Genomic DNA, 57,671 nt, shown 5'->3' on the forward strand with positions numbered 1-57,671 from the left:
GCCGCTTCTTGCATGCAGTTAAATGTCCCTTTCAGATTGATATCAATCACTTTGTCCCAATCATCTTCCGTTAATTTATGCAGCATGCCATCTCGGTTTATCCCCGCATTATTCACCAGTACATCAATCGCCCCAAAATGTGCTAATGCGTTAGAAAATAAGGCATTCACCTCTTCACGTTTAGCAATGTCGCAAGGAATGAAAATGGCTTGATGGCCTTGTTCTTGTAGCTGTTTTGCACTTTCTTCACCTGATGACATGGCTAAATCAGAAATAACAACTTTTGCCCCTTCTTCTGCAAGTACCTGAGCAATCGCAAAACCAATACCTCTTGCAGAACCCGTCACAATGGCAACTTTATCTTTTACTAACATGGATAAATTCCTCTTTAATATTGAAACTACAAATACGAAATCAGACCAAAAGGCGCCTCTTCAAATAATGAAGAGTCCATCACTTTCAGATCAGGCGAAATTTCAGGTACGAAGTCCATATGGGCAAGAATGTCACGCTCTAGGTCAATACCGGGGGCAATTTCAACCAGTACTGGTGTTTTCCCCCCTAAAGTGAACACCGCACGCTCCGTGACAAAATGCATGGTTTGGTTGATATTTCGCGCAACATCCGCATTCCATGAAATTTGCCGTACTTGGTTAACTAACTTTCTAATATCCCCTTCCCGCACAATAGTTAATTGCCCATTTTCACAACGAATATCTAACCCTTTTGCCGTGAACGTCGAGCAAAACACTACGTGCCGAGCATTTTGGGTAATATCAATAAACCCACCTGCACCAGGGCAAATATTGCCTAACAATGTCGCATTGACATGACCACTGGCATCCATTTCCCCTGCGCCCATATAGGTGATATCAACGCCTGCCCCGTTGTAGTACAACATTTGGTCTTGGTGACTAATCATCGCTGACAGGTTACGGCCTATGCCAAAATCAATACCGCCGGCTTGAACGCCCCCCCAGATCCCTGACTCCACGGTAATATCAACCCGCTTGGTTGCATTTTCTTCCTGAATAATTGAACCAATAACATCGTTTGGAATTCCCGTTCCTAAATTAATCACACAGTTTTCATATAGATAACGGCATGCAATTCGCCCAATCAATTTGCGAATATCTAAAGGTAATGGCGTAGTTTGTTGGATAGGCGTACGAATATCACCGCATAGCGTTGGGTCAAAAAACCAGCTTGAGGATTGGCGATGGTCTTCTTCAGGGTTATCACACACGACAATGTGGTCAATAAAGCTGGCGGGAACCGTGACACGCTTAGGATGTAAAGTCCCTTCTTCAACACAATACTTCACTTGTGCAATTACTTTGGCACCAAAGCGTTTAGCAGCCAGTACCGCATGTAAAACTTCTAACGCCATGGCTTCTTCATCGGTGGTGAGGTTACCTTTACTATCCGCATGGGTTCCTCTGATCACCACCACATCTAAAGGAATTTCTGGGTACCATAACCATTCTTCCCCTTTGAAATTCACTTTTTCAACTAAAGGAGGAAGCGCCAACGTTTTAACGTTCATCCTCCCGCCTTCAAGATCAGGGTCGATAAATGTCCCTAACCCCACTTTGGATAAGCGTCCTGGTAAGCCTGCGGCCATTGCGCCATATAAATGCACCATTTGCCCTTGCGGAAGACAATACGCTTCGACTTGATTGTCATTAATCATCTGCATCCATCTAGGCGCTAACCCCCAATGAGAACCAATAATCCGTTTCACCATTCCTTCATGGGCAAAGTGTTGATTCCCGCGAATACGGTTACATTGCCCAGCCGCATGAACGAGAGTTAATTGATTTGGTACGCCCTCGGATAAAAAACGTTGTTCAATTGCCGATAAAATAGATTCAGCAGCACTGGTTAATGTCATTCCCACAGTACAAATTGTATCGCCATTATTAATTAATTTAGCGGCATCTTGTTTAGAAATAAATTTATTATTCATGATAAAACCTACCTGAAGGCTAATATTTCATAGCCCCTTTTTGATTAATTAAAAACTAATTTAGATTTTAGTTATTTAAAGAGTAATAGCGTAATTTCAAATCTTTCTTACTTATTTTCCCATTCCAAGTTCTAGGGAAATTACGTGTAAACATAATTCTTACTGGAACTTTATACGTTGGCACTCTATCTTTTAACCATTCAATAATTTCTTTACTGGTTAAACATACTTGGTTCTCAGGAATAATAAATGCAATGGGTTCTTCGCCATATATTGTACTTTCAATTGGAATGACCGCGACCTCATTAACGCCTGGGTAATTAGAAATCAAATCTTCGATTTCAATAGAATATATTTTTTCTCCACCACGGTTAATCATGTCTTTAATTCGATCTTGAATATAAAGGAAACCATCATCATCCCTATAACCAATATCGCCGGTAAAAAACCAACCATCATTAAACGACGTGCTATTCGCAGGGCTATCAGGCCAATAACGTTGGATAACAACATCCCCCTTAACCCAGATATTGCCAGTACTGTTAGCAGGTTTATCTTCACCTTTATCATCTCTTATGGCCACCTGTAACCCAGGAACCGGAGTGCCTGAGCTCGCCTTTTTATCACTGTACCGAATATCTTCACGAAATACGGTGGCTGGGGATGATGTCTCTGTCAAACCATAAATAGAATGAATGGATGTTTTAGCGAATAGATAAGAAAGCTCTTTAATCGTGCCTTCATTCAAATGACCTGCACCACAAGCAATCATTTTTAATGAATTAAATCTTTCCAGATTAATACTTTTATTTTCTTTTATTTTTTGAATTAATAATATAAACACAGTTGGAGAACCATGTAAGAATGTGATTTTTTCTTTTGCAATTGTTGAAATAATATCTTTTGCATTAAATTTCTTTTGAAGATAAACCGTCCCACCAATATGAATAAATAACGCTAAAATAGCAGAAAGCCCAGTAATATGATAAATCGGTACTGCTAAAATTGTTTTATCGTGTTCAGATAACTTTAATGTTTCCTGATAGGCATATACTGCAGACAATATATTCTTGTGTGTGATCACCGCACCTTTTGGTGCACCTGTTGTACCCGAAGTAAATATCACAACCGCGGGGTCTTCCTCATTAACTTGGTTGGTAAAGTTAATTTCTTCAGTAAGTATTAGATTACGCCACTGAGAAAGACTCATCCCTTTTGTACTGAACTGAGCTAACCATGGTTGATATGTGTCATCCCAAAAAATAGCATCCGCATTAATACAAGATAAATGCTCTTTGCCTTCAAACTCTTTCATTTTAGTACTTAAAGGAATGACCTGAATGCCCAGCCCTACAGCAGCATAAAATAATTGGCAAAATTCAATCGTATTTCCCCAGCCGAGTACTATCCGATCACTTTTTTTCAACTGTGCGGCTGTAGTTAGCCACAACATTGTTTGGTTTACTTTCTCAAGTAATTGGTGATAACTCCAACTTTGCTCTTCAAATACAATCGCAACAGCGTCTGGCTGCACTTTTGCTCTTTGTAATAAGCTTTGGTAGATGTTTGAATTTGGCGCAAGCATGGACACACTCCGATACACCTGAATATGACTGATATGCTATCAATGTATAAAATACACTCCAGCAAATTAGTGCCAATCTTCACAAATTATTCACACCCTTTTTTTATTTGAATTAGTGATCTGCACAACGAATTTGTTAACAATTTTGTTACTTACGTCTTATTTTAAGCGCTGATTTTTATTGAACATGAAGATATTTACCTTTTGTTATTATCTAACCATTCAAAATACATATTAATTTCGATGAATAACTCAACTATGATTGTGCGTATAAACAATAACCCCCAGACTAAAAAGTCGCTCAGCAGTAATACTTAACTCATCTGCTTATCCTCTATATGTTCTTGCACTCTGTGCTATTTAGCCCTCCCACCAAACCAAATACGATAAAAACAGTGGAGAATTCACTAGAGATTGCTACAGTGTAAGACCTTCATAATGAAAAAATTGATGAGAAAAAAATCGCCACCTTTGCAAACGGTTAAGGAGATAACTCATGGCAAACACCCCCTATATTCCCCCAAAAGTCTGGCAATGGGAGCAAGGTAACGGCGGAAAATTCGCCAATATTAATCGTCCAGTTTCCGGTGCAACTCACGAAAAATCTTTACCTATAGGTAAGCACCCACTACAGCTATATTCCTTAGGAACGCCGAACGGGCAAAAAGTCACTATCATGTTAGAGGAGTTATTAGCCCTTGGCATTAAAGAGGCAGAATATGACGCTTGGCTAATTAACATTGGTGAAGGCGACCAATTTAGTTCTGGTTTTGTTGAAATTAACCCTAACTCAAAAATTCCCGCTTTAGTCGACAGAAGCGGCAAGGAGCCTATCCGAGTATTTGAGTCAGGCTCGATTCTGACCTATTTAGCCGAAAAATTTTCTGCTTTTTTACCCACAACTCAGCCGGAACGAGCTGAAACCTTATCCTGGTTATTTTGGCAAATGGGCTCAGCACCTTTTGCTGGTGGCGGTTTTGGGCATTTTTATGCCTACGCACCTGAAAAGTTTGAATACCCAATTAACCGCTTTGCCATGGAAACTAAACGTCAATTAGATGTGTTAGACAAGCGTTTAGCAGAACATAAATATGTTGCAGGGGAAAACTACAGCATCGCTGATATCGCCATCTGGCCATGGTACGGTGCATTAGTGAAAGGTTGGCTTTATGATGCCGCAGAATTTCTATCTGTCCATGAATATAAAAATGTTATTCGTTGGGCTGATGAAATCTATGCACGCCCAGCAGTACAGCGAGGTCGCCGGGTTAATCGCCTACAAGGTGACCCTGCACAACAAGTACGCGAACGCCACGATGCGAGTGATATAAGCTAGTTATTAAGTTTATTACCATTACCAATACTGAGATTTATCGATTTTAAGTCTCAGTATTCCCCAACTAGCACAGTATTATTCCCCTAAAACCAAATACCCTTGGTTAAAGTCACAACTGTTTAAATAACATATCCCCATTAAAATATCTAAATATGAAGGTAATAAATCACATTCAGATAGTCTTATTTATACAATTAATACTAATTCTATTAGTATCCCTCCAAAAATAATGTTCCAAAATGAACAGAAATATCTTAATAAATGCAAAATTCACAACCATTTTAGTAAGAATAATCTTATATTGATATTTTGTTTCAAAAAAAATCATATTAACAATATGTTATAAAAATAACCATTCAATTGATAATGTTTTTTATTTTTATTTAAGATTCAAGCTATTAAACAAGTCATTATTAGAGCATCACTTATTTAGCTTGTAATTAGATACATGTATTGTAATTAATCGATTTTATTGATTTAGCATACTGATTATTTATATTTAGAAAATACCTTTATCAAGAGTAATCTATATTCACAAATTAAACAGCAATCCAAAAATTGAAATTTAAATTGGTATCCTAATAAAATGAAGGACTCTATTTTTACTTGCTTAACTGTTTTAGAAAACAAAAAAAACATTACGCATATAGTTGCCAAGAATATTGGTAAAAAAATTAAATTGCTAAGATCAGAATATCAGTTAAGTGGATCTGATTTAGCCAGAATTATAGGTATATCTCAACAACAATTATCACGTTACGAAAATGGCCTTAGTGATATATCAACATCTAAAATCATGTTGATATCCGTGTATTTTAAGGTAGATGTCTGTTACTTCTTTAAAAAAGATTAACTCATCATATTTTCAATCCTCACATTTAGGTAAAGCAAATGAATGATGAAGAAAATGTAAATATAAAATTAGGATATTTAATAAAAAGATTGAGAAAGAAAAAAGGAATTAGTGGAGCTGAATTAGCAAAAAAACTAAATGTAAGTCAACAACAAGTATCAAGATATGAGCGAGGAGCAACAAAACTAAGTTTTGAAAAATTAATCGAGTTAACAATCCATATTGACCTAGATTTATCTAAATTAAAGTCAGAAATTGAAAAAGAAATCTTATATATCAATGATTCAAGAGCATTATTGTAATATTCAATGACAAACGAAATTATTATTAATTAATAGCAATTAACTCTGATTGTTATTAATTAATCTCACTATGAAATTAACATAATGAGATTAACAATAATCATATTTATATATTTAACAGTAAAGGAAAAGATTGATGAAAATCAAAAGTATTGCAATGGCAACCTTATTAGTTTTAGGCGGCGCTTCTGCAGCAAATGCGGCTGACCAAGGCCACGGTAAAGTTACTTTTAAAGGTGCGATTATTGAAGCACCATGTTCAATTGCACCAGAAAGTATTGACCAAACAATTGAATTAGGCCAAATCTCTAATATGGCTTTAGCCGATGGCGGAAAATCATCACCTAAGGCATTTGAGATCGCACTACAAAACTGTAACGTTAGCAGCTTAACTAAAGGTGTTCAATTAACCTTTACTGGTGCATCTGCTGCATTCGATGAAGATAATAAAACGTTAGGTATTGTAGGTACAGGTAGTGGTGCAGGCGTTCAAATCACTAGCGGTAACGGTGAAGTTGTTACGATTAATACAGCAACGCCATTCCAACAAATTCAGGATGGTAGTAACACATTACAATTCTCTGCATACCTGAAAGGTAATGGTGGTGATGTTTCAACTATTACTGCTGGTGAATTCAGTTCCGTAGCAGACTTCACTTTATCTTACGAATAAAATTAGCCACCTTCTAATTTTAACCTAAAAACACATGGATAGGTTTTTAGGTTCATTGGGCATAATGATAGAGCGAAAATATGCTATATAAATTTTCATGGTTGACATTCATTCTATTATTAGGAACTAGTTTGTCATCATATTGTTCGGCTGAATCATTAATTACAATGAATGGAAGTATTATTGAGACCGCCTGTTCTATTGATATAAGTAGCAGAGATCAAACCATTGAAATGGGAAGCTTATCTATATCGCAAATGATTCGTGATGGCCAAAGTAACAAAAAAAAATTTTCAATAAAATTAATTAATTGTGTACTCGAAAGAACTGAAACAAAAAAACCAAACTGGCAATATTTTACAGTAACATTTGATGGAGTTCATGATGGTAATTTGTTTACTGTCAATGGACAAGCAGAAGGGTTTGGCATTGAAATTAGTAGTGCTGATGGTGAAGTCGTTTATCCAGGAAAGGTAATGTCATCGCAAGAATTAACTGATGGCAATCGTGATTTAAATTACAACCTACGATTAATAAGAAATAATAAAGTTTTAGAACCAGGTAATTACTTTAGTCTAATAAAGTATAAATTAGATTATGAGTAATATCGAAAATAACGCTGTCCACATGAACATTTTTCCAAATAGGAGACACCTTCTCTTATTATAAATGAGTTTGAATAAGGTCAAGTATAATGGCGCATCATAAAATCCATATTAAATTATCATCAGCTAATCGATTATATATATTAGCTGGCATGATAACTATCATCTGTAATACTGGATTCGCCTCTACTAATATAGAATTTAATACAGATATTTTAGATATAAATGATCGTGCTAATATTGATCTAAGCCGTTTCTCTAAAACTGGTTATTTTATGCCAGGAGAATACACTTTTAGTGTTCATGTAAACAAGAATATATTATCTGAGCAAAGTATTTTTTATTATAACTCAGATGAAGATATTGATGACAGTAAAGTATGTTTAGATCCCAGCTTAGTTGATAAGTTTGGACTAAAGCCCAAAATATTATCATCGTTGACCTGGTGGCATAATGACTCCTGCCTAGATTTAAACAGCTTATCTGGTGCAACTACAAAGGCCGATTTATCGACATCAACGCTATATATTAATATTCCTCAAGCCTATTTAGAATATACAGCAGATAATTGGGATCCACCCACTCGTTGGGAAGATGGTATATCGGGAGCTTTATTTGATTACAATCTAAACGCGCAAGCGAATCAACAGATACGTAGTCACCAAAGTACAAGCTATACCACTAATGGTAACGGAGTGGCAGGAATAAATTTAGGTCCATGGAGATTCAGAGCTGATTGGCAAACGCGGTTTGAGAAGCGTCCATCTTCTGAGTCAACACATTCTTTTGATTGGAATCGTTTTTATATTTTTCGGGATATCAAATCATTAGGAGCAAAGCTAACATTTGGTGAATCTTATTTAAATTCCGATATTTTCGACAGTTTTAGATTCACAGGGCTCAGTTTAGTTACTGATATTAATATGTTGCCCCCCAATTTAAGGGGATATGCTCCTGAAGTTACAGGAGTGGCCAATAGTAATGCAACCGTTATTATTAGCCAACAAGGCCGCACTATTTACCAAACTCAAGTTGCTGCTGGCCCCTTTCGCATTCAAGATCTCAATGATGCTTTATCGGGTGAATTAGATGTAAGAGTAGAGGAACAAAATGGTAAAACGCAAACTTTTACAGTAAATACCTCGAGTATTCCCTACCTTACTCGACCAGGGCAAGTTCGTTATAAAATTGCTGCAGGGCGACCTAGTGATTCCAATCATCGAATTAATGGTGATAATTTCGCTAGCGGCGAGTATTCGTGGGGAATTAATAATGGTTGGTCTTTATATGGTGGCACGATTGCTTCACAAAAATATATCTCAGCAACGTTGGGAATTGGTCGCGATCTCATGCAATTTGGAGCTCTTTCATTTGATGCGACAAGAACACATGCAAAAATTAAAGAAATCACTTCAAATAACGAAACGAGTTATAACGGAAACTCTTATAGATTGAGTTATTCAAAGCGTTTTGAATATTTTAACAGCCAAGTTACCTTTGCGGGTTATCGTTTTTCAGAAAAAGACTTTATGAGTATGTCTGAATACCTCAATGCAAAAATGAGTGGCGTTCGACAATATAATAGCAAAGAGATGTATACCATTTCTTATAATCAACAGTTTAGCGACAGTGGATTGAGCACATACTTAAATTTTTACCACCAGACATATTGGAATCAACCCGATAATAACCGCTATAGTTTATCATTAGCTAAATATTTTGATCTCGGAAAATTTAAAAATTTAAGCGTTAACTTGACAGCATTCCGTACTAGCTACCAAAACACAAATGATGATGGCGTTTATATTGCGTTATCTGTGCCTTGGGGTGAAACCTCTACAGTCAGTTTTAACAGTAGCTGGGATAAAAGTAATACAACGCAGAATATAAATTATTATGACCGCATTAATGAGCGTAGTAACTACCAAATTAATACTGGGGTCGCACGGTCAGGAGCAATTATTGGCGGGTACTATACATATCAAGGTGATATGGCTCAGGTTAATGCAAATGCGACATACCAACAGAATCGTTACCGTTCCGCCGGGCTATCAATACAAGGTGGATTAACGGCAACACAACATGGGGTAGCACTCCATAGAAGTAACCAATTGGGTGCTTCGCGTGTTTTTGTTGACACCAGTGGTGTCCCGAACATCCCTTTGCGTGGTAATGGAATTGTGACACGGTCAAATTATTTTGGCAAAGCTGTCATTGCTGATGTTAATAGCTATTACCGTAGCAATATTAATGTGGATTTGAATCTTTTACCTAATAAGGCAGAAATTACCCATTCTGTAAAACAAGGGACATTGACAGAAGGCGCTATTGGCTATCGCCAGTTTGATGTTATAACAGGTAACAGCGCAATGGCGACTATTCGTTTATCGGATAATAGTGCTCCTCCATTTGGCGCTATTGTATTAAATGCACGTAAACAGCAAGTTGGAATAATTAGTGATGAAGGTAGCGTTTATTTATCAGGTTTAAATCCTAAAGAAAAATTGAATATTTCTTGGGATAATGAAATACAGTGCAATATAACATTACCGGATAGTGTTTCATCAGAAATAAATTTAGCAAATACATTACTATTACCATGTATAAAATAACATTTCACACATGTCATTATAAAACCATTAATGCTAGTTATTTAAACCAATAAAGTAAGCAATAATATATTTTATCAAATTAAACTTAAAGAGATTATATCGTTTATGAAAAAATTAAATATAAATAAAAAGGATACCCATCCTAACCAAAAATTAGTTAATAGTTATAAAGTTATATTGGCAGCTATTTTTTTGATGAGTATATCGACAGCAAATGCGGCTATCTCCTTAGATCGCACTCGTGCAATTATTAATGGTAATGAGAAATCGATTAGCCTGAATATTAGTAATGAAAATAAAACATTACCTTATCTTGCTCAAGGTTGGATTGAAAATGCACAGGGTGAAAAAATTAATGATCCATTTACTGTTTTACCTCCAGTACAACGTGTTGAGCCTGGAGATAAAAGTCAAATAAGAATTCAACCCTTAGCTAGCATAGAAAAATTACCGCAAGATATTGAGTCAGTATATTATTTTAATTTACGTGAGATTCCACCGAGAAGTGATAAAGCAAATACGTTGCAACTTGCATTACAAACACGAATAAAACTTTTTTATAGGCCAACACCTATCATTCAAACTAAGAATGATATCGATAACCCATGGCAAGAAAAATTGGTTTTAAAACAGCAAGGCGGCAAATATATTGCATTTAATCCGACGCCTTATTATATAACCATTATTGATGCAGCAAAGAAAATTAAAGGTGATACCGTAAAAGGCTTCGAGCCAATTATGATCGCTCCCAAAAATAGCCAGCCGTTAGGTGTCGATGTTGCAACATTAGGTAATACCCCAGTACTAACATATATCAATGACTATGGTGGCCGTCCTAATCTTAGTTTTAACTGCCAAGCAAATGAATGCAAGGTATCTCCAAGTAATAAATAATCTATCTATCAAATAGTAATAGAGGAAGGTATGAGTAAAATAGTGAGTTATAGCGCTCCTTTAATAGGGATTATTTTCAGTACACTTGCCTTTCAGACATTAGCTACTGATATTGGTAAAGTTGATAATTGGGATGTTGATGGTGCCAATGGTGTTTTACAGGTTAGAGGTGTGCTTACCGAAAGTGCATGTAGATTAGCCACGCAATCTGCATTTCAAACAGTAGATTTGGGCACAAATAGTTCTTCAGCATTTAAATTTCTAGGGCATAAAGGCACACCTGTTCCTTTTAATATTCAATTAGAAGATTGTTTAAGGAGTGAAAGTCGTAATCATGATCAACAAGGTAATATAACTTGGAGCTCTGACATACCAGCCGTAAGAATTCGTTTTCTTGCTGTATCAGATAATACAGATAGCAAATTAATAAAAGTAAATGGTGCTGAAGGCATTGCTCTTGAGTTAAATGATGAAAATTTTAAAAAAATTAAACCAGGTGTTTTTACTAGGCCAAAACTATTATCAATGGGCAATAATAAATTAACCTATTACATTACTCCGGTGAGAATTAATAGTCATTTTAATGCTGGTAACTATCAAGCAAATATAAGATTCCAATTAGTCTATGACTAGGATAAAAATATGAAACCATCATATCAATACCTATTATTTAAATCGCAGGTTTTTATTAGCATTATTTCTATATTAATATGTTTTAATACAGCCAGCGCTTCAATGGCTTCTATTGGTTTAACAATTACAGTCATAGAACCCCCTAATTGTAGTTTTGTAGGAGGAAATACATTAAATGTTGACTTTGGCGATGTCCAGCAAGATTTAATCGATGGGGCATCATATAAAAAAACGAATGTTAACTACAATTTACAATGCACAAATTTATCTACTAATCTATTAAAAATGAAATTGAGTTGGACTAACTTTAGAGTTAATGGTGTTGATGCAATAAAAACGAATAGAGATAACCTTGGTATCGCCATTTATCAAGATAATAATATAGTATCCAACAATTCAAATATTCATTTTATTTATGGTGCTATGCCCTCTATTTATGCTGTTCCCATAAAACCAAGTGGTTCAATGCTAAGTGACGCTGGGGATTTTAATGCAGAAATGATTATGACAATTGAATATCAATAAATTAAGAGCCAATATGAAAATTAAATTTTTATATATATTAATAGTTTTTAGTGCTTTTTCTTATTCATCTTCACTCACTGTGGAGTTTAATGGAAATCTAATTATCACGCCTCCTGAATGCATTTTAAATAACAGTCAAAAATCAATGATTCATTTTGGAGATATCTTATTAAGCAGGATTGATGGAGTAAATTATAAGCATAAATTACCTTTTGAATTAACTTGCACTAATTTAGCCATGAATAACCTAACGTTAAGTATTCAAGGTGACCCTAGTAATTTTAATAATGGCATTCTCAAGACCAGTAACCCAAAGCTAGGATTAAGCTTCTATATTAATGGTATAAAACAAGATATTAATAAAAAAATAAATTTTAATTATTTAGAATTACCATCATTAGAGGTTAGTCCTGTACAAAATGTTGCAACAAGTTTTGATGGTTCCGATGGCGGAGATTTCACTGCACTAGCAACTCTTAATGTGGACTATCAATAATGAAAAACAACTCAATAAATAATAAAATTCAGTATCAGATATGTTGTTTTCTTTTAATATTCTTAGCAAATATAACCTATGCTAATTGGGGATTTGATGGTTCGTTAATTATACCGCCAAAATGTCGATTAAGTCATAGCGATCCTATCAAAGTTTCATTTGGTAAAGTCGGTGTTAATAAGGTTGATGGAATACACTATAAGGAAAAAATTCCTTATGAACTTATTTGCGATGGCGATCTAACACAACCTTGGAATATCTCTTTAACATTATCTGGTATAGCAGCAGGTGCAGGTTTTGATGATGCAACACTGCAAGTTAAATCTGATCAAAATGGAAATAATGTAGGTATCCAAATTCAAAAGGATGGACAACCTATCACTTTAAATAAAGCATTTGTAATTGATCAAAAGACATTACCCGCTTTATCCGCTGTTATTGTCAAAAAAGCAGGAACTAAACTTATTGGAGACACATTCAATGCTACAGCGACATTAACCATTACATTTCAATAGGAATTATGATGTTCTCGACAATAAAATATTATAATTTATTATTTTTAACAGTATTTATATGCTACTCCTTACCATCTATGGCCGAAACAATTAATTTTGATGGTATATTTGTTGAAGATACTTGTGACCTATATCCCGGAGATGAACTAATTACATTAGATTTCGGAACAATCGCAGATAAATATCTTTATTTAAATAGCCGCACGCTAAGTGAATCATTTAGTATTCGATTAATTAACTGTGACTTATCTTTAGGTCGTGAAATTAATGCTTCATTTAATGGCAATGAAAACTCTTTTTTACCTGGATATCTTGCACTAGACCCAGCAAGCCAAGCTAATGGTATTGCTATTGGTTTAGAAACAGATACTGGAGAAAAAATCGATATAAACAAAAAAGATCACACACAAAAATTGTCAGCAGGTAATAACGAAATAAAACTTAAAGCCTTTATCCAAGGAGAGCATTCTGCATTAGCAAATAAAACAATTTCATATGGAACATTTATATCAACGTTAACATTCTTTTTAGAATACAACTAAAAGTATAAAAGCTACATTTAAATCATAGGTATTCAAAAATGAAAATCTCAGCAATAATTCGCGATTATAAAGCTACAGTAATAAAAATAATTTTTATTACTGTATCAATCTTTATTTATAATATAAATGCTTATTCTGTAAGTTGGGGCGCATTTACTCAAAGAAATGGTAATGATGTTACTATTCAATGGGGATGGCCTAATGAAGATAGCAATAGTGTAATTTGCTTTAATCCATCAGGTTGTGTTGTAACCGTTGGCCCATATGATTACCGGGGATCTAGCGCTGATCCTAAAACATTTGGAGGTATAAATTTACCCTATGGCATGCAACAAAAAGTCATCATCCGCAATAATGGGACGGCACTGGATGCTTTTAATGCTTGGAAACTACAATACGGCACCGCCAATACACAAACAGTTACTGGCATGTGGGGTAATTATCCAAATACAGACTTCTCATCGGTTTGTTACGGGTTCCAAGTTTTTCAAATCTCAACTTGGGGAACTTCTTATGGCACTTTATTGCCTAGTGCTGCCTGTGGGGTAGTACCGCCATCAAACACTTCTTGTAATTTTAGCTTCCCTACGAGTATTGATCTGGGTTCCGCAGTTAGTGGCCAAAATGGCTCTTGGTCTGGAGAAGCTACAGGGGCTTTTAGCTGCACCAATATTGTTGATATAAGGGCTAGCTTATTAGCTACTCCCTATTTAAGTAATCTTCCTGTTGATATTTCAGTCAATCAAGTTTCACTGGATATCAATAATAAGAGCGTTGCTAGAGGGCAAATAGCACCACTTAATTTTAAGGCAACCACAACAGGTAAGTTCACATCTGCAGGTAAGTTTAACGCTAATGCAGTTATTTTGTTTTCTTTCAATTAGCAAACACATTACTAATATGAATGTTAAATAAATAAAGCACAGCAAGAACTGCCAATAATAACTTTATTAACTGATAGTTACCTATAAAAGCAAAGCCGTTCCTGTACCTTAATGGCCCAATAGTGAAAGAGGGTTAGTCCTCCTCTTCCACTTGCCCTTTAAACTCTTCTTGTGAAACCAAATGTACCCCTATATATCGCTGATAACGTGCGGGTTTTAATTTGGTTAAGTCCACCAGTACCAAGCCATCGATACAATCATTGAATGCGGGGTCTGTACCGAAATCCATAAACTGTACGCCACCCGGCTCGCATAATTCAGTATATTGCTTATAAAGCGTCGGAATTGAACAGCCAATGTTATTGAGTAAGCTTTTCAATTTAACTAAATCTTCGTGGTAATTGCCCCCTGAAAATTGGGCTAATACCTGTGGCAAAGAAGCTGGATACGGCTGATGTGACTGTGCAATGCTGTGTTGCGCCGAAAAATAGAGCCGATAAAAAGTAATCAGTAAGTCACGCGCCGCAATCGGCATTGAGCCAGACATAGATACAGGACCAAAAAGATAGCGATATTGTGGGTATTTCGCCAAATACGCGCCAATACCTAACCATAAATAATCTAAACCCCGTTTTCCCCAATATTTAGGCTGAATAAAGCTCCGACCAAGCTCAATACCTTGCGCTAATATTGGCATCATGGCTTGGTCATAATGAAATAAGCTAGAGCTGTAAATACCCTGCAAACCTTTGGTCTCAATTTGCTTTTTAGTGGGTATAAACCGATAAGCCCCTACAATATCAAGTTCACTTTCATCCCATAATACCAGATGATAATAATCGTTATCATAGCTGTCTAAATCACGGCGCTTACCTGAGCCTTCCCCTACAGCACGAAATGCAATTTCGCGTAATCGCCCTATTTCTCGCAAAATCGGCGACCTTACTTCTTGGTTTCGGTGATAAAGGTAAATCGCTTTCCCATCAGGGGATGTTCCTAGCCGCTCACATGCCACCAACGCTTTTTTTAATTCAATTCTGTCTTCTGGTAAAGCAATTGGTGATTCGCTGGTAAATAGCCCTTCCTTACCTTTTCCCAACAAATAGACATGGCGACGAAAGCGCCCTGCTAGCTCATGAGCCGCTGTATGGCCATCATGCCAATGAATAAATGGGATGCTGCCACCAATACGAATTTTTAATCTTTTTCCTCGCTGCTTAAACATTTCCCTGACTAACATTAAAGTCGATAACGGCTTGTAAACCAACGAGGTTAAATAGAATAAATGGCTATTTCGCCCTTGAATATGAATGGGGACAATAGGTGCTCTGGCCTTTGCGGCTAAACGCAAAAAACCTGTACGCCAGTGGCCATCACGAACCCCTTTACGGCCAAACCGAGAGACTTCACCCGCAGGAAACACAATTAATGCCCCTTGTTTGTCCAAATGCCGTTGCATTGCTTCAACCTGCTGCCGACTGGTTCGGTTATTCATGTTGTCCACTGAAATAAATAAGCTTTTTAGTGGCTCTATATAATTGAGGAACTGATTTGCCACGATTTTGACATCAGGACGAACGGCAGCAACTGCACGTAATAGTGCAAGACCATCGAGTGAGCCTATCGGGTGGTTAGCAACTAAGACAACAGGACCTTGAGTTGGAATATTTTCTAAGTCTCCCTCAACCATTTCGCAAGAAATATCAAAGAACTCCATGATTTGTTCAATAAGATCCAAGCCCTTTAAGTGCGGATAATCTTGGGCAAATTGGTGAAATTCTTGTTCAAACAGCAGCTTTTTTAATAAACGACGTTTCCATTTGCCTGGTGTTTGATGAGGAAAAATATCGTGCAGCAGGGTATCGACACTAAACATAATGCTATCTCCTAACTGAGTTACGACGAACTTAAGTCAGACTCATAACAACAATATGTTTATTTTATGACAAAATGGTGAAAGCACAAAAATGATGATGTAGATCATTATTTTTCATTTACTAATATTATAGTTATCTAAAATCAATAATTTTTCCGAATATTGCTTTCTTGAATAATTTATATTTTACTCATTTTATAATATGCATTTATTCCACAACAATTAAAAAAGTATAAAACTAAATTTTTTGATTAGTTTTACTTAATTTATTTGAATAATTCAGAATTTATTATTTATAAATACCCACCAATTAAATTGAACTAAAAATTTATTACAATAAGATCAGAAACAAACAATACCCTTTAAATTCAATTAAATAAAAATTAATTATAAGTTTAATTTTTAACTTTTTTCTTATTGATAGGCAAATCTTATTTCAGCAATTGCTTAAACCGATGGCCATCATTGATAAAAATCAAGAACCTCTCGACCTTATTTATACATGATAGTCCGGCTGTAGAATTATATTAATTAAAAAATATTTAAATATATTTGACCGCAATCTTTCAAGGATAGTGTAATGAAAAAACTTACTCGCATTACGGTCGCTGTCATATTTTTGCTTTTACTCGGTTATTTTGGGTTATCTGGATATGTGTGGTATCACGATAATCAACGAAGAGAAAATAATGACATTCAGACATCTAAAATTGCAGAAAATAATCAAGTTCTCAAATTCTTCGCTGAAAAGGGATGCGATTACTGTCACACGCCGTCAACTGATTTACCTGCCTACGCATCGTTCCCCATTGCTAAGCAACTGATGGAATACGATATTCAGCTAGGTTATAAATCATTCAACCTTGAGGCTGCTCGCGCTGCACTCATCGCAGGAGAACCTGTACCACAAAGTGAATTAAATAAAATTGAGTGGGTTATGCAGAACCACACCATGCCGCCAACTCGTTATGTTGCACTTCATTGGGCAAGTAGCGTCAGTGATGAAGAGCGTAATAGCCTTTTGAATTGGATAGCTAAACAGCGAGAAGAGCACTATGCCAGCCAAGATACCGCTGCTGAGCACCGTAACGAACCAATTCAACCAATTCCAAAATCACTAGATGTTGATGATGCAAAAGTCGCATTAGGTTTCCGCTTGTATCATGATGCGCGCCTGTCAGGGGATAGCACGATTTCTTGTGCTCACTGCCACGCACTCAATGCAGGTGGTGTTGATGGCCGTAAAACATCAATTGGTGTTGGTGGCGCAGTAGGCCCAATCAATGCGCCAACGGTGTTTAACTCTGTATTTAATGTCGAGCAATTTTGGGATGGTAGAGCGCCTGATTTACAAGCGCAAGCCGGTGGCCCACCATTAAATCCTATCGAAATGGCATCAAAATCATGGGATGAAATCATTGAAAAATTGGATAAAGACCCTGTCTTAAAACAAGATTTTAATGGGGTTCTACGCCGGAACCGCCGAAATTTCCGACATTGAGTCAAAGAAAGTATAAGTAATTGACTGGTATGTTCTTTCTATTTGCTTATGCACTCTAATATCATTGATAACGAGTGACCTTAATATAGAAGGTCACGAATCATCTTTGTTTTCTAACTCTGATTTTGGGGGAAGCTGCTGCCAAACTTTTTTTCTTTTGCTTTAAGGCACGTCTCAAACCAATTGACATCGGTATCTTCAAGCTCTTGTTCTATTACTAAGGTCTCGAGCCTTTTTGCCTTAATTTTTGGCTAATACGGGAGAGCCCATGGTATTTATTTAATAATTCGCGAGTGATGCTGCCAACTTACTGATTTAGTGTATGATGGTGTTTTTGAGGTGCTCCAGTGGCTTCTGTTTCTATCAGCTGTCCCTCCTGTTCAGCTACTGACGGGGTGGTGCGTAACGGCAAAAGCACCGCCGGACATCAGCGCTATCTCTGCTCTCACTGCCGTAAAACATGGCAACTGCAGTTCACTTACACCGCTTCTCAACCCGGTACGCACCAGAAAATCATTGATATGGCCATGAATGGCGTTGGATGCCGGGCAACTGCCCGCATTATGGGCGTTGGCCTCAACACGATTTTACGTCACTTAAAAAACTCAGGCCGCAGTCGGTAACCTCGCGCATATAGCCGGGCAGTGACGTCATCGTCTGCGCGGAAATGGACGAACAGTGGGGCTATGTCGGGGCTAAATCGCGCCAGCGCTGGCTGTTTTACGCGTATGACAGGCTCCGGAAGACGGTTGTTGCGCACGTATTCGGTGAACGCACGATGGCGACGCTGGGGCGTCTTATGAGCCTGCTGTCACCCTTTGACGTGGTGATATGGATGACGGATGGCTGGCCGCTGTATGAATCCCGCCTGAAGGGAAAGCTGCACGTAATCAGCAAGCGATATACGCAGCGAATTGAGCGGCATAACCTGAATCTGAGGCAGCACCTGGCACGGCTGGGACGGAAGTCGCTGTCGTTCTCAAAATCGGTGGAGCTGCATGACAAAGTCATCGGGCATTATCTGAACATAAAACACTATCAATAAGTTGGAGTCATTACATAATTCGCGATAGAATGAAACATTAATGGAACGGTTGATAAATGTACTACTTATGAGATATTGATCACTAATTGTTTTTGTTTTTGAGGTTTTTATCACTAAAAAAAGCGATTTTATGATTTATTTTAATATGTAAATTTACTATCAAAAATAACAAGGTGTAAAAATGAAATTAACAAGCATTGCTGCGGTTATAGGGTTTATAGTTCTTTCCTCTTCAACTTTAGCTTCTGATCGCCTCATGGATGGTCCAGCAGATACCGATAGTATTCGTGTTGGGTCATATAACATAATGGCCTCTAGAATGGGGAGTACTGATGCCATTGTAGAAGCAATTCGTAAAATGAATGTTGATATTATTGGACTGCAAGAAGTTGATAACATGACTGGGCGTTCTGGTAAGAACTTTAGTAAAGAGGGTTCTAACCCAGTCAATCAAGCAGAGTATATAGCTAATAAGTTGGGAATGAATTATTACTTCTGCAAGGCTATAGATCATGATGGTGGGGAATATGGTACAGCAGTACTGTCTAAGTATGATTTGAAATTGAGTAAAAGGATGGAACTACCTAACATCAAAGGTGCGGAGCAAAGAGCGGCCTGTGCTGTAGAAGTTGATGTCCCTAATTATCCTGCGCCTGTTATGTTAGTAACTACTCATTTGGACTTCACTACGCAGCCATTACGAGCAGAGCAAGTAAGAACTCTTCAAACAAAATTCTCTTCTTGGCAGTTTAAAAATGCACTTCCAATTATAGTGGGTGATCTTAATTTACCACCTCAATCAACAGAGTACTTGGATTTAACAGCATGGTTCAATGACACTGATAAGGAATTGAAGTACACGGCACCATCATGGAATCCAGACAGGAAAATTGATTATATACTTACATCAAATGCTCAAAAATGGGACATTAAAGATGTATATATTCCTAAACCGTCAGATAGAGCGACCCCTGAAAGTAAGCCATATGCATCTGTCTCAGATCATTTACCTTTACTTGTCGAAATGAAGTTAACTGAACAATAATTCGGATAAGGGGTTCTGGGTTCTACGCCGGAACCGCCTAAATTTCCGATCTGATATTTTAATGATCTTTAGGAACTTTAATTACACCATCAACAATACCCTACGCCAACCGTTCTATCCATTTAGCAAAGCGGAAGTAATCTGGGTATTGAATGCAGATGTAATCCATTTGAACCTTTGATGGACTGTCCATGACCCTTTTGAGGGCAGGCATAATCATGGACAATTTTTACTAGATGTTGCTGTGTAGTTAAATCGGTCATTTTTGTCCTCGTGAAAGTGTTCGATAAACCGTTGCACGCGAGACGGTAAATAGTTCCGCTAGATCGCTGATAGAGTACTGGCCAGTATCACGCATACGGCATAGTTCTTTTTGTTGTTTTTCAGATAATTTAGGCTGTTTTCCTTTCAATTTTCCCTTTGAACGGGCAACAGCCATCCCCTCTTTAGTTCGTAGTCGAATAAGGTCTCCTTCAAACTCTGCAAAAGTAGCAAGAATATTGAAGAACATTTTCCCCATCGGGTCTGTTGGATCATAGATACTGTCCCCTAGAGCGAGTTTCGCTCCTCGAGCTTGTAGGATATCAGCAATACCTCTTGCATCAGGTACTGAACGGGCTAAACGATCTAGTTTTGGAACAACTAGCGTATCTCCCTCTCGAACCGCTGCAAGCGCCTGTTCTAGGCCCGGCCTCTGTCGGTTTGAACCAGTCAGTCCTTTGTCTGTATAGATCCTGTCAGTGGAAACGCCTAGATTTATCAGCGCATCTATCTGGGCAGTTAGGTCTTGTTGGTCTGTGGAGCAACGAGCATAGCCAATCTTGATTCCAGTCATATTAATGTACGTTTAAGGGGGGATAAAAGAGATTGATATCGTACCAGTTATATGAGACAACGTCAGCCTAATAAATAGGCGGATTATAAAAGTGGTTATTACTGTCCGCTTAACGATCCTCTTACGGACATTAATTTCGGGGGGCAAGATGGTAAGTGGTGGTAAAGCCGCTGGTAAAAGTGAACGACTAGCGGTATTAAGTAATGCTGAACAAGAAGCTCTCTATGGGGCACTGTTGCAAATAGTCGGTGGTGATAAACTTATCATCCCCTTTTGCTGATGGAGCTGCACATGAACCCATTCAAAGGCCGGCATTTTCAGCGTGACATCATTCTGTGGGCCGTACGCTGGTACTGCAAATACGGCATCAGTTACCGTGAGCTGCAGGAGATGCTGGCTGAACGCGGAGTGAATGTCGATCACTCCACGATTTACCGCTGGGTTCAGCGTTATGCGCCTGAAATGGAAAAACGGCTGCGCTGGTACTGGCGTAACCCTTCCGATCTTTGCCCGTGGCACATGGATGAAACCTACGTGAAGGTCAATGGCCGCTGGGCGTATCTGTACCGGGCCGTCGACAGCCGGGGCCGCACTGTCGATTTTTATCTCTCCTCCCGTCGTAACAGCAAAGCTGCATACCGGTTTCTGGGTAAAATCCTCAACAACGTGAAGAAGTGGCAGATCCCGCGATTCATCAACACGGATAAAGCGCCCGCCTATGGTCGCGCGCTTGCTCTGCTCAAACGCGAAGGCCGGTGCCCGTCTGACGTTGAACACCGACAGATTAAGTACCGGAACAACGTGATTGAATGCGATCATGGCAAACTGAAACGGATAATCGGCGCCACGCTGGGATTTAAATCCATGAAGACGGCTTACGCCACCATCAAAGGTATTGAGGTGATGCGTGCACTACGCAAAGGCCAGGCCTCAGCATTTTATTATGGTGATCCCCTGGGCGAAATGCGCCTGGTAAGCAGAGTTTTTGAAATGTAAGGCCTTTGAATAAGACAAAAGGCTGCCTCATCGCTAACTTTGCAACAGTGCCTTCTACGGCACGTTTGAAGGCGCGCTGAAAGGTCTGGTCATACATGTGATGGCGACGCACGACACCGCTCCGTGGATCGGTCGAATGCGTGTGCTGCGCAAAAACCCAGAACCACGGCCAGGAATGCCCGGCGCGCGGATACTTCCGCTCAAGGGCGTCGGGAAGCGCAACGCCGCTGCGGCCCTCGGCCTGGTCCTTCAGCCACCATGCCCGTGCACGCGACAGCTGCTCGCGCAGGCTGGGTGCCAAGCTCTCGGGTAACATCAAGGCCCGATCCTTGGAGCCCTTGCCCTCCCGCACGATGATCGTGCCGTGATCGAAATCCAGATCCTTGACCCGCAGTTGCAAACCCTCACTGATCCGCATGCCCGTTCCATACAGAAGCTGGGCGAACAAACGATGCTCGCCTTCCAGAAAACCGAGGATGCGAACCACTTCATCCGGGGTCAGCACCACCGGCAAGCGCCGCGACGGCCGAGGTCTTCCGATCTCCTGAAGCCAGGGCAGATCCGTGCACAGCACCTTGCCGTAGAAGAACAGCAAGGCCGCCAATGCCTGACGATGCGTGGAGACCGAAACCTTGCGCTCGTTCGCCAGCCAGGACAGAAATGCCTCGACTTCGCTGCTGCCCAAGGTTGCCGGGTGACGCACACCGTGGAAACGGATGAAGGCACGAACCCAGTGGACATAAGCCTGTTCGGTTGGTAAGCTGTAATGCAAGTAGCGTATGCGCTCACGCAACTGGTCCAGAACCTTGACCGAACGCAGCGGTGGTAACGGCGCAGTGGCGGTTTTCATGGCTTGTTATGACTGTTTTTTTGTACAGTCTATGCCTCGGGCATCCAAGCAGCAAGCGCGTTACGCCGTGGGTCGATGTTTGATGTTATGGAGCAGCAACGATGTTACGCAGCAGGGCAGTCGCCCTAAAACAAAGTTAGATGCACTAAGCACATAATTGCTCACAGCCAAACTATCAGGTCAAGTCTGCTTTTATTATTTTTAAGCGTGCATAATAAGCCCTACACAAATTGGGAGTTAGACATCATGAGCAACGCAAAAACAAAGTTAGGCATCACAAAGTACAGCATCGTGACCAACAGCAACGATTCCGTCACACTGCGCCTCATGACTGAGCATGACCTTGCGATGCTCTATGAGTGGCTAAATCGATCTCATATCGTCGAGTGGTGGGGCGGAGAAGAAGCACGCCCGACACTTGCTGACGTACAGGAACAGTACTTGCCAAGCGTTTTAGCGCAAGAGTCCGTCACTCCATACATTGCAATGCTGAATGGAGAGCCGATTGGGTATGCCCAGTCGTACGTTGCTCTTGGAAGCGGGGACGGACGGTGGGAAGAAGAAACCGATCCAGGAGTACGCGGAATAGACCAGTTACTGGCGAATGCATCACAACTGGGCAAAGGCTTGGGAACCAAGCTGGTTCGAGCTCTGGTTGAGTTGCTGTTCAATGATCCCGAGGTCACCAAGATCCAAACGGACCCGTCGCCGAGCAACTTGCGAGCGATCCGATGCTACGAGAAAGCGGGGTTTGAGAGGCAAGGTACCGTAACCACCCCATATGGTCCAGCCGTGTACATGGTTCAAACACGCCAGGCATTCGAGCGAACACGCAGTGATGCCTAACCCTTCCATCGAGGGGGACGTCCAAGGGCTGGCGCCCTTGGCCGCCCCTCATGTCAAACGTTGGGCGAACCCGGAGCCTCATTAATTGTTAGCCGTTAAAATTAAGCCCTTTACCAAACCAATACTTATTATGAAAAACACAATACATATCAACTTCGCTATTTTTTTAATAATTGCAAATATTATCTACAGCAGCGCCAGTGCATCAACAGATATCTCTACTGTTGCATCTCCATTATTTGAAGGAACTGAAGGTTGTTTTTTACTTTACGATGCATCCACAAACGCTGAAATTGCTCAATTCAATAAAGCAAAGTGTGCAACGCAAATGGCACCAGATTCAACTTTCAAGATCGCATTATCACTTATGGCATTTGATGCGGAAATAATAGATCAGAAAACCATATTCAAATGGGATAAAACCCCCAAAGGAATGGAGATCTGGAACAGCAATCATACACCAAAGACGTGGATGCAATTTTCTGTTGTTTGGGTTTCGCAAGAAATAACCCAAAAAATTGGATTAAATAAAATCAAGAATTATCTCAAAGATTTTGATTATGGAAATCAAGACTTCTCTGGAGATAAAGAAAGAAACAACGGATTAACAGAAGCATGGCTCGAAAGTAGCTTAAAAATTTCACCAGAAGAACAAATTCAATTCCTGCGTAAAATTATTAATCACAATCTCCCAGTTAAAAACTCAGCCATAGAAAACACCATAGAGAACATGTATCTACAAGATCTGGATAATAGTACAAAACTGTATGGGAAAACTGGTGCAGGATTCACAGCAAATAGAACCTTACAAAACGGATGGTTTGAAGGGTTTATTATAAGCAAATCAGGACATAAATATGTTTTTGTGTCCGCACTTACAGGAAACTTGGGGTCGAATTTAACATCAAGCATAAAAGCCAAGAAAAATGCGATCACCATTCTAAACACACTAAATTTATAAAAAATCTAATGGCAAAATCGCCCAACCCTTCAATCAAGTCGGGACGGCCAAAAGCAAGCTTTTGGCTCCCCTCGCTGGCGCTCGGCGCCCCTTATTTCAAACGTTAGACGGCAAAGTCACAGACCGCGGGATCTCTTATGACCAACTACTTTGATAGCCCCTTCAAAGGCAAGCTGCTTTCTGAGCAAGTGAAGAACCCCAATATCAAAGTTGGGCGGTACAGCTATTACTCTGGCTACTATCATGGGCACTCATTCGATGACTGCGCACGGTATCTGTTTCCGGACCGTGATGACGTTGATAAGTTGATCATCGGTAGTTTCTGCTCTATCGGGAGTGGGGCTTCCTTTATCATGGCTGGCAATCAGGGGCATCGGTACGACTGGGCATCATCTTTCCCGTTCTTTTATATGCAGGAAGAACCTGCATTCTCAAGCGCACTCGATGCCTTCCAAAAAGCAGGTAATACTGTCATTGGCAATGACGTTTGGATCGGCTCTGAGGCAATGGTCATGCCCGGAATCAAGATCGGGCACGGTGCGGTGATAGGCAGCCGCTCGTTGGTGACAAAAGATGTGGAGCCTTACGCTATCGTTGGCGGCAATCCCGCTAAGAAGATTAAGAAACGCTTCACCGATGAGGAAATTTCATTGCTTCTGGAGATGGAGTGGTGGAATTGGTCACTGGAGAAGATCAAAGCGGCAATGCCCATGCTGTGCTCGTCTAATATTGTTGGCCTGCACAAGTATTGGCTCGAGTTTGCCGTCTAACAATTCAATCAAGCCGATGCCGCTTCGCGGCACGGCTTATTTCAGGCGTTATGCAGCCAAATCCCAACAATTAAGGGTCTTAAAATGGTAAAAGATTGGATTCCCATCTCTCATGATAATTACAAGCAGGTGCAAGGACCGTTCTATCATGGAACCAAAGCCAATTTGGCGATTGGTGACTTGCTAACCACAGGGTTCATCTCTCATTTCGAGGACGGTCGTATTCTTAAGCACATCTACTTTTCAGCCTTGATGGAGCCAGCAGTTTGGGGAGCTGAACTTGCTATGTCACTGTCTGGCCTCGAGGGTCGCGGCTACATATACATAGTTGAGCCAACAGGACCGTTCGAAGACGATCCGAATCTTACGAACAAAAGATTTCCCGGTAATCCAACACAGTCCTATAGAACCTGCGAATCCTTGAGAATTGTTGGCGTTGTTGAAGACTGGGAGGGGCATCCTGTTGAATTAATAAGGGGAATGTTGGATTCGTTGGAGGACTTAAAGCGCCGTGGTTTACACGTCATTGAAGACTAGTCCTTTGCATAACAAAGCCATCAAACCGGACGCCAGAGATTCCGCGCCTGTTGCGCATGGCTTCGCCATTTTATGCGCAATAGGCGCGCCACCCTGTCGCCGTTTATGGCGGCGTTAGATGCACTAAGCACATAATTGCTCACAGCCAAACTATCAGGTCAAGTCTGCTTTTATTATTTTTAAGCGTGCATAATAAGCCCTACACAAATTGGGAGATATATCATGAAAGGCTGGCTTTTTCTTGTTATCGCAATAGTTGGCGAAGTAATCGCAACATCCGCATTAAAATCTAGCGAGGGCTTTACTAAGCTTGCCCCTTCCGCCGTTGTCATAATCGGTTATGGCATCGCATTTTATTTTCTTTCTCTGGTTCTGAAATCCATCCCTGTCGGTGTTGCTTATGCAGTCTGGTCGGGACTCGGCGTCGTCATAATTACAGCCATTGCCTGGTTGCTTCATGGGCAAAAGCTTGATGCGTGGGGCTTTGTAGGTATGGGGCTCATAATTGCTGCCTTTTTGCTCGCCCGATCCCCATCGTGGAAGTCGCTGCGGAGGCCGACGCCATGGTGACGGTGTTCGGCATTCTGAATCTCACCGAGGACTCCTTCTTCGATGAGAGCCGGCGGCTAGACCCCGCCGGCGCTGTCACCGCGGCGATCGAAATGCTGCGAGTCGGATCAGACGTCGTGGATGTCGGACCGGCCGCCAGCCATCCGGACGCGAGGCCTGTATCGCCGGCCGATGAGATCAGACGTATTGCGCCGCTCTTAGACGCCCTGTCCGATCAGATGCACCGTGTTTCAATCGACAGCTTCCAACCGGAAACCCAGCGCTATGCGCTCAAGCGCGGCGTGGGCTACCTGAACGATATCCAAGGATTTCCTGACCCTGCGCTCTATCCCGATATTGCTGAGGCGGACTGCAGGCTGGTGGTTATGCACTCAGCGCAGCGGGATGGCATCGCCACCCGCACCGGTCACCTTCGACCCGAAGACGCGCTCGACGAGATTGTGCGGTTCTTCGAGGCGCGGGTTTCCGCCTTGCGACGGAGCGGGGTCGCTGCCGACCGGCTCATCCTCGATCCGGGGATGGGATTTTTCTTGAGCCCCGCACCGGAAACATCGCTGCACGTGCTGTCGAACCTTCAAAAGCTGAAGTCGGCGTTGGGGCTTCCGCTATTGGTCTCGGTGTCGCGGAAATCCTTCTTGGGCGCCACCGTTGGCCTTCCTGTAAAGGATCTGGGTCCAGCGAGCCTTGCGGCGGAACTTCACGCGATCGGCAATGGCGCTGACTACGTCCGCACCCACGCGCCTGGAGATCTGCGAAGCGCAATCACCTTCTCGGAAACCCTCGCGAAATTTCGCAGTCGCGACGCCAGAGACCGAGGGTTAGATCATGCCTAGCATTCACCTTCCGGCCGCCCGCTAGCGGACCCTGGTCAGGTTCCGCGAAGGTGGGCGCAGACATGCTGGGCTCGTCAGGATCAAACTGCACTATGAGGCGGCGGTTCATACCGCGCCAGGGGAGCGAATGGACAGCGAGGAGCCTCCGAACGTTCGGGTCGCCTGCTCGGGTGATATCGACGAGGTTGTGCGGCTGATGCACGACGCTGCGGCGTGGATGTCCGCCAAGGGAACGCCCGCCTGGGACGTCGCGCGGATCGACCGGACATTCGCGGAGACCTTCGTCCTGAGATCCGAGCTCCTAGTCGCGAGTTGCAGCGACGGCATCGTCGGCTGTTGCACCTTGTCGGCCGAGGATCCCGAGTTCTGGCCCGACGCCCTCAAGGGGGAGGCCGCATATCTGCACAAGCTCGCGGTGCGACGGACACATGCGGGCCGGGGTGTCAGCTCCGCGCTGATCGAGGCTTGCCGCCATGCCGCGCGAACGCAGGGGTGCGCCAAGCTGCGGCTCGACTGCCACCCGAACCTGCGTGGCCTATACGAGCGGCTCGGATTCACCCACGTCGACACTTTCAATCCCGGCTGGGATCCAACCTTCATCGCAGAACGCCTAGAACTCGAAATCTAACGTCCGTTCGGGCATCGAGGTCCATGTCGGGGTGGGACGGGCCCGTGGCTTCAAGATCACTTGCAGTCCGACCGCGATGTCTTGGTTGCGCGAGAGGTTGTCGATATCTGTTGATTTGCACCCAAATTTGACCCGGGATTTGCATTGAATTTTGACCCACCCCTTGTTGTCAGAATTATGTCTCGATTTTCAGTTTGCGGGTCTGTTTTTCCTCCTGCTTATTCTGAGTTGAACTGTGTTTGAAGCGGTAACTTTCATTGCCGGTTTCCAGGATGTGGCAGTGGTGGGTTAGTCGGTCCAACAACGCTGTTGTCATCTTTTCATCGCCAAACACTCGGCTCCATTCCGAGAAGCTCAAGTTGGTGGTCAGTATCACGCTGGTTTTTTCGTACAGCTTTGAGAGCAGGTGAAACAGCAGTGCCCCACCGGTTTGGCTAAAAGGCAAATATCCCAGCTCATCCAGAATCACCAAATCGGCATACAACAGACGGTTTGCGATTTGTCCCTGACGCCCAGATGATTTCTCTTGCTCCAGTGCATTGACCAAATCCACGGTGGAGAAGAAACGCACCCGTCGGTTCAAGTGCATCACTGCTTGTGTACCAATGGCTGTGGCCAGGTGAGTCTTGCCTGTGCCTGGCCCACCAATCAGCACCACGTTCTGGGCTTGTTCCATGAAGTCGCACCGGTGCAATTGTTTGACCGTGGCCTCATTAACCAGGCTTTGACTGAAGTCAAAGCCCACCAAGTCCCGATACACGGGGAACTTGGCCACCCGCAATTGATAGTTCACCGAACGTACTTCACGCTCTGCCACTTCAGCTTTAATCAAGCTGTCCAGCATGGGCAAGGCTTGATTAAATGCTGGTGAATTCTGATTGCCCAACTCCTCAATGGCGTGTGCCATGCCAAAGAGTTTCAAGGATTTGAGGATTCTCACATGGCCTTCATGCTGCATCATGGGCTCTCCTTAAACTGTCATAGCGGTTCACGTTGGCCTGTGGTTCCAATGTCAGCCTTAACCCCTTGGGAATTGGAATCGGTTTGGGTGGAGGTTCTTCGGTCAAACGTCCCAACAGATTAAGCACATGCTCCTTCGATGGCTTGCCACACTCCAATGCCAATTCCACAGCACTGAGTACCGCACCTTCATCGTGGTGCAATACAAGGGCCAGAATTTCCACCATGTCACGGTCACCGCCGGGGCGTTGCAGCAAGATGGATTGAAGCTTCTTGAACGCGGGTGGCAATTCAGCAAATGGCGCACCATTGCGCAACGCCCCAGGTTTCTTCTGAAGCACAGACAAGTAATGGTGCCAGTCGTATTGTGTGTGGCCACGCCGAGCGTGGCCACTGCCAAACAATCTTGGATGCTCGGCAATGTGTTGGCCTTCGGCAGCCATCACCAGCTTGTCTGCATAAATCCGAAGGCTGATGGCCCTGTTGGCGTAACTGGCAGGAACGCTGTAGCGATTGCCCTCGTGGTGAACAAGGCAGGTTGAAGTGACTCGCTTGGTTTGCTCCACGAATGCATCAAAGGCATTGGGTAGCGCCATCAACTCGCCTTGTTCATCGGCAAAGGCCTCTTGCACGGTTTGGTCCAATTCGGGGTGGCGCAGCTCAGACCACAGCGCTTTGCAGCGATGCTCAAGCCACACATTCAAATCAGCAAGGCTTTGAAAGTCTGGTGCCCCTTGCCACAGGCGTTGGCGGGAATCCTGCACGTTCTTCTCAATCTGGCCTTTCTCCCAACCCGATGCTGGATTACAGAACTGCGCATCAAACAGGTAGTGGCTGACCATGGCAGTGAACCGCTGATTGACCCTGCGCTCTTTGCCACGCCCCACCGAATCCACAGCGGTCTTCATGTTGTCGTAGATGCCGCGCTTGGGAATGCCACCGAAGATTTGAAAGGCATGCCAGTGGGCATCAAACAGCATTTCATGTTTTTGCTGGTAGTAAGCCCGAAGCACAAAGGCCCGGCTGTGGGCCAACTTAAACTGGGCAATCTGAAGTTTGACCTGTTTGCCCGCTATGCGGGCAAAGTCCTCACTCCAATCGAATTGGAAGGCTTCGCCACAAGCAAAGCGCAAGGGGATGAAACAACCCTTGCCCGAGGTTTGCGCCTTGAACTGTTCGGAATCTTTCCACTGTCGGGCAAAGGCACACACTCGGTCATAAGACCCGGTAAAGCCCAAAGCGACCAAATCCCGGTACATGCTGCGCAGGTTTCTGCGCAGCTTCTTTGTCTTTTTGTGCTCGGTGGAGAGCCACTGCCTTAACTTGGGCTCAAAAGGACTTAACTTGCCAACGCTGTCTCGCGCTGGGTACTGCGGTTCAACCACCTTGCTTTGCAAATACTTGCGAACGGTGTTCCTGGACAGGCCGCTTCGTCGGGCTATTTCCCGAATCGACGCACCATCGCGAAAATGCCAGCGTCGAATTGCGCTCAATATCGCCACGTTTATCACTCCTTGATTTCTCCCGCCATATCCAGACGGGAAACAGTGTCATACGTGGGTCAAATTTCGACGCAAATCTTTACCCTAAGTTGGGGTGCGGACAAAATCTTGGACTACTTTAGGAGTAGTTCATGTATTCGTATGAAGATCGCCTTCGAGCCGTGAGGTTGTACCTGAAGCTTGGGCGCCGGATGAGCGCCACACTACGGCAGCTGGGATACCCCACCAAGAACTCGCTGAAGGCCTGGTTGGCAGAATTCGAACGGAATCAGGATCTTCGCCGAGGCTATCAACGGATAAAACGGCAGTACACCGATGAGCAAAAGCAACGGGCAGTAGATCACTATATCGAACAAGGCTACTGCCTGAGTCACACAATCCGAAGCCTGGGCTACCCAAGCCGCGAGGCCTTGCGTGCCTGGATCCGTGATTTACGCCCTGAATTCGCTAGGACGGTCGTCGGCAGCAGCGCTCCCACAGTCGCCCGCTCTCGCCTCGAGAAGCAGCAAGCCGTCATTGCACTGAACCTGCGCGTAGGTTCGGCAAAGGATGTGGCCGACACTGTCGGTGTATCGCGACCAACGTTGTATAACTGGCAGCATCGATTACTTGGCAAAGTGCCCCTAAAACCCATGACAAAGAAGAAAGGTGACACCTCGCTCGAGCAGCGGCATGAGGCACTACTCAGGGAACTGGCCGAACTGGAGAGCCAGAACCAGCGGCTTCGCATGGAGAATGCAATTCTGGAGAAGGCGAGTGAATTGATAAAAAAAGACATGGGCATCAACCCCCTCGAACTGACAAGCCGAGAAAAAACGAAGGTGGTTGATGCCCTCAGAGTCACGTTTCCATTAGCCAATCTGTTGTGCGGCCTGAAGCTGGCGCGCAGCACATACTTCTATCAACGCCTGCGGCAGACGCGGCCCGACAAGTACACGCAGGTGCGTGAGGTCATTCGGACTATCTTCGAGGACAACTACCGCTGCTATGGCTATCGACGCATTGATAGTGCCTTGCGCCTTGGTGGCATGCGTGTGTCCGAGAAGGTCGTGCGTCGCTTGATGGCGCAAGAGCGTCTGGTCGTGAGAACACCGCGCCGCCGGCGCTTCTCGGCGTATGCTGGCGACCCGACACCAGCGGTCCCGAATCTGCTGAATCGCGACTTTCACGCGTCGGCGCCGAATACGAAATGGTTGACCGATCTGACGGAAATACACATTCCGGCAGGGAAGGTCTACGTCTCGCCGATCGTCGATTGCTTCGATGGGCTGGTGGTGGCCTGGAATATCGGCACCAGCCCGGATGCGAACCTGGTCAATACCATGCTGGATCACGCGGTACGGACACTGCGACCCGGTGAGCATCCGGTTATCCATTCGGACAGGGGCTCGCATTATCGCTGGCCTGCGTGGATCCGCCGCACTGAAAATGCCCAATTAACGCGGTCGATGTCCAAAAAGGGCTGCTCGCCAGACAATGCTGCATGCGAGGGCTTTTTCGGACGATTGAAGACCGAACTAATCTACCCGAGGAATTGGCAGCACGTGACGCTGAAAGACCTCATGACGCGAATCGATGCCTATATCCACTGGTACAACGAGCGCCGCATCAAAGTGTCGCTTGGCGGGCGTAGTCCCATCGAGTATCGTCATGCGGTCGGATTGATGTCCGTATAAACCGTCCAAGAAATCGTCCGCACCCCCAGTGGGTCAATTTTAGATGCAACTCAACAGGCCATGCTGAGTGTGCGATGGTTGATCGCTTCCTCGCCGCTCTCCACGGCGACGATGGCCGCCGCCATCAGCAAGTGCGCCAGTTCCCCTATGGTGCCCTCGCTGCGTGTGAGCAGGTAGCGAGCCATGTCCAGCGTGGCAATTGGGGAAGGCCGGCGCAGCGGGAGCGAAGCGGCGAAGCTGGCCAGCAGTGAGCAGCAATCGTCGTTGGCCTCCCATACCGGCAGCATCATCGGCTCGAAGCGATTTTCCAACTGGTCATCGGAGCGGATGGCTAGGTAGGCGTCGCGCGTGCCTACCCCAACCAACGGGATGCGCAGTTCGTTGCCGAGGAAGCGCAGCAGGTTGAGGAATTCCCGGCGGTTGACGCTGTTGCCGGCCAGCACGTTGTGCAGCTCGTCGATCACCAGCATGCGCACGCCGACCTTGCGCAGCAGTGCCAGAGCCAGTTGCTCCATTTCCGGCAACCGTGGGCGTGGGCGCAGCGGCGCGCCCATCGCGGCGAGCAGCGCGACGTAGAAGCGGATCACGGACGGCTCGGACGGCATCTGCACGACCAACACCGGGATGTGCTCCTGGTCGGCGTCGGAGCTGGCCGGGTGGGTGCGGCGGAACTTCTCGACGATCATCGACTTGCCATTGTTGGTCGGGCCAACCAGCAGCAGGTTGGGCATGCGTTGCTTGTTTGGCCACGCATAAAGGGCTTCCAGCCGGTTCAGCGCCTCGACTGCGCGCGGATAGCCGATCCAGCGGTCGGCGCGAAGGCGCTGGATGCGCTCGTCCGCCGGAAGACGGGCCAAGCCCTGGGCCGCCGGCAGCAGGTGGGACAGGTCGATGATGGGATATTCGTCCACGGCTACCACTCCTCAATCTGGTCGAACAGTTTGGCGGGTGGCAAGTTGTCTGCCTGCGGGTCGGCAATATCCGTATCCGGCGGAACGGGCTTGTCCGGCCGAGCTGATGTCTTGAGGTGCTGGCGGCGATCCGCGTCACGCCGCGCCTTGCGTGTGGCCTTCTGCGCGCTGGTCACAATCTCACGCATCTGGCCGATCATGCGGAACAGCGCCGACTCATCCACCTGTTCGCGCCCTTGCTGCCGCAGTTTCGCCAGCGCCTGCCGTTGTTCCCAGAGGGTGACAGCCGGATGCGACAAGGTACGGTAGGGAATTTCCAGGTAATGCTGTCCCTCCGGTTCCAGGACCCAGATACGGCTGATGTCGCGCGGATCGCGCCGGATCAGAAAGGACGGCCAGCGTTCACGCCGCGCAATCCACGGCTTGAGCGCATCGGCGGGCACTGTTGCAAAGTTAGCGATGAGGCAGCCTTTTGTCTTATTCAAAGGCCTTACATTTCAAAAACTCTGCTTACCAGGCGCATTTCGCCCAGGGGATCACCATAATAAAATGCTGAGGCCTGGCCTTTGCGTAGTGCACGCATCACCTCAATACCTTTGATGGTGGCGTAAGCCGTCTTCATGGATTTAAATCCCAGCGTGGCGCCGATTATCCGTTTCAGTTTGCCATGATCGCATTCAATCACGTTGTTCCGGTACTTAATCTGTCGGTGTTCAACGTCAGACGGGCACCGGCCTTCGCGTTTGAGCAGAGCAAGCGCGCGACCATAGGCGGGCGCTTTATCCGTGTTGATGAATCGCGGGATCTGCCACTTCTTCACGTTGTTGAGGATTTTACCCAGAAACCGGTATGCAGCTTTGCTGTTACGACGGGAGGAGAGATAAAAATCGACAGTGCGGCCCCGGCTGTCGACGGCCCGGTACAGATACGCCCAGCGGCCATTGACCTTCACGTAGGTTTCATCCATGTGCCACGGGCAAAGATCGGAAGGGTTACGCCAGTACCAGCGCAGCCGTTTTTCCATTTCAGGCGCATAACGCTGAACCCAGCGGTAAATCGTGGAGTGATCGACATTCACTCCGCGTTCAGCCAGCATCTCCTGCAGCTCACGGTAACTGATGCCGTATTTGCAGTACCAGCGTACGGCCCACAGAATGATGTCACGCTGAAAATGCCGGCCTTTGAATGGGTTCATGTGCAGCTCCATCAGCAAAAGGGGATGATAAGTTTATCACCACCGACTATTTGCAACAGTGCCTTCAAACCAGTGACAGCATTACTCATTCAATCTTGGAACTCATCAACAATATGTTGATTGATCTTCTGGCAACAATGGCCCGCCTAGACAATGAGAAACGTATAGAACGTATTAAGCAGGGCCTGGCACGTTCGGGTTACAAACCAACAGGCAAGAAGGCAAATGAGGCTAAACATAAACGAATAAAAGAATTGCTAGTAGTTGGCAATATGACTAAGGAAGAAATTGCCAAAGCAGTGAATTGTGGAGTTGCAACTGTCTATCGAGTTGCTAAAGTTATCTAAAAGAGGCTTATCTCAACGCGCCCCCAATGGGGCACCGCTGCATTCAGGTTACTTCACATAAGAAATTTTATGTTAAATGATTGTTAGAAATGCCCCTTGATCGAGGCATTTTCTATAAAGAATACTAAAAACTAATTAAAGCCAACCAAGTTTCAAAACAAGGCAGTTCTCAGCAATCATATTTTTAAATTATATAACTCCCAACTGAGCTTTTGCTCCAACGATAAGGCTTTCATTTTGAGTTTCTAAGGCAAATAAACCATACATCAAAGGAGAGGCCGCTGCTCTTTCTAAAGTCTGTTCATATAGTTTATTCCAAACTTTACCCCCTAGTTTTTCATACTCGATGATTAGAGTTTTGAGGCTTTCTTCTCCAAACAAAGTTACATGCCCAGCAAAATCAATCGCTGGGTCATCTATATGGGCTGTTGACCAATCAATAACGCCTGAAACAGCTCCATCCTTTGAAGCTAGTACATGCCCAGCATATAAATCGCCATGTATAAATTGGGTGAAATCTGCCCATAGAACATCATTATCCAACCATTTTCTGTAGCGGGTTTCCAATTGCTCACTTATACCAATTTCAGATTTTACTAACTGCAAATTGTTTGCTATTTCAGGTCTTAAATCTGAAGGTTTCATAATTTTCAAATCATTTTCCCGAACTTCTTTTTCAGGAATACTATGGATTTCAAATAAGGTTTTTGCCAAAGATGTTATGTATTTCGGGCTATCTTTGTCCATATTCCAAATTATTTCATAGGTTTCAGCATCCAAATTTAAAACAGGATTATCTTTAAGTATGGGATAAGCCACTAATTCTGTAGATGAAATTCTCCAATCAGGAACCTCTACAGAAAGATGTTTTTTTACCAATTCTAAAATGCGTTTTTCTTTCTTGATTTGTTCCCTCATGCCATCACGACGAGGAATACGCAGCAACCATTGTTGCCCCTTTGTATCAAGAGCAAAAACGACCTTAAAATCAATGCCCATTTCATTGAAATTCATTTTGTCCGTAAGCAACAAGCCGTGTGCTTCAGCAAGTGATTGAATATCTTGAATTGTCATTTTTAATTTCCTTTAAAGAGTTCAATAATTAATGTTCGGATTAGATTGGCTATCATTAACAATCTCTCTCAAAAGTCTTGATGATTTTGTGGTCTTTGATCTCGTAGATAATGTCAGCAATATTATCGACCAATTGCTTGTCATGAGATACGAAGATAATAGTTCCTGCATAGGACTTCATCATTGTTTCTAATGCGGCAATACTTTTTAGGTCAAGATAGTTTCCTGGTTCATCCATAAGCAAAATATTATATTTTCCTAAAAGCATTTTGGATAAAAGCAGTTTGATGATTTCACCTCCCGATAAGTCGGATAAGTTTTTTTGAATATCATTCGCTCCGATCCCCATTGAAGCCAATACTGCACGAATTTCCGCAACTGTGTACTCGCACTCTTCCTGCATAAAGGAGAGCACAGATTTATGCGTGTTAAATTTATATCCTGTTTGTGTAAAGTAGCCAATTTCAGCTTTTGGAGATATGGTTAATCCATCAGCACGTTCTGATATCATTTTTAACAAGGACGTTTTCCCTGTTCCATTCGATCCAGTTATAGCGACTTTAGCGCCAAGCGGTATTATAAAGTTAGCGTCATCAAAGATAGTACGGCTACCAAATTTTAAGCTCAGACCATCTGCCGTAATCGGGAACTTATTGTGCAGTTCTAGGGCTGAACTTTGACGAAAACGAATAGAACGCAAATGCTCTGGTGCTTGAATATCTTCTAATGCAGCCAAACGCTTTTCCATACTCTTAGCTGCCTGATACAGTTTTCTTTGCTTGGTGCCAGTCATTTTTGCATGCCCAAGTCGTCCAGCACTTTCGGTAGAGTTTTTGGATTTTTCTCCTTTTTTCTTATTGTCTAATCGATTAGCTTGCTGGCGTTTTTCTTGCACAGCAGATTCTAATCGCTCCCGTTCCTTCATCATCAGCTCATATTCTACGGCTTGGTGTTGTCGCTCTTCTTCTTTTTGACGCAAGTAATCCGAGTAACCACCCCAATATTCCGTAATTTTACCGTCTTTTAACTCCCATATCTTGTCTACAACCATATCAAGAAAATATCGGTCATGACTGATAACAAGTAATGCTCCATCAAATGCTTTAAGTTGACCAATAAGTAGATCTATTCCATTGAGATCAAGGTGGCTGGTTGGTTCATCCGCTAGAATGCCATGTACTTGTTGGGAAAATGCGGCAGCAATTTTTGCACGAGTTTCCTCTCCGCCACTCATTGTGTCGTTTTGTACATTGGAAACACCAAGGCGAGATAACATTGCCCGGTCTTCGACCGTTTCTATTTCGATTCCGCCCAGTTGGCTGATATGTGCAAAATCACCAAAACGCTGTAATGTCGCTTCGGCTAAAACAATTTCGCCATTAAGTACTTTGAGTAAACTACTCTTTCCTGCTCCGTTATCACCCACAAGACCAATACGGTCATAAGAGTGAATTTCCAATTCATCAATATCCAAAACATCACGCCCAGCATAATCCAAGCGTATGTTTCTCGCTTTAATAATTAAACTCATTTTTATTTACTCCTGTTTAGCTCTTGAAATTTTTTATGCAGCAAACAGGATTTAGGTGAAAACAAAAGCTAGCATCACAGTGTCCTCCCAAAAAAAAAGCTATTCATCCACAGGGTGGACAAATAGCTAGTCAATTAAGTTATAACTGGAAACTATGCACTAAAAGCATACTTATAAATTAAGCATACTTTTACTTTATATATCCGCATATATTCTTAAAGACACAACAAAAGCCCACCATTATAAAATAGTGTCACTATGCAAATAGTTGTGTCTTAACGAATGCGGATAGAATGCATAAACTTACCTAAAAAATAAAATTCAGTTTTATGATAACTTTACTGTTAAAAGAAGTCTAGACAACCTTGTTTTATGCTTGGATATAAGGCTTATTTTAGGCACTGTTGCAAAGTTAGCGATGAGGCAGCCTTTTGTCTTATTCAAAGGCCTTACATTTCAAAAACTCTGCTTACCAGGCGCATTTCGCCCAGGGGATCACCATAATAAAATGCTGAGGCCTGGCCTTTGCGTAGTGCACGCATCACCTCAATACCTTTGATGGTGGCGTAAGCCGTCTTCATGGATTTAAATCCCAGCGTGGCGCCGATTATCCGTTTCAGTTTGCCATGATCGCATTCAATCACGTTGTTCCGGTACTTAATCTGTCGGTGTTCAACGTCAGACGGGCACCGGCCTTCGCGTTTGAGCAGAGCAAGCGCGCGACCATAGGCGGGCGCTTTATCCGTGTTGATGAATCGCGGGATCTGCCACTTCTTCACGTTGTTGAGGATTTTACCCAGAAACCGGTATGCAGCTTTGCTGTTACGACGGGAGGAGAGATAAAAATCGACAGTGCGGCCCCGGCTGTCGACGGCCCGGTACAGATACGCCCAGCGGCCATTGACCTTCACGTAGGTTTCATCCATGTGCCACGGGCAAAGATCGGAAGGGTTACGCCAGTACCAGCGCAGCCGTTTTTCCATTTCAGGCGCATAACGCTGAACCCAGCGGTAAATCGTGGAGTGATCGACATTCACTCCGCGTTCAGCCAGCATCTCCTGCAGCTCACGGTAACTGATGCCGTATTTGCAGTACCAGCGTACGGCCCACAGAATGATGTCACGCTGAAAATGCCGGCCTTTGAATGGGTTCATGTGCAGCTCCATCAGCAAAAGGGGATGATAAGTTTATCACCACCGACTATTTGCAACAGTGCCGTGTACATCGAAATACGGCTTATCAGGCGTTAAAAGATGCTTGCGATGACTTGTTTGCAAGACAATTCAGTTATCAGAGTCTTAGTGAAAAAGGTAACACTATTAATCACAAATCAAGATGGGTGAGCGAGGTGGCTTATATTGATAATGAAGCTGTCGTTAGACTTATTTTTGCCCCTGCTATTGTGCCTTTAATTACTAGGTTAGAAGAACAATTTACAAAGTATGAAATACAACAAATAAGTAATTTAACAAGTGCTTATGCTGTTCGTTTATATGAAATATTGATTGCATGGCGTAGTACTGGAAAAACGCCTCTCATAACTATGTATGATTTTAGACAAAAAATAGGTGTACTCGAGACTGAATACAAACGAATGGTGCTGAATTTGATGTTCATCAAAACCAAATTATTGACTGGAAAAATCAATTGATCTCAGCTTCCTCGCAAGCTTTCGATCAATCAAAAGCTCCATCAGAACCCCCCATTGATCTTAAAAAGTTACATGCAAAAATCGGTGAGCAGGCATTAGAAATTGATTTTTTAGAAGGTGTGTTGAAGAAACTGGGCCGCTTCAACCACAAAAGTTAATCGACGACTCACTTCAGATTTCAGTATCTAAGCAAGCTAAGCTGCTGAAAGTCTCCCGTGGTTGTTATTATTATCGCCCAAAACCTGTTAGCTCATCAGATCTGAAGCTGATGCGATGTATTGATGAATTACATATGCAATATCCTTTTGCAGGCAGTCGTATGATGCGTGATTTGTTGAATCGTCAAGGGCATCATATAGGACGACGTCATACACGTACTTTAATGAAGAAAATGGGTATTCAGGCGTTATATTGCAAACCAAATTTAAGCCAGGCTAATCAAGCTCACCGTAAATATCCATATCTGCTCAAAGGGTTGGCTATTCAGCGCAGTAATCAAGTGTGGTCTACGGATATAACGTATATCCCTATGGCAAAAGGCTTTGTTTATTTATGTGCTGTGATTGATTGGCATAGCCGCAAGGTACTTGCGCATAGGGTATCGATTAGTATGGAGGTGGATTTTTGTATTTCGGTTTTAAATGAAGCGATTGAAAAATATGGATCACCTGAAATATTGAATACAGACCAAGGCAGTCAGTTCACCAGTGATGCATTTATTGATGTATTGAAATCAAATGGCATTCAAATCAGTATGGATGGTAAAGGTCGATGGGTAGATAATGTGATGGTTGAACGATTATGGCGGAGCGTTAAATATGAAGAGGTGTATCTCAAAGCTTATAGCAGTGTCACAGATGCGAAAAAGCAATTAAGTGCATATTTTGAGTTTTATAATTTGAAACGACCTCATTCGAGTCTAGACAAAATGACACCAAATGATTTTTACTATGATCAGCTACCCCAACAAAACAAGGTGGCTTAACTAGAGCGGAATATCACTTATAAATACGCTTTTAGTTGTTCAAACAAGTGGGACCACCTCTATTCGTCATTTCCCATAAGAATTTAATAAAATACTATATGGTTGACGGATAGATAAAAGACTAGGAAAAGAAAAGCAGACAAAAAAATACCATCGATAATAAAATTGGTTAAAAATGTTGCACGATGAAATTTAAATAAACTTGTAAAGCTAATAAATTAACAATTTTATATTCAAAAAAACTTAAATCACAAGTTAAGCTAATAAACAGCTTTAGCTATTTTAAATAAGTTCATTTTAAAAACCAAAATTTAGATTTATTGGCTATATAAAACTTTAAATCAGTAGTTCCACTAACTTTTTTCACTTATTTATTTAAAAATTAGCAACTTAAAAATACAGCTAAGTATTTTTAGATATTGCTTGGAGTTAATTCAATTCATCAAGTTTTAAAAAATAATTCCTTTTGTCAGGCATATCGTTTTTTAAATGCTTTAAAAATATTTTAGCAGTTTCCTCAGATACATCCTCTCTTAGGCAACGTTCAACAAAAGATATATCTACAAATTCATCTGCTAATCCAGCACGACCAAGATCTAAAAAGTAAATTTCACCAGATTTATCTATAAAAATATTACTATCCGTGATATCGCCATGAGAAAAAACCAATCTTTCTTCAACACGAGTCTCATTTAACTCATTCCAAAGACTTAGGTAAGTTTTATGGTCTCCCCATAATTCAGCCTCAAAATCATCTTGATCTATCTCGTCAAGGAGTTGGTTATCAATAAAAAATTTTGACTCTTTTAACCGATGATCAATGCTTGAAATAAATGGGCAATCAAAAATAGCAACTGCATTTAACTGATTGAGTGTTTCCTTATAGATAGAAAGCAATTCTTGCTCTGTTAAAAAAAGCGCTGAAATTGGTTTTGCATTGATCGCTTTAGTGATCATGAATTCAAACTGCTCATCCTGAAAAGTCATGATGAGTTCAGGCACCTTTAATTTATCAGAGAGCCAACTCATCATTTTCGCTTCACGAGAGACACTGTATGTGGTCTCTGTATATAAAGTGCTAGATCGCTTAAGAAAAAAAGTTTCATTATTTCGATTAAAAGAATAAACATCCGATGGCGACTGACCAATTTTATTTGGCTCTAAAACGCTGTTTCCAATAAATTGTTGAATAATATTAGGCAATTCCATCAAGTTTTCCTTTTATTCAGCATTAAAAACCTCGCAAATGCGAGGCCTAGTAAATAGATGATCTTAATTAGGTTCACTGTAGCAAAAATATGGCTTATTGTCTATAGAGGGTCAATGCATCAAACTTTTGTCATTACCTCTCAATTGCATAAATAGCGCTAGGCTTAAGGAAAATGGGTTGCTGTATTTCTCTGTCTCAAATCTCAAGAATAAGCTAGAGCAGAATATTAGACAGCAGCAAGACCTCAGGATGCAGACAAATCGCGGAGTAGTTGCTCCAAATCCTGTTCGCCCACTTTTGTTTGAGCACCTGCCTGCAAGCCGCCACGAATGAGTTTTTCAGCAGCCGGACGCGCAAACAGACCAGCCCATGCCTTGTGCTCTCGAAGGAAGTCTTCACTTAAATCCGTTGGTGGGATTGCTTTCTTTGCAGCGGCGATGACCCCTTCAGGTAAAGCTGCAATATTTGTGGCGATGCGATGAACAAAAGCGTCTAACTCATTTGCCGGAAGCGCACGATTTACCCAACCATATCGTTCGGCTAGCAAAGCGTCAATAAGGTCAGCACCAAGAATTACCTCGGGTATAGGAAGTATAAACCACCTTTTTGCTCCTCATCCGAAGTATCTTACCTGAAATTCCCTCACTCGTTTACCGCTCAAGCCCCAATTTTAACTGCCGGTCCAGCCTAAACCGCTCTAATAAGGTTCGATTTGGCGGTAAAATCTCTAGCCTGATAGCTCGAGAGATACAAACTGCCCCACCGCCCCGTTTAAAAGTTGGCAGTGTTGAGCAGTGTTGGATTTGGGGTCGTCAGTCAAAGAGACGACTCTGTGATGGATCGAACAGGCTGGGAGTCAGTGGCGGCGCTCGTTCTGGTGGCAGCTCACGCTGCTTGGCGGCATTCGCCTTGGCTGTTTTCTGTTTCAGATGCTTGAGAATCTGCTCAATGACCTTCGGATCTTCGATGCTGGCAATCACTTTGACGTGACCGCCGCAGTGTTCGCAGACTTCAATATCAATATTGAAGACTCGCTTGAGGCGTTGCATCCAGGTCATGGCGCGGTGGCGCTCTGCAGGACTCTTGTCACGCCAGTTAGTATCGAGACCTTCCGATTTGTCGGGCTTCTTGCCCCGCTTGGCGGGTGTTACTTGAACTCGGTGTTTGCTGTTCGGTGCAAAGACGCCGTGGAAGCGTGTGAGGTTGACTCGCGGCTTAGGTACCAACGCAGCGAGTTTGGCGATGAAGTCCAGCGGCTCGAAGATCACATGGGTGGTGCCATTGCGGTACGGAGTTTTGAGCTCGTAACGCACCTGCCCATTGGCGGTTAATGCCAGACGTTTTTCTGAAACCGCTGGCCGACTAATGTAGCGACACAAGCGCTCAAGCTTATCCCGCTGATGCGCTTCGGCCATCACACCGGCGTGTAGCGAGAAACCAGCATGGTTGGCTACTCGACTGCTTGAGTCGGCTTTATCCTCACGCCCTGGCAAGGTTTGCAGGGTGAAGACTTTGCGCCCTTGCTGGGGGCCGACGGCAATGCGATACGTAACCGAAGCACCATGTAATTGAGTCAGCGTATCGTCTTCGCCCTCTTCCAGTGTCAACCACGTATTCTCGGCATCACGCTCCAAAATCCCACGCTTTTCCATGCAGCGAGCGATGCGATGGCTGAGGGTGTGAGCGAGCGTATTCAGCTCATCGTAAGTGGGTGCCTTGACACGATGGAAGCGTTGCTTGCCATAGTCATCTTCGGCATAGACACCATCGAGAAACAGCATGTGGTAGTGGACATTGAGATTTAGCGCGGAGCCAAAGCGTTGGATAAGAGTCACTGAGCCAGTTTGTGCAGAGGCTTTGGTGTAACCGGCTTTTTTGATCAGATGAGTTGAGAGTGTACGATAGACGATACTCAAGACCTGGCCCATCAGCTGGGGATGGCGAGCCAGCAAAAAGCGTAGCTGGAAAGGAAAGCTGAGCACCCACTGGCGAATGGGCTCCTTGGGGAAGACTTCGTCTATCAGCAGCGCCGCACTCTCGGCCATCCGGCGGGCACCGCAGCTAGGGCAAAAGCCGCGTCGTTTACAGCTGAAGGCGACCAGACGCTCGTGATGACAATCCTCGCAGCGAACCCGCATGAAACCATACTCCAGACGGCCACATTGGAGGAGGTCGTTGAATTCTTGTTGGATGTAGCGAGGCAGGTGTTGACCTTGGGCTTCGAGTGAGGCTTTGAAGGCTGGGTAGTGCTGCTCAACCAGCTGGTAGAGCAGCGTCTGGTCGGGTTGGTGGCGTTCGTAACCGTTTGTTTGAGTGGGCGATTGACTCGCCGTGGCGTTCCTTGCCAGCGACATGGGTATCCTCCGCTGATACTGTGGTTATGTACAGTATCAGCGGCTTGCGTTCAGACGTCCAGTCTGGCCCTAGACATCGCTAAATGCTTAACCCGCAATAGCCCTCACGAGTTGTTATCAGCCACTACCGGTTGAGCGAGAAGGTTTTGGGTTCAGGGTGCTATTGCTCCACCAATCACAATACTGAAGCCCCAACTGTTATCAGTTGGGGCTTTTTCTTGTCTGTTTGCGGCGGTTGCGTTTTATCGGTAGTCGTCGAGCTCTGCACCATCCCACATAAGAGCTTAACGGTGCGATCTTCAACGCCATCACACAAAACTTTCTTTTTCACGCACAGTCAACTTATTGGATGTTTTATTAACAACCCAAAAGGAGATATTTAGCGGGCGGCCGGAAGGTGAATGCTAGGCATGATCTAACCCTCGGTCTCTGGCGTCGCGACTGCGAAATTTCGCGAGGGTTTCCGAGAAGGTGATTGCGCTTCGCAGATCTCCAGGCGCGTGGGTGCGGACGTAGTCAGCGCCATTGCCGATCGCGTGAAGTTCCGCCGCAAGGCTCGCTGGACCCAGATCCTTTACAGGAAGGCCAACGGTGGCGCCCAAGAAGGATTTCCGCGACACCGAGACCAATAGCGGAAGCCCCAACGCCGACTTCAGCTTTTGAAGGTTCGACAGCACGTGCAGCGATGTTTCCGGTGCGGGGCTCAAGAAAAATCCCATCCCCGGATCGAGGATGAGCCGGTCGGCAGCGACCCCGCTCCGTCGCAAGGCGGAAACCCGCGCCTCGAAGAACCGCACAATCTCGTCGAGCGCGTCTTCGGGTCGAAGGTGACCGGTGCGGGTGGCGATGCCATCCCGCTGCGCTGAGTGCATAACCACCAGCCTGCAGTCCGCCTCAGCAATATCGGGATAGAGCGCAGGGTCAGGAAATCCTTGGATATCGTTCAGGTAGCCCACGCCGCGCTTGAGCGCATAGCGCTGGGTTTCCGGTTGGAAGCTGTCGATTGAAACACGGTGCATCTGATCGGACAGGGCGTCTAAGAGCGGCGCAATACGTCTGATCTCATCGGCCGGCGATACAGGCCTCGCGTCCGGATGGCTGGCGGCCGGTCCGACATCCACGACGTCTGATCCGACTCGCAGCATTTCGATCGCCGCGGTGACAGCGCCGGCGGGGTCTAGCCGCCGGCTCTCATCGAAGAAGGAGTCCTCGGTGAGATTCAGAATGCCGAACACCGTCACCATGGCGTCGGCCTCCGCAGCGACTTCCACGATGGGGATCGGGCGAGCAAAAAGGCAGCAATTATGAGCCCCATACCTACAAAGCCCCACGCATCAAGCTTTTGCCCATGAAGCAACCAGGCAATGGCTGTAATTATGACGACGCCGAGTCCCGACCAGACTGCATAAGCAACACCGACAGGGATGGATTTCAGAACCAGAGAAAGAAAATAAAATGCGATGCCATAACCGATTATGACAACGGCGGAAGGGGCAAGCTTAGTAAAGCCCTCGCTAGATTTTAATGCGGATGTTGCGATTACTTCGCCAACTATTGCGATAACAAGAAAAAGCCAGCCTTTCATGATATATCTCCCAATTTGTGTAGGGCTTATTATGCACGCTTAAAAATAATAAAAGCAGACTTGACCTGATAGTTTGGCTGTGAGCAATTATGTGCTTAGTGCATCTAACGCCGCCATAAACGGCGACAGGGTGGCGCGCCTATTGCGCATAAAATGGCGAAGCCATGCGCAACAGGCGCGGAATCTCTGGCGTCCGGTTTGATGGCTTTGTTATGCAAAGGACTAGTCTTCAATGACGTGTAAACCACGGCGCTTTAAGTCCTCCAACGAATCCAACATTCCCCTTATTAATTCAACAGGATGCCCCTCCCAGTCTTCAACAACGCCAACAATTCTCAAGGGTTCGCAGGTTCTATAGGACTGTGTTGGATTACCGGGAAATCTTTTGTTCGTAAGATTCGGATCGTCTTCGAACGGTCCTGTTGGCTCAACTATGTATATGTAGCCGCGACCCTCGAGGCCAGACAGTGACATAGCAAGTTCAGCTCCCCAAACTGCTGGCTCCATCAAGGCTGAAAAGTAGATGTGCTTAAGAATACGACCGTCCTCGAAATGAGAGATGAACCCTGTGGTTAGCAAGTCACCAATCGCCAAATTGGCTTTGGTTCCATGATAGAACGGTCCTTGCACCTGCTTGTAATTATCATGAGAGATGGGAATCCAATCTTTTACCATTTTAAGACCCTTAATTGTTGGGATTTGGCTGCATAACGCCTGAAATAAGCCGTGCCGCGAAGCGGCATCGGCTTGATTGAATTGTTAGACGGCAAACTCGAGCCAATACTTGTGCAGGCCAACAATATTAGACGAGCACAGCATGGGCATTGCCGCTTTGATCTTCTCCAGTGACCAATTCCACCACTCCATCTCCAGAAGCAATGAAATTTCCTCATCGGTGAAGCGTTTCTTAATCTTCTTAGCGGGATTGCCGCCAACGATAGCGTAAGGCTCCACATCTTTTGTCACCAACGAGCGGCTGCCTATCACCGCACCGTGCCCGATCTTGATTCCGGGCATGACCATTGCCTCAGAGCCGATCCAAACGTCATTGCCAATGACAGTATTACCTGCTTTTTGGAAGGCATCGAGTGCGCTTGAGAATGCAGGTTCTTCCTGCATATAAAAGAACGGGAAAGATGATGCCCAGTCGTACCGATGCCCCTGATTGCCAGCAGATCAGCATTATTTAAATCAAGTTGCCATGTCACTGAATACTCGTCCTAGAAAGGCGTTAGATTGGCTTACACCATTAGAGAAATTTGCTCAGCTTGTTGATTATCATATGGCTTTTGAAACTGTCGCACCTCATGTTTGAATTCGCCCCATATTTTTGCTACAGTGAACCAAATTAAGATCATCTATTTACTAGGCCTCGCATTTGCGGGGTTTTTAATGCTGAATAAAAGGAAAACTTGATGGAATTGCCCAATATTATGCACCCGGTCGCGAAGCTGAGCACCGCATTAGCCGCTGCATTGATGCTGAGCGGGTGCATGCCCGGTGAAATCCGCCCGACGATTGGCCAGCAAATGGAAACTGGCGACCAACGGTTTGGCGATCTGGTTTTCCGCCAGCTCGCACCGAATGTCTGGCAGCACACTTCCTATCTCGACATGCCGGGTTTCGGGGCAGTCGCTTCCAACGGTTTGATCGTCAGGGATGGCGGCCGCGTGCTGGTGGTCGATACCGCCTGGACCGATGACCAGACCGCCCAGATCCTCAACTGGATCAAGCAGGAGATCAACCTGCCGGTCGCGCTGGCGGTGGTGACTCACGCGCATCAGGACAAGATGGGCGGTATGGACGCGCTGCATGCGGCGGGGATTGCGACTTATGCCAATGCGTTGTCGAACCAGCTTGCCCCGCAAGAGGGGATGGTTGCGGCGCAACACAGCCTGACTTTCGCCGCCAATGGCTGGGTCGAACCAGCAACCGCGCCCAACTTTGGCCCGCTCAAGGTATTTTACCCCGGCCCCGGCCACACCAGTGACAATATCACCGTTGGGATCGACGGCACCGACATCGCTTTTGGTGGCTGCCTGATCAAGGACAGCAAGGCCAAGTCGCTCGGCAATCTCGGTGATGCCGACACTGAGCACTACGCCGCGTCAGCGCGCGCGTTTGGTGCGGCGTTCCCCAAGGCCAGCATGATCGTGATGAGCCATTCCGCCCCCGATAGCCGCGCCGCAATCACTCATACGGCCCGCATGGCCGACAAGCTGCGCTGAGCCATGGCTGACCACGTCACCCCCAATCTGCCATCGCGCGATTTCGATGTGACAGAGGCGTTTTATGCGAAGCTGGGCTTTGCGACGAGTTGGAAGGATCGCGGCTGGATGATCCTGCAGCGCGGCGGTTTGCAGCTCGAATTCTTCCCCTATCCTGACCTCGACCCAGCTACGAGCTCGTTCGGCTGTTGCCTGCGGTTGGATGATCTCGATGCCATGGTGGCATTGGTGAACGCGGCGGGAGCCGAGGAAAAAAGCACCGGCTGGCCGCGCTTCAAAGCTCCGCAACTGGAGGCGAGCGGCCTGAGGATCGGCTACCTGATCGATCCCGACTGCACGCTGGTGCGGCTGATCCAGAACCCCGACTGACCGCATGCCCGCGAAAATCAAGATTTGCGGGATCAGCACACCCGAGGCGCTCGATGCGACCATCGCGGCGCGGGCGGACTATGCCGGGTTGGTGTTCTATCCAGCGTCGCCCCGTGCGGTTACGTCGAATGTCGCGGGCGCTTTGACATCGCGCGCAGCTGGCCAGATCGCCATGGTCGGTTTGTTCGTCGATGCGGATGATGCTGTCATCGCCGACGCACTGGTGGCAGCCAAGCTGAACGCGCTGCAGCTGCACGGTTCGGAATCGCCCGAACGCGTGGCCCAGTTGCGCGCGCGGTTTGGCAAGCCGGTGTGGAAGGCGCTGCCCGTCGCCAGCGCCAGCGATGTCGCACGCGCCGCAGCCTATGCCGGGGCGGCGGACTTGATCTTGTTCGACGCCAAGACCCCCAAAGGCGCGCTGCCCGGCGGCATGGGGTTGGCGTTGGGTATAGGAAGTATAAACCACCTTTTTGCTCCTCATCCGAAGTATCTTACCTGAAATTCCCTCACTCGTTTACCGCTCAAGCCCCAATTTTAACTGCCGGTCCAGCCTAAACCGCTCTAATAAGGTTCGATTTGGCGGTAAAATCTCTAGCCTGATAGCTCGAGAGATACAAACTGCCCCACCGCCCCGTTTAAAAGTTGGCAGTGTTGAGCAGTGTTGGATTTGGGGTCGTCAGTCAAAGAGACGACTCTGTGATGGATCGAACAGGCTGGGAGTCAGTGGCGGCGCTCGTTCTGGTGGCAGCTCACGCTGCTTGGCGGCATTCGCCTTGGCTGTTTTCTGTTTCAGATGCTTGAGAATCTGCTCAATGACCTTCGGATCTTCGATGCTGGCAATCACTTTGACGTGACCGCCGCAGTGTTCGCAGACTTCAATATCAATATTGAAGACTCGCTTGAGGCGTTGCATCCAGGTCATGGCGCGGTGGCGCTCTGCAGGACTCTTGTCACGCCAGTTAGTATCGAGACCTTCCGATTTGTCGGGCTTCTTGCCCCGCTTGGCGGGTGTTACTTGAACTCGGTGTTTGCTGTTCGGTGCAAAGACGCCGTGGAAGCGTGTGAGGTTGACTCGCGGCTTAGGTACCAACGCAGCGAGTTTGGCGATGAAGTCCAGCGGCTCGAAGATCACATGGGTGGTGCCATTGCGGTACGGAGTTTTGAGCTCGTAACGCACCTGCCCATTGGCGGTTAATGCCAGACGTTTTTCTGAAACCGCTGGCCGACTAATGTAGCGACACAAGCGCTCAAGCTTATCCCGCTGATGCGCTTCGGCCATCACACCGGCGTGTAGCGAGAAACCAGCATGGTTGGCTACTCGACTGCTTGAGTCGGCTTTATCCTCACGCCCTGGCAAGGTTTGCAGGGTGAAGACTTTGCGCCCTTGCTGGGGGCCGACGGCAATGCGATACGTAACCGAAGCACCATGTAATTGAGTCAGCGTATCGTCTTCGCCCTCTTCCAGTGTCAACCACGTATTCTCGGCATCACGCTCCAAAATCCCACGCTTTTCCATGCAGCGAGCGATGCGATGGCTGAGGGTGTGAGCGAGCGTATTCAGCTCATCGTAAGTGGGTGCCTTGACACGATGGAAGCGTTGCTTGCCATAGTCATCTTCGGCATAGACACCATCGAGAAACAGCATGTGGTAGTGGACATTGAGATTTAGCGCGGAGCCAAAGCGTTGGATAAGAGTCACTGAGCCAGTTTGTGCAGAGGCTTTGGTGTAACCGGCTTTTTTGATCAGATGAGTTGAGAGTGTACGATAGACGATACTCAAGACCTGGCCCATCAGCTGGGGATGGCGAGCCAGCAAAAAGCGTAGCTGGAAAGGAAAGCTGAGCACCCACTGGCGAATGGGCTCCTTGGGGAAGACTTCGTCTATCAGCAGCGCCGCACTCTCGGCCATCCGGCGGGCACCGCAGCTAGGGCAAAAGCCGCGTCGTTTACAGCTGAAGGCGACCAGACGCTCGTGATGACAATCCTCGCAGCGAACCCGCATGAAACCATACTCCAGACGGCCACATTGGAGGAGGTCGTTGAATTCTTGTTGGATGTAGCGAGGCAGGTGTTGACCTTGGGCTTCGAGTGAGGCTTTGAAGGCTGGGTAGTGCTGCTCAACCAGCTGGTAGAGCAGCGTCTGGTCGGGTTGGTGGCGTTCGTAACCGTTTGTTTGAGTGGGCGATTGACTCGCCGTGGCGTTCCTTGCCAGCGACATGGGTATCCTCCGCTGATACTGTGGTTATGTACAGTATCAGCGGCTTGCGTTCAGACGTCCAGTCTGGCCCTAGACATCGCTAAATGCTTAACCCGCAATAGCCCTCACGAGTTGTTATCAGCCACTACCGGTTGAGCGAGAAGGTTTTGGGTTCAGGGTGCTATTGCTCCACCAATCACAATACTGAAGCCCCAACTGTTATCAGTTGGGGCTTTTTCTTGTCTGTTTGCGGCGGTTGCGTTTTATCGGTAGTCGTCGAGCTCTGCACCATCCCACATAAGAGCTTAACGGTGCGATCTTCAACGCCATCACACAAAACTTTCTTTTTCACGCACAGTCAACTTATTGGATGTTTTATTAACAACCCAAAAGGAGATATTTAGCGGGCGGCCGGAAGGTGAATGCTAGGCATGATCTAACCCTCGGTCTCTGGCGTCGCGACTGCGAAATTTCGCGAGGGTTTCCGAGAAGGTGATTGCGCTTCGCAGATCTCCAGGCGCGTGGGTGCGGACGTAGTCAGCGCCATTGCCGATCGCGTGAAGTTCCGCCGCAAGGCTCGCTGGACCCAGATCCTTTACAGGAAGGCCAACGGTGGCGCCCAAGAAGGATTTCCGCGACACCGAGACCAATAGCGGAAGCCCCAACGCCGACTTCAGCTTTTGAAGGTTCGACAGCACGTGCAGCGATGTTTCCGGTGCGGGGCTCAAGAAAAATCCCATCCCCGGATCGAGGATGAGCCGGTCGGCAGCGACCCCGCTCCGTCGCAAGGCGGAAACCCGCGCCTCGAAGAACCGCACAATCTCGTCGAGCGCGTCTTCGGGTCGAAGGTGACCGGTGCGGGTGGCGATGCCATCCCGCTGCGCTGAGTGCATAACCACCAGCCTGCAGTCCGCCTCAGCAATATCGGGATAGAGCGCAGGGTCAGGAAATCCTTGGATATCGTTCAGGTAGCCCACGCCGCGCTTGAGCGCATAGCGCTGGGTTTCCGGTTGGAAGCTGTCGATTGAAACACGGTGCATCTGATCGGACAGGGCGTCTAAGAGCGGCGCAATACGTCTGATCTCATCGGCCGGCGATACAGGCCTCGCGTCCGGATGGCTGGCGGCCGGTCCGACATCCACGACGTCTGATCCGACTCGCAGCATTTCGATCGCCGCGGTGACAGCGCCGGCGGGGTCTAGCCGCCGGCTCTCATCGAAGAAGGAGTCCTCGGTGAGATTCAGAATGCCGAACACCGTCACCATGGCGTCGGCCTCCGCAGCGACTTCCACGATGGGGATCGGGCGAGCAAAAAGGCAGCAATTATGAGCCCCATACCTACAAAGCCCCACGCATCAAGCTTTTGCCCATGAAGCAACCAGGCAATGGCTGTAATTATGACGACGCCGAGTCCCGACCAGACTGCATAAGCAACACCGACAGGGATGGATTTCAGAACCAGAGAAAGAAAATAAAATGCGATGCCATAACCGATTATGACAACGGCGGAAGGGGCAAGCTTAGTAAAGCCCTCGCTAGATTTTAATGCGGATGTTGCGATTACTTCGCCAACTATTGCGATAACAAGAAAAAGCCAGCCTTTCATGATATATCTCCCAATTTGTGTAGGGCTTATTATGCACGCTTAAAAATAATAAAAGCAGACTTGACCTGATAGTTTGGCTGTGAGCAATTATGTGCTTAGTGCATCTAACCGTCAAAATCAGCGGCGCGTTTTTATGCGTCCGCTGGATTTACTTGTTGTGCGGCGTCGCAGACTCATTGAGCAACCTTTTTGCCTGCGCAATTACAGTTCTCGGAAGCTCGATATTCAGAGGTTCTGTCACGCTCTTGAACAATTCGAGACTCCACGTCCACGTTTGATGATAGGCTGCACATAGTGCTCTTGGTTCTGCACTGCTTGTGCATGCCAGATAGCGATTATACGAGTCCTCCGAGATATCCTTTTCGAGCGCGCGTGAAGGTGTCGGCCAGTGGTCTGTTGCCCCTTCGTGGAGTCGAACCAGCTTGAGTAGGTTTTCATGTGCTTTGCTGAGCAAAGCCCAGGCGCGAGCGTACTCTCCCCGATTTAAAAGATTGGCCCCAAAGAGCATCAGGCTGATGAGGTTCAACACAAGCCCTTCCACCAGCGGCGCGCCTTCACGTATCGGGGGACCGCCCACGAGAGCGCTTGCGTACCTTGACAACTCTCCTGATCGGTCCAACAAAACAGCCGCCTCAAGCGAGGGAAACCACCCATAGCCTTGCCAAGTGGAAATGACCGGTATGTCCGATTTTCGCATGAAATGGAATTCACCGCGAATGCCGTTTTCAAAAAGTGCGGTGTGGTGGCCGAAGTCGTCCGGAAAGTAAGCAGCAACCGGACTTACGGCATTAAGCCACGAGCGCTGATCGAAATTTTCAAAATGGTCATCCTGGATGAACACTGCGAATTCGATATCAGAGAACTCGTCACCCTCTCCGATAGCAAATGAGCCGAACATCAATGCCGCGATTATTCGTGCATCCTCATGACAACCTTCCTTGAAGAGTTCGATCATTTTCAGTTGAAGCATAGAAATATCCTTTTATTGAAGCCACAGATTATGAGGAAAGGTATACGCAGATTTTTGTTTTTTTTCGTCAGCACAACGCCGGAGTTAAGCCGCCGCGCGTAGCGCGGTCGGCTTGAACGAATTGTTAGACATCATTTACCAACTGACTTGATGATCTCGCCTTTCACAAAGCGAATAAATTCTTCCAAGTGATCTGCGCGTGAGGCCAAGTGATCTTCTTTTTGTCCCAGATAAGCTTGCTTAGCTTCAAGTAAGACGGGCTGATACTGGGCAGGTAGGCGTTTTATTGCCCAGTCGGCAGCGACATCCTTCGGCGCGATTTTGCCGGTTATTGCGCTGTACCAAATGCGGGACAACGTAAGCACTACATTTCGCTCATCGCCGGCCCAGTCGGGCTGCGAGTTCCATAGCTTCAAGGTTTCCCTCAGCGCCTCGAATAGATCCTGTTCAGGAACCGGGTCAAAGAATTCCTCCGCTGCCGGACCTACCAAGGCAACGCTATGTTCTCTTGCTTTTGTAAGCAGGATAGCTAGATCAATGTCGATCATGGCTGGCTCGAAGATACCCGCAAGAATGTCATTGCGCTGCCATTCTCCAAATTGCAGCTCGCGCTTAGCCGGATAACGCCACGGGATGATGTCGTCATGCACGACAAGGGTGACTTCTATAGCGCGGAGCGTCTCGCTCTCGCCAGGGAAAGCCGAAGCCTCCATAAGATCATTGAGCAATGCTCGCCGCGTCGTTTCATCAAGCTTTACGGCCACAGTAACCAACAAATCAATATCGCTGTATGGCTTCAGGCCGCCATCCACTGCGGAGCCGTACAAATGCACGGCCAGCAACGTCGGTTCGAGATGGCGCTCAATGACGCTTAGCACCTCTGATAGTTGGTTCGAAATTTCGATGGTCACCGCTACCCTCATGATGTCTAACTTTGTTTTAGGGCGACTGCCCTGCTGCGTAACATCGTTGCTGCTCCATAACATCAAACATCGACCCACGGCGTAACGCGCTTGCTGCTTGGATGCCCGAGGCATAGACTGTACAAAAAAACAGTCATAACAAGCCATGAAAACCGCCACTGCGCCGTTACCACCGCTGCGTTCGGTCAAGGTTCTGGACCAGTTGCGTGAGCGCATACGCTACTTGCATTACAGTTTACGAACCGAACAGGCTTATGTCAACTGGGTTCGTGCCTTCATCCGTTTCCACGGTGTGCGTCACCCGGCAACCTTGGGCAGCAGCGAAGTCGAGGCATTTCTGTCCTGGCTGGCGAACGAGCGCAAGGTTTCGGTCTCCACGCATCGTCAGGCATTGGCGGCCTTGCTGTTCTTCTACGGCAAGGTGCTGTGCACGGATCTGCCCTGGCTTCAGGAGATCGGAAGACCTCGGCCGTCGCGGCGCTTGCCGGTGGTGCTGACCCCGGATGAAGTGGTTCGCATCCTCGGTTTTCTGGAAGGCGAGCATCGTTTGTTCGCCCAGCTTCTGTATGGAACGGGCATGCGGATCAGTGAGGGTTTGCAACTGCGGGTCAAGGATCTGGATTTCGATCACGGCACGATCATCGTGCGGGAGGGCAAGGGCTCCAAGGATCGGGCCTTGATGTTACCCGAGAGCTTGGCACCCAGCCTGCGCGAGCAGCTGTCGCGTGCACGGGCATGGTGGCTGAAGGACCAGGCCGAGGGCCGCAGCGGCGTTGCGCTTCCCGACGCCCTTGAGCGGAAGTATCCGCGCGCCGGGCATTCCTGGCCGTGGTTCTGGGTTTTTGCGCAGCACACGCATTCGACCGATCCACGGAGCGGTGTCGTGCGTCGCCATCACATGTATGACCAGACCTTTCAGCGCGCCTTCAAACGTGCCGTAGAACAAGCAGGCATCACGAAGCCCGCCACACCGCACACCCTCCGCCACTCGTTCGCGACGGCCTTGCTCCGCAGCGGTTACGACATTCGAACCGTGCAGGATCTGCTCGGCCATTCCGACGTCTCTACGACGATGATTTACACGCATGTGCTGAAAGTTGGCGGTGCCGGAGTGCGCTCACCGCTTGATGCGCTGCCGCCCCTCACTAGTGAGAGGTAGGGCAGCGCAAGTCAATCCTGGCGGATTCACTACCCCTGCGCGAAGGCCATCGGTGCCGCATCGAACGGCCGGTTGCGGAAAGTCCTCCCTGCGTCCGCTGATGGCCGGCAGCAGCCCGTCGTTGCCTGATGGATCCAACCCCTCCGCTGCTATAGTGCAGTCGGCTTCTGACGTTCAGTGCAGCCGTCTTCTGAAAACGACAATGGAGGTGGTAGCCGAGGGTGTGGAAACACCCGACTGCCTTGCGTGGTTGCGGCAGGCGGGTTGCGACACGGTGCAGGGTTTCCTGTTCGCCAGGCCGATGCCGGCGGCGGCCTTCGTCGGCTTCGTCAACCAATGGAGGAACACCACCATGAACGCCAATGAACCGAGCACCAGTTGCTGCGTGTGCTGCAAGGAAATCCCGCTCGATGCCGCCTTCACGCCGGAAGGGGCCGAGTACGTGGAGCATTTCTGCGGGCTGGAGTGCTATCAGCGCTTCCAGGCGCGGGCCAGCACTGCGACCGAAACCAGCGTCAAACCGGACGCTTGTGATTCGCCGCCGTCAGGTTGAGGCATACCCTAACCTGATGTCAGATGCCATGTGTAAATTGCGTCAGGATAGGATTGAATTTTGAATTTATTGACATATCTCGTTGAAGGTCATAGAGTCTTCCCTGACATTTTGCAGGGAATTCCATGACTGGACAGCGCATTGGGTATATCAGGGTCAGCACCTTCGACCAGAACCCGGAACGGCAACTGGAAGGCGTCAAGGTTGATCGCGCTTTTAGCGACAAGGCATCCGGCAAGGATGTCAAGCGTCCGCAACTGGAAGCGCTGATAAGCTTCGCCCGCACCGGCGACACCGTGGTGGTGCATAGCATGGATCGCCTGGCGCGCAATCTCGATGATTTGCGCCGGATCGTGCAAACGCTGACACAACGCGGCGTGCATATCGAATTCGTCAAGGAACACCTCAGTTTTACTGGCGAAGACTCTCCGATGGCGAACCTGATGCTCTCGGTGATGGGCGCGTTCGCCGAGTTCGAGCGCGCCCTGATCCGCGAGCGTCAGCGCGAGGGTATTGCGCTCGCCAAGCAACGCGGGGCTTACCGTGGCAGGAAGAAATCCCTGTCGTCTGAGCGTATTGCCGAACTGCGCCAACGTGTCGAGGCTGGCGAGCAAAAGACCAAGCTTGCTCGTGAATTCGGAATCAGTCGCGAAACCCTGTATCAATACTTGAGAACGGATCAGTAAATATGCCACGTCGTTCCATCCTGTCCGCCGCCGAGCGGGAAAGCCTGCTGGCGTTGCCGGACTCCAAGGACGACCTGATCCGACATTACACATTCAACGATACCGACCTCTCGATCATCCGACAGCGGCGCGGGCCAGCCAATCGGCTGGGCTTCGCGGTGCAGCTCTGTTACCTGCGCTTTCCCGGCGTCATCCTGGGCGTCGATGAACTACCGTTCCCGCCCTTGTTGAAGCTGGTCGCCGACCAGCTCAAGGTCGGCGTCGAAAGCTGGAACGAGTACGGCCAGCGGGAGCAGACCCGGCGCGAGCACCTGAGCGAGCTGCAAACCGTGTTCGGTTTCCGGCCCTTCACCATGAGCCATTACCGGCAGGCCGTCCAGATGCTGACCGAGCTGGCGATGCAAACCGACAAAGGCATCGTGCTGGCCAGCGCCTTGATCGGGCACCTGCGGCGGCAGTCGGTCATTCTGCCCGCCCTCAACGCCGTCGAGCGGGCGAGTGCCGAGGCGATCACCCGTGCTAACCGGCGCATCTACGACGCCTTGGCCGAACCACTGGCGGACGCGCATCGCCGCCGCCTCGACGATCTGCTCAAGCGCCGGGACAACGGCAAGACGACCTGGTTGGCTTGGTTGCGCCAGTCTCCGGCCAAGCCAAATTCGCGGCATATGCTGGAACACATCGAACGCCTCAAGGCATGGCAGGCACTCGATCTGCCTACCGGCATCGAGCGGCTGGTTCACCAGAACCGCCTGCTCAAGATTGCCCGCGAGGGCGGCCAGATGACACCCGCCGACCTGGCCAAATTCGAGCCGCAACGGCGCTACGCCACTCTCGTGGCGCTGGCCACCGTCACCGACGAAATCATCGACCTGCACGACCGCATCCTGGGTAAGCTGTTTAACGCTGCCAAGAATAAGCATCAGCAGCAGTTCCAGGCGTCAGGCAAGGCCATCAACGCCAAGGTACGTCTGTACGGGCGCATCGGTCAGGCGCTGATCGACGCCAAGCAATCAGGCCGCGATGCGTTTGCCGCCATCGAGGCCGTCATGTCCTGGGATTCCTTTGCCGAGAGCGTCACCGAGGCGCAGAAGCTCGCGCAACCCGATGACTTCGATTTCCTGCATCGCATCGGCGAGAGCTACGCCACCCTGCGCCGCTATGCACCGGAATTCCTTGCCGTGCTCAAGCTGCGGGCCGCGCCCGCCGCCAAAAACGTGCTTGATGCCATTGAGGTGCTGCGCGGCATGAACACCGACAACGCCCGCAAGCTGCCAGCCGATGCACCGACCGGCTTCATCAAGCCGCGCTGGCAGAAACTGGTGATGACCGACGCCGGCATCGACCGGCGCTACTACGAACTGTGCGCGCTGTCCGAGTTGAAGAACTCCCTGCGCTCGGGCGACATCTGGGTGCAGGGTTCACGCCAGTTCAAGGACTTCGAGGACTACCTGGTACCGCCCGAGAAGTTCACCAGCCTCAAGCAGTCCAGCGAATTGCCGCTGGCCGTGGCCACCGACTGCGAACAATATCTGCATGAGCGGCTGACGCTGCTGGAAGCACAACTTGCCACCGTCAACCGCATGGCGGCAGCCAACGACCTGCCGGATGCCATCATCACCGAGTCGGGCTTGAAGATCACGCCGCTGGATGCGGCGGTGCCCGACACCGCGCAGGCGCTGATAGACCAGACAGCCATGGTCCTGCCGCACGTCAAGATCACCGAACTGCTGCTCGAAGTCGATGAGTGGACGGGCTTCACCCGGCACTTCACGCACTTGAAATCGGGCGATCTGGCCAAGGACAAGAACCTGTTGTTGACCACGATCCTGGCCGACGCGATCAACCTGGGCCTGACCAAGATGGCCGAGTCCTGCCCCGGCACGACCTACGCGAAGCTCGCTTGGCTGCAAGCCTGGCATACCCGCGACGAAACGTACTCGACAGCGTTGGCTGAACTGGTCAACGCTCAGTTTCGGCATCCCTTTGCCGGGCACTGGGGCGATGGCACCACATCATCATCGGACGGACAGAATTTCCGAACCGCTAGCAAGGCAAAGAGCACGGGGCACATCAACCCAAAATATGGCAGCAGCCCAGGACGGACTTTCTACACCCACATCTCCGACCAATACGCGCCATTCCACACCAAGGTGGTCAATGTCGGCCTGCGCGACTCAACCTACGTGCTCGACGGCCTGCTGTACCACGAATCCGACCTGCGGATCGAGGAGCACTACACCGACACGGCGGGCTTCACCGATCACGTCTTCGCCCTGATG

55 protein-coding genes and 8 pseudogenes (2 of these 63 cut by a window edge) are annotated in these 57,671 nt (G+C 46.6%); 37 read left to right on the forward strand and 26 right to left on the reverse strand.

The features are described from left to right. The 3 genes from fabG to FVA69_RS18495 all read right to left on the reverse strand — a co-directional run. On the reverse strand, window positions 1-374 hold the 5' portion of the coding sequence (gene fabG, locus FVA69_RS18485; protein ID WP_004907760.1) for a 3-oxoacyl-ACP reductase FabG. 364 nt of this gene lie to the left of the window's left edge; only the first 374 of its 738 coding nucleotides appear in the window; the start codon lies at window positions 372-374; its stop codon lies off the left edge, out of view. A 26-nt stretch (window positions 375-400) separates the two neighbouring features. Continuing rightward, entirely contained in the window at window positions 401-1,969 is a 1,569-nt protein-coding gene (locus FVA69_RS18490) for an acyl CoA:acetate/3-ketoacid CoA transferase (protein WP_109912756.1), read from the reverse strand. 67 nt (window positions 1,970-2,036) lie between these two features. After that, window positions 2,037-3,554, reverse strand: a complete 1,518-nt coding sequence (locus tag FVA69_RS18495) for a class I adenylate-forming enzyme family protein (RefSeq protein ID WP_117162604.1) — start codon at window positions 3,552-3,554, stop codon at window positions 2,037-2,039. Window positions 3,555-4,050: 496 nt separating this feature from the next. Here FVA69_RS18495 and yghU point away from each other — a divergent pair, with 496 nt between their 5' ends. From yghU to FVA69_RS18560, 13 genes are all read left to right on the forward strand, one after another. Beyond that, window positions 4,051-4,890 carry a glutathione-dependent disulfide-bond oxidoreductase gene (yghU, locus tag FVA69_RS18500; RefSeq protein ID WP_109912758.1) on the forward strand — a complete coding sequence of 280 codons (840 nt, stop codon included), beginning with the start codon at window positions 4,051-4,053 and terminating at the stop codon, window positions 4,888-4,890. Between the two features lie 586 nt (window positions 4,891-5,476). Then, on the forward strand, window positions 5,477-5,743 hold the full coding sequence (locus FVA69_RS18505) for a helix-turn-helix domain-containing protein (RefSeq protein WP_109912759.1): 267 nt from the start codon (window positions 5,477-5,479) through the stop codon (window positions 5,741-5,743). Window positions 5,744-5,781: 38 nt separating this feature from the next. Further along, on the forward strand, window positions 5,782-6,045 hold the full coding sequence (locus FVA69_RS18510) for a helix-turn-helix domain-containing protein (protein WP_109912760.1): 264 nt from the start codon (window positions 5,782-5,784) through the stop codon (window positions 6,043-6,045). A gap of 136 nt (window positions 6,046-6,181) precedes the next feature. Further along, the gene (locus FVA69_RS18515) at window positions 6,182-6,718 is read left to right on the forward strand and encodes a fimbrial protein (protein WP_109912761.1); all 537 of its coding nucleotides are present in this window, start codon (window positions 6,182-6,184) and stop codon (window positions 6,716-6,718) included. A 131-nt stretch (window positions 6,719-6,849) separates the two neighbouring features. Continuing rightward, window positions 6,850-7,323 (forward strand): fimbrial protein, encoded by a 474-nt coding sequence (locus FVA69_RS18520; RefSeq protein WP_228367289.1) that lies wholly within the window; start codon window positions 6,850-6,852, stop codon window positions 7,321-7,323. 89 nt (window positions 7,324-7,412) lie between these two features. Further along, window positions 7,413-9,935: an outer membrane usher protein gene (locus FVA69_RS18525; protein WP_162598846.1), complete on the forward strand. Its 2,523-nt coding sequence runs from the start codon at window positions 7,413-7,415 to the stop codon at window positions 9,933-9,935. A gap of 105 nt (window positions 9,936-10,040) precedes the next feature. After that, window positions 10,041-10,829, forward strand: a complete 789-nt coding sequence (locus tag FVA69_RS18530; protein ID WP_164529208.1) for a fimbria/pilus periplasmic chaperone — start codon at window positions 10,041-10,043, stop codon at window positions 10,827-10,829. Between the two features lie 30 nt (window positions 10,830-10,859). Then, on the forward strand, window positions 10,860-11,462 hold the full coding sequence (locus tag FVA69_RS18535; RefSeq protein WP_110731624.1) for a fimbrial protein: 603 nt from the start codon (window positions 10,860-10,862) through the stop codon (window positions 11,460-11,462). Between the two features lie 9 nt (window positions 11,463-11,471). Next, a complete protein-coding gene (locus FVA69_RS18540; protein WP_227024196.1) occupies window positions 11,472-11,987 on the forward strand; it encodes a fimbrial protein in 516 nt (171 codons plus the stop codon). Window positions 11,988-12,000: 13 nt separating this feature from the next. Then, window positions 12,001-12,483: a fimbrial protein gene (locus tag FVA69_RS18545; RefSeq protein WP_227024195.1), complete on the forward strand. Its 483-nt coding sequence runs from the start codon at window positions 12,001-12,003 to the stop codon at window positions 12,481-12,483. Next, window positions 12,483-12,998: a fimbrial protein gene (locus tag FVA69_RS18550; protein WP_110731623.1), complete on the forward strand. Its 516-nt coding sequence runs from the start codon at window positions 12,483-12,485 to the stop codon at window positions 12,996-12,998. The genes FVA69_RS18545 and FVA69_RS18550 overlap by 1 nt, the downstream gene beginning before the upstream one ends. A gap of 77 nt (window positions 12,999-13,075) precedes the next feature. Next, entirely contained in the window at window positions 13,076-13,540 is a 465-nt protein-coding gene (locus tag FVA69_RS18555) for a fimbrial protein (protein WP_227024194.1), read from the forward strand. 38 nt (window positions 13,541-13,578) lie between these two features. Next, on the forward strand, window positions 13,579-14,424 hold the full coding sequence (locus tag FVA69_RS18560) for a hypothetical protein (RefSeq protein WP_109912767.1): 846 nt from the start codon (window positions 13,579-13,581) through the stop codon (window positions 14,422-14,424). 133 nt (window positions 14,425-14,557) lie between these two features. Here the strand turns inward: FVA69_RS18560 and FVA69_RS18565 are convergent, their stop codons facing one another. After that, window positions 14,558-16,300, reverse strand: coding sequence for a lysophospholipid acyltransferase family protein (locus FVA69_RS18565; RefSeq protein WP_164529209.1), 1,743 nt, complete (start codon window positions 16,298-16,300; stop codon window positions 14,558-14,560). A gap of 580 nt (window positions 16,301-16,880) precedes the next feature. Here FVA69_RS18565 and FVA69_RS18570 point away from each other — a divergent pair. The 3 genes and pseudogenes from FVA69_RS18570 to FVA69_RS18580 form a co-directional block, all read left to right on the forward strand. After that, a pseudogene (locus tag FVA69_RS18570) lies at window positions 16,881-17,759 on the forward strand (cytochrome c peroxidase); the annotation flags it as partial. Between the two features lie 389 nt (window positions 17,760-18,148). Next, window positions 18,149-18,846: pseudogene (locus tag FVA69_RS18575) on the forward strand (IS1-like element IS1A family transposase). Between the two features lie 181 nt (window positions 18,847-19,027). Beyond that, complete coding sequence (locus tag FVA69_RS18580) at window positions 19,028-19,891, forward strand: endonuclease/exonuclease/phosphatase family protein (protein WP_052244185.1); 864 nt, start codon at window positions 19,028-19,030, stop codon at window positions 19,889-19,891. Between the two features lie 259 nt (window positions 19,892-20,150). Here FVA69_RS18580 and FVA69_RS18585 read toward each other — a convergent pair whose 3' ends face one another. Further along, window positions 20,151-20,726 carry a recombinase family protein gene (locus tag FVA69_RS18585; RefSeq protein ID WP_038999265.1) on the reverse strand — a complete coding sequence of 192 codons (576 nt, stop codon included), beginning with the start codon at window positions 20,724-20,726 and terminating at the stop codon, window positions 20,151-20,153. 91 nt (window positions 20,727-20,817) lie between these two features. Between FVA69_RS18585 and FVA69_RS21770 the strand changes: the two genes are divergently transcribed. Together FVA69_RS21770 and FVA69_RS18595 are read left to right on the forward strand one after the other, a co-directional pair. Continuing rightward, complete coding sequence (locus tag FVA69_RS21770; protein WP_164529210.1) at window positions 20,818-21,006, forward strand: hypothetical protein; 189 nt, start codon at window positions 20,818-20,820, stop codon at window positions 21,004-21,006. Between the two features lie 11 nt (window positions 21,007-21,017). After that, complete coding sequence (locus FVA69_RS18595) at window positions 21,018-21,722, forward strand: IS6-like element IS26 family transposase (RefSeq protein ID WP_001067855.1); 705 nt, start codon at window positions 21,018-21,020, stop codon at window positions 21,720-21,722. A gap of 52 nt (window positions 21,723-21,774) precedes the next feature. On the opposite strand, the pseudogene intI1 (FVA69_RS18600) reads toward FVA69_RS18595, so the two are convergent. Beyond that, window positions 21,775-22,572, reverse strand: a pseudogene (gene intI1, locus FVA69_RS18600) (class 1 integron integrase IntI1); the annotation flags it as partial. A 291-nt stretch (window positions 22,573-22,863) separates the two neighbouring features. Between intI1 (FVA69_RS18600) and FVA69_RS18605 the strand changes: the two are divergent. The 7 genes from FVA69_RS18605 to FVA69_RS18635 all read left to right on the forward strand — a co-directional run bounded on the left by FVA69_RS18605 (window position 22,864) and on the right by FVA69_RS18635 (window position 27,717). Then, on the forward strand, window positions 22,864-23,418 hold the full coding sequence (locus FVA69_RS18605) for a fluoroquinolone-acetylating aminoglycoside 6'-N-acetyltransferase AAC(6')-Ib-cr5 (RefSeq protein WP_063840321.1): 555 nt from the start codon (window positions 22,864-22,866) through the stop codon (window positions 23,416-23,418). A gap of 130 nt (window positions 23,419-23,548) precedes the next feature. Continuing rightward, entirely contained in the window at window positions 23,549-24,379 is an 831-nt protein-coding gene (locus tag FVA69_RS18610; RefSeq protein WP_001334766.1) for an oxacillin-hydrolyzing class D beta-lactamase OXA-1, read from the forward strand. A gap of 137 nt (window positions 24,380-24,516) precedes the next feature. Next, entirely contained in the window at window positions 24,517-25,149 is a 633-nt protein-coding gene (locus FVA69_RS18615; RefSeq protein WP_000186237.1) for a type B-3 chloramphenicol O-acetyltransferase CatB3, read from the forward strand. 84 nt (window positions 25,150-25,233) lie between these two features. Continuing rightward, window positions 25,234-25,686: an NAD(+)--rifampin ADP-ribosyltransferase gene (gene arr, locus FVA69_RS18620; RefSeq protein ID WP_164529211.1), complete on the forward strand. Its 453-nt coding sequence runs from the start codon at window positions 25,234-25,236 to the stop codon at window positions 25,684-25,686. A gap of 222 nt (window positions 25,687-25,908) precedes the next feature. Then, complete coding sequence (locus FVA69_RS18625; RefSeq protein ID WP_000679427.1) at window positions 25,909-26,256, forward strand: quaternary ammonium compound efflux SMR transporter QacE delta 1; 348 nt, start codon at window positions 25,909-25,911, stop codon at window positions 26,254-26,256. Then, the gene (sul1, locus tag FVA69_RS18630; RefSeq protein ID WP_000259031.1) at window positions 26,250-27,089 is read left to right on the forward strand and encodes a sulfonamide-resistant dihydropteroate synthase Sul1; all 840 of its coding nucleotides are present in this window, start codon (window positions 26,250-26,252) and stop codon (window positions 27,087-27,089) included. The genes FVA69_RS18625 and sul1 (FVA69_RS18630) overlap by 7 nt, the downstream gene beginning before the upstream one ends. A gap of 127 nt (window positions 27,090-27,216) precedes the next feature. Then, entirely contained in the window at window positions 27,217-27,717 is a 501-nt protein-coding gene (locus FVA69_RS18635) for a GNAT family N-acetyltransferase (protein ID WP_000376623.1), read from the forward strand. 175 nt (window positions 27,718-27,892) lie between these two features. On the opposite strand, the gene istB is transcribed toward FVA69_RS18635, so the two are convergent. Continuing rightward, window positions 27,893-28,678: an IS21-like element IS1326 family helper ATPase IstB gene (gene istB, locus FVA69_RS18640; protein WP_000983249.1), complete on the reverse strand. Its 786-nt coding sequence runs from the start codon at window positions 28,676-28,678 to the stop codon at window positions 27,893-27,895. Then, the gene (istA, locus tag FVA69_RS18645; protein WP_001324342.1) at window positions 28,665-30,188 is read right to left on the reverse strand and encodes an IS21-like element IS1326 family transposase; all 1,524 of its coding nucleotides are present in this window, start codon (window positions 30,186-30,188) and stop codon (window positions 28,665-28,667) included. The genes istB and istA overlap by 14 nt, the downstream gene beginning before the upstream one ends. 122 nt (window positions 30,189-30,310) lie before the next feature. Between istA and FVA69_RS18650 the strand changes: the two genes are divergently transcribed. After that, a complete protein-coding gene (locus FVA69_RS18650; RefSeq protein WP_000287615.1) occupies window positions 30,311-31,855 on the forward strand; it encodes an IS3 family transposase in 1,545 nt (514 codons plus the stop codon). Between the two features lie 50 nt (window positions 31,856-31,905). Here FVA69_RS18650 and FVA69_RS18655 read toward each other — a convergent pair whose 3' ends face one another. Genes FVA69_RS18655 through FVA69_RS18665 form a run of 3 tightly spaced genes read right to left on the reverse strand, consistent with a single transcriptional unit; the run spans window position 31,906 to window position 33,961 of the window. Beyond that, a complete protein-coding gene (locus FVA69_RS18655; RefSeq protein ID WP_000344784.1) occupies window positions 31,906-32,766 on the reverse strand; it encodes a TniB family NTP-binding protein in 861 nt (286 codons plus the stop codon). A 2-nt stretch (window positions 32,767-32,768) separates the two neighbouring features. Continuing rightward, the gene (locus FVA69_RS18660; protein WP_434738201.1) at window positions 32,769-33,251 is read right to left on the reverse strand and encodes a hypothetical protein; all 483 of its coding nucleotides are present in this window, start codon (window positions 33,249-33,251) and stop codon (window positions 32,769-32,771) included. A gap of 5 nt (window positions 33,252-33,256) precedes the next feature. Beyond that, on the reverse strand, window positions 33,257-33,961 hold the full coding sequence (locus FVA69_RS18665) for an IS6-like element IS26 family transposase (protein WP_001067855.1): 705 nt from the start codon (window positions 33,959-33,961) through the stop codon (window positions 33,257-33,259). Between FVA69_RS18665 and FVA69_RS18670 the strand changes: the two genes are divergently transcribed. After that, window positions 33,952-34,308, forward strand: coding sequence for a helix-turn-helix domain-containing protein (locus tag FVA69_RS18670; RefSeq protein ID WP_260280703.1), 357 nt, complete (start codon window positions 33,952-33,954; stop codon window positions 34,306-34,308). The genes FVA69_RS18665 and FVA69_RS18670 overlap by 10 nt on opposite strands. A gap of 189 nt (window positions 34,309-34,497) precedes the next feature. On the opposite strand, the gene FVA69_RS18675 is transcribed toward FVA69_RS18670, so the two are convergent. The 3 genes from FVA69_RS18675 to FVA69_RS18685 all read right to left on the reverse strand — a co-directional run bounded on the left by FVA69_RS18675 (window position 34,498) and on the right by FVA69_RS18685 (window position 38,067). Continuing rightward, window positions 34,498-35,382 carry an Mph(E) family macrolide 2'-phosphotransferase gene (locus FVA69_RS18675; RefSeq protein WP_000155092.1) on the reverse strand — a complete coding sequence of 295 codons (885 nt, stop codon included), beginning with the start codon at window positions 35,380-35,382 and terminating at the stop codon, window positions 34,498-34,500. Between the two features lie 55 nt (window positions 35,383-35,437). Next, window positions 35,438-36,913, reverse strand: a complete 1,476-nt coding sequence (msr(E), locus tag FVA69_RS18680) for an ABC-F type ribosomal protection protein Msr(E) (RefSeq protein ID WP_000052512.1) — start codon at window positions 36,911-36,913, stop codon at window positions 35,438-35,440. A 449-nt stretch (window positions 36,914-37,362) separates the two neighbouring features. Continuing rightward, window positions 37,363-38,067: an IS6-like element IS26 family transposase gene (locus FVA69_RS18685; RefSeq protein WP_001067855.1), complete on the reverse strand. Its 705-nt coding sequence runs from the start codon at window positions 38,065-38,067 to the stop codon at window positions 37,363-37,365. On the opposite strand from FVA69_RS18685, the gene FVA69_RS18690 reads away from it, so the two are divergent. Next, the gene (locus FVA69_RS18690) at window positions 38,058-38,564 is read left to right on the forward strand and encodes a RepB family plasmid replication initiator protein (protein WP_431309935.1); all 507 of its coding nucleotides are present in this window, start codon (window positions 38,058-38,060) and stop codon (window positions 38,562-38,564) included. The genes FVA69_RS18685 and FVA69_RS18690 overlap by 10 nt on opposite strands. Next, window positions 38,513-39,549 (forward strand): annotated as a pseudogene (locus FVA69_RS18695) (IS3 family transposase); the annotation flags it as partial. The gene FVA69_RS18690 and the pseudogene FVA69_RS18695, both read left to right, overlap by 52 nt. 429 nt (window positions 39,550-39,978) lie before the next feature. On the opposite strand, the gene FVA69_RS18700 reads toward FVA69_RS18695, so the two are convergent. The 7 genes and pseudogenes from FVA69_RS18700 to FVA69_RS18730 form a co-directional block, all read right to left on the reverse strand. Next, window positions 39,979-40,758: an APH(3')-VI family aminoglycoside O-phosphotransferase gene (locus FVA69_RS18700; protein WP_109018074.1), complete on the reverse strand. Its 780-nt coding sequence runs from the start codon at window positions 40,756-40,758 to the stop codon at window positions 39,979-39,981. A 245-nt stretch (window positions 40,759-41,003) separates the two neighbouring features. Further along, a pseudogene (locus FVA69_RS18705) lies at window positions 41,004-41,339 on the reverse strand (enoyl-CoA hydratase/isomerase family protein); the annotation flags it as partial. A 232-nt stretch (window positions 41,340-41,571) separates the two neighbouring features. Continuing rightward, window positions 41,572-43,113 (reverse strand): IS91-like element ISCR1 family transposase, encoded by a 1,542-nt coding sequence (locus FVA69_RS18710; RefSeq protein ID WP_000050481.1) that lies wholly within the window; start codon window positions 43,111-43,113, stop codon window positions 41,572-41,574. Between the two features lie 404 nt (window positions 43,114-43,517). Beyond that, window positions 43,518-44,357, reverse strand: a complete 840-nt coding sequence (gene sul1, locus FVA69_RS18715) for a sulfonamide-resistant dihydropteroate synthase Sul1 (protein ID WP_000259031.1) — start codon at window positions 44,355-44,357, stop codon at window positions 43,518-43,520. Beyond that, window positions 44,351-44,698 carry a quaternary ammonium compound efflux SMR transporter QacE delta 1 gene (locus FVA69_RS18720; protein ID WP_000679427.1) on the reverse strand — a complete coding sequence of 116 codons (348 nt, stop codon included), beginning with the start codon at window positions 44,696-44,698 and terminating at the stop codon, window positions 44,351-44,353. Before FVA69_RS18720 ends, sul1 (FVA69_RS18715) begins: the two co-directional genes overlap by 7 nt. Window positions 44,699-44,920: 222 nt before the next feature. Continuing rightward, window positions 44,921-45,373 (reverse strand): NAD(+)--rifampin ADP-ribosyltransferase Arr-3, encoded by a 453-nt coding sequence (locus tag FVA69_RS18725; RefSeq protein ID WP_001749986.1) that lies wholly within the window; start codon window positions 45,371-45,373, stop codon window positions 44,921-44,923. Between the two features lie 84 nt (window positions 45,374-45,457). Next, a pseudogene (locus FVA69_RS18730) lies at window positions 45,458-45,871 on the reverse strand (CatB-related O-acetyltransferase); the annotation flags it as partial. Here FVA69_RS18730 and FVA69_RS18735 point away from each other — a divergent pair. The 4 genes and pseudogenes from FVA69_RS18735 to FVA69_RS18750 form a co-directional block, all read left to right on the forward strand. Further along, a pseudogene (locus FVA69_RS18735) lies at window positions 45,870-46,013 on the forward strand (IS30 family transposase); the annotation flags it as partial. The pseudogenes FVA69_RS18730 and FVA69_RS18735 sit on opposite strands and share 2 nt — an antisense overlap. Window positions 46,014-46,113: 100 nt before the next feature. Beyond that, entirely contained in the window at window positions 46,114-46,926 is an 813-nt protein-coding gene (locus FVA69_RS18740; RefSeq protein WP_004201164.1) for a subclass B1 metallo-beta-lactamase NDM-1, read from the forward strand. Window positions 46,927-46,929: 3 nt separating this feature from the next. After that, entirely contained in the window at window positions 46,930-47,295 is a 366-nt protein-coding gene (ble, locus tag FVA69_RS18745) for a bleomycin binding protein Ble-MBL (RefSeq protein ID WP_004201167.1), read from the forward strand. 4 nt (window positions 47,296-47,299) lie between these two features. After that, complete coding sequence (locus FVA69_RS18750) at window positions 47,300-47,794, forward strand: phosphoribosylanthranilate isomerase (protein WP_223231887.1); 495 nt, start codon at window positions 47,300-47,302, stop codon at window positions 47,792-47,794. Window positions 47,795-47,971: 177 nt separating this feature from the next. Here FVA69_RS18750 and FVA69_RS18755 read toward each other — a convergent pair whose 3' ends face one another. The 5 genes and pseudogenes from FVA69_RS18755 to FVA69_RS18775 all read right to left on the reverse strand — a co-directional run bounded on the left by FVA69_RS18755 (window position 47,972) and on the right by FVA69_RS18775 (window position 52,991). Further along, window positions 47,972-49,513 carry an IS91-like element ISCR1 family transposase gene (locus tag FVA69_RS18755; protein ID WP_000050481.1) on the reverse strand — a complete coding sequence of 514 codons (1,542 nt, stop codon included), beginning with the start codon at window positions 49,511-49,513 and terminating at the stop codon, window positions 47,972-47,974. 404 nt (window positions 49,514-49,917) lie between these two features. Further along, entirely contained in the window at window positions 49,918-50,757 is an 840-nt protein-coding gene (gene sul1, locus FVA69_RS18760; RefSeq protein WP_000259031.1) for a sulfonamide-resistant dihydropteroate synthase Sul1, read from the reverse strand. Beyond that, window positions 50,751-51,098: a quaternary ammonium compound efflux SMR transporter QacE delta 1 gene (locus FVA69_RS18765; RefSeq protein WP_000679427.1), complete on the reverse strand. Its 348-nt coding sequence runs from the start codon at window positions 51,096-51,098 to the stop codon at window positions 50,751-50,753. The genes sul1 (FVA69_RS18760) and FVA69_RS18765 overlap by 7 nt, the downstream gene beginning before the upstream one ends. Before the next feature lie 148 nt (window positions 51,099-51,246). Then, entirely contained in the window at window positions 51,247-52,068 is an 822-nt protein-coding gene (gene lnu(F) / locus FVA69_RS18770; protein WP_000939727.1) for a lincosamide nucleotidyltransferase Lnu(F), read from the reverse strand. An 84-nt stretch (window positions 52,069-52,152) separates the two neighbouring features. Further along, window positions 52,153-52,991 (reverse strand): annotated as a pseudogene (locus FVA69_RS18775) (AadA family aminoglycoside 3''-O-nucleotidyltransferase). A gap of 145 nt (window positions 52,992-53,136) precedes the next feature. Between FVA69_RS18775 and intI1 (FVA69_RS18780) the strand changes: the two are divergent. The 4 genes from intI1 (FVA69_RS18780) to FVA69_RS18795 form a co-directional block, all read left to right on the forward strand. Further along, complete coding sequence (gene intI1, locus FVA69_RS18780) at window positions 53,137-54,150, forward strand: class 1 integron integrase IntI1 (protein WP_000845054.1); 1,014 nt, start codon at window positions 53,137-53,139, stop codon at window positions 54,148-54,150. A 223-nt stretch (window positions 54,151-54,373) separates the two neighbouring features. Next, on the forward strand, window positions 54,374-54,703 hold the full coding sequence (locus tag FVA69_RS18785; RefSeq protein ID WP_077890861.1) for a DUF3330 domain-containing protein: 330 nt from the start codon (window positions 54,374-54,376) through the stop codon (window positions 54,701-54,703). Between the two features lie 125 nt (window positions 54,704-54,828). Further along, a complete protein-coding gene (locus tag FVA69_RS18790; protein WP_000147567.1) occupies window positions 54,829-55,389 on the forward strand; it encodes a recombinase family protein in 561 nt (186 codons plus the stop codon). Between the two features lie 2 nt (window positions 55,390-55,391). Continuing rightward, a protein-coding gene (locus FVA69_RS18795; protein WP_015344976.1) for a Tn3-like element TnAs3 family transposase crosses the window boundary here: on the forward strand, window positions 55,392-57,671 show its 5' portion. The gene runs 672 nt beyond the window's last position; only the first 2,280 of its 2,952 coding nucleotides appear in the window; its start codon is at window positions 55,392-55,394; the stop codon falls past the right edge of the window.

The sequence above is a fragment of the Providencia sp. PROV004 genome (genome assembly GCF_011045615.1).
In the GTDB taxonomy this organism is placed as follows: Bacteria; Pseudomonadota; Gammaproteobacteria; order Enterobacterales; family Enterobacteriaceae; genus Providencia; species Providencia rettgeri.

Bases quoted from the DNA above. Each gene is read 5' to 3' on its own strand.
- FVA69_RS18530 (WP_164529208.1), top strand. From the start codon at position 10,041: ATGAAAAAATTAAATATAAATAAAAAGGATACCCATCCTAACCAAAAA.
- FVA69_RS18545 (WP_227024195.1), top strand. From the start codon at position 12,001: ATGAAAATTAAATTTTTATATATATTAATAGTTTTTAGTGCTTTTTCT.
- FVA69_RS18765 (WP_000679427.1), bottom strand. From the start codon at position 51,098: ATGAAAGGCTGGCTTTTTCTTGTTATCGCAATAGTTGGCGAAGTAATC.
- FVA69_RS18635 (WP_000376623.1), top strand. From the start codon at position 27,217: ATGGACAGCGAGGAGCCTCCGAACGTTCGGGTCGCCTGCTCGGGTGAT.
- FVA69_RS18535 (WP_110731624.1), top strand. From the start codon at position 10,860: ATGAGTAAAATAGTGAGTTATAGCGCTCCTTTAATAGGGATTATTTTC.
- FVA69_RS18750 (WP_223231887.1), top strand. From the start codon at position 47,300: ATGCCCGCGAAAATCAAGATTTGCGGGATCAGCACACCCGAGGCGCTC.
- FVA69_RS18685 (WP_001067855.1), bottom strand. From the start codon at position 38,067: ATGAACCCATTCAAAGGCCGGCATTTTCAGCGTGACATCATTCTGTGG.
- ble (WP_004201167.1), top strand. From the start codon at position 46,930: ATGGCTGACCACGTCACCCCCAATCTGCCATCGCGCGATTTCGATGTG.
- FVA69_RS18675 (WP_000155092.1), bottom strand. From the start codon at position 35,382: ATGACAATTCAAGATATTCAATCACTTGCTGAAGCACACGGCTTGTTG.
- sul1 (WP_000259031.1), bottom strand. From the start codon at position 44,357: ATGGTGACGGTGTTCGGCATTCTGAATCTCACCGAGGACTCCTTCTTC.
- FVA69_RS18650 (WP_000287615.1), top strand. From the start codon at position 30,311: ATGTATTCGTATGAAGATCGCCTTCGAGCCGTGAGGTTGTACCTGAAG.
- FVA69_RS18725 (WP_001749986.1), bottom strand. From the start codon at position 45,373: ATGGTAAAAGATTGGATTCCCATCTCTCATGATAATTACAAGCAGGTG.
- FVA69_RS18755 (WP_000050481.1), bottom strand. From the start codon at position 49,513: ATGTCGCTGGCAAGGAACGCCACGGCGAGTCAATCGCCCACTCAAACA.
- FVA69_RS18625 (WP_000679427.1), top strand. From the start codon at position 25,909: ATGAAAGGCTGGCTTTTTCTTGTTATCGCAATAGTTGGCGAAGTAATC.
- FVA69_RS18550 (WP_110731623.1), top strand. From the start codon at position 12,483: ATGAAAAACAACTCAATAAATAATAAAATTCAGTATCAGATATGTTGT.
- FVA69_RS18740 (WP_004201164.1), top strand. From the start codon at position 46,114: ATGGAATTGCCCAATATTATGCACCCGGTCGCGAAGCTGAGCACCGCA.
- intI1 (WP_000845054.1), top strand. From the start codon at position 53,137: ATGAAAACCGCCACTGCGCCGTTACCACCGCTGCGTTCGGTCAAGGTT.
- FVA69_RS18555 (WP_227024194.1), top strand. From the start codon at position 13,076: ATGGCCGAAACAATTAATTTTGATGGTATATTTGTTGAAGATACTTGT.
- FVA69_RS18565 (WP_164529209.1), bottom strand. From the start codon at position 16,300: ATGTTTAGTGTCGATACCCTGCTGCACGATATTTTTCCTCATCAAACA.
- arr (WP_164529211.1), top strand. From the start codon at position 25,234: ATGGTAAAAGATTGGATTCCCATCTCTCATGATAATTACAAGCAGGTG.
- istB (WP_000983249.1), bottom strand. From the start codon at position 28,678: ATGATGCAGCATGAAGGCCATGTGAGAATCCTCAAATCCTTGAAACTC.
- sul1 (WP_000259031.1), bottom strand. From the start codon at position 50,757: ATGGTGACGGTGTTCGGCATTCTGAATCTCACCGAGGACTCCTTCTTC.
- FVA69_RS18585 (WP_038999265.1), bottom strand. From the start codon at position 20,726: ATGACTGGAATCAAGATTGGCTATGCTCGTTGCTCCACAGACCAACAA.
- FVA69_RS18495 (WP_117162604.1), bottom strand. From the start codon at position 3,554: ATGCTTGCGCCAAATTCAAACATCTACCAAAGCTTATTACAAAGAGCA.
- FVA69_RS18690 (WP_431309935.1), top strand. From the start codon at position 38,058: ATGGGTTCATGTGCAGCTCCATCAGCAAAAGGGGATGATAAGTTTATC.
- FVA69_RS18580 (WP_052244185.1), top strand. From the start codon at position 19,028: ATGAAATTAACAAGCATTGCTGCGGTTATAGGGTTTATAGTTCTTTCC.
- FVA69_RS18540 (WP_227024196.1), top strand. From the start codon at position 11,472: ATGAAACCATCATATCAATACCTATTATTTAAATCGCAGGTTTTTATT.
- FVA69_RS18610 (WP_001334766.1), top strand. From the start codon at position 23,549: ATGAAAAACACAATACATATCAACTTCGCTATTTTTTTAATAATTGCA.
- FVA69_RS18515 (WP_109912761.1), top strand. From the start codon at position 6,182: ATGAAAATCAAAAGTATTGCAATGGCAACCTTATTAGTTTTAGGCGGC.
- FVA69_RS18595 (WP_001067855.1), top strand. From the start codon at position 21,018: ATGAACCCATTCAAAGGCCGGCATTTTCAGCGTGACATCATTCTGTGG.
- yghU (WP_109912758.1), top strand. From the start codon at position 4,051: ATGGCAAACACCCCCTATATTCCCCCAAAAGTCTGGCAATGGGAGCAA.
- FVA69_RS18505 (WP_109912759.1), top strand. From the start codon at position 5,477: ATGAAGGACTCTATTTTTACTTGCTTAACTGTTTTAGAAAACAAAAAA.
- FVA69_RS18790 (WP_000147567.1), top strand. From the start codon at position 54,829: ATGACTGGACAGCGCATTGGGTATATCAGGGTCAGCACCTTCGACCAG.
- FVA69_RS18665 (WP_001067855.1), bottom strand. From the start codon at position 33,961: ATGAACCCATTCAAAGGCCGGCATTTTCAGCGTGACATCATTCTGTGG.
- FVA69_RS18525 (WP_162598846.1), top strand. From the start codon at position 7,413: ATGGCGCATCATAAAATCCATATTAAATTATCATCAGCTAATCGATTA.
- FVA69_RS18615 (WP_000186237.1), top strand. From the start codon at position 24,517: ATGACCAACTACTTTGATAGCCCCTTCAAAGGCAAGCTGCTTTCTGAG.
- FVA69_RS18510 (WP_109912760.1), top strand. From the start codon at position 5,782: ATGAATGATGAAGAAAATGTAAATATAAAATTAGGATATTTAATAAAA.
- FVA69_RS18700 (WP_109018074.1), bottom strand. From the start codon at position 40,758: ATGGAATTGCCTAATATTATTCAACAATTTATTGGAAACAGCGTTTTA.
- FVA69_RS18720 (WP_000679427.1), bottom strand. From the start codon at position 44,698: ATGAAAGGCTGGCTTTTTCTTGTTATCGCAATAGTTGGCGAAGTAATC.
- FVA69_RS18670 (WP_260280703.1), top strand. From the start codon at position 33,952: ATGGGTTCATGTGCAGCTCCATCAGCAAAAGGGGATGATAAGTTTATC.
- FVA69_RS18560 (WP_109912767.1), top strand. From the start codon at position 13,579: ATGAAAATCTCAGCAATAATTCGCGATTATAAAGCTACAGTAATAAAA.
- FVA69_RS18490 (WP_109912756.1), bottom strand. From the start codon at position 1,969: ATGAATAATAAATTTATTTCTAAACAAGATGCCGCTAAATTAATTAAT.
- sul1 (WP_000259031.1), top strand. From the start codon at position 26,250: ATGGTGACGGTGTTCGGCATTCTGAATCTCACCGAGGACTCCTTCTTC.
- FVA69_RS18710 (WP_000050481.1), bottom strand. From the start codon at position 43,113: ATGTCGCTGGCAAGGAACGCCACGGCGAGTCAATCGCCCACTCAAACA.